Below are 57381 nucleotides of genomic sequence, written 5' to 3'. Positions count from 1 at the left end.
ACGGCGCCCAGCCCAACGAAGTGCGCACCTCGTCCGGCTCGCGGCGGCTGTAGATCGCGACCCCGCTGTAGCCCTTCTTGGTGATCGCGTCGCGGTAGTGGCAGTGGCCCAGCGGGCGGAAGCAGGGGTCGGCGAGCTGGTCCTCCTGCGACTTGGTTTCCTGCAGGCAGACGATGTCGGCCTGCTGCGCCTGCAGCCAGTCGAAGAAGCCCTTGTTGGCGGCGGAGCGGATGCCGTTGGCGTTGAAGCTGACGATGCGCATGCGTCTGGCGGATGGGGCGGTCGGGCAAGCCTAGCGGAAAGCGCGCAAGCCCGCCGCTGCGTACTCCGCCTGTCACTGCGAACGCACGGGGCGAGGCATCCTTCCCTGTCTGCCCGCGTCGAAATGGGAGCCGCCCCGGCCTGCGGCCCGGGATGACGGGACCACTATCAACGTACCGGCGTGTCCGCAGACGGGGGCCGGCACGCCCGGCGAACGGCGGCGTCAGGCCTTGCGGACGAACACCGACTTCAGACCCATCTGGCCGATGCCGTCGATCCTGCAGTCGATGTCGTGGTCGCCCTCGACCAGGCGGATGTTGCGCACCTTGGTGCCGACCTTGACCACCTGGGAGGAACCCTTGATCTTGAGGTCCTTGACCACGACCACCGTGTCGCCGTCGGCGAGCGCGGTGCCGTTGGCATCGCGCACCTGGCCCTCGACTTCGGCGGCGGCCGCCTGTTCGGCCTGCTCGGCCGGCGACCACTCGTGCGCGCATTCGGGACAGACCAGGCCGGCACCGTCCTCGTAGGTGTAGCCGGATCCGCACTCGGGGCACGGGGGCAGGCCGGACATCGCACTCTCCTGGATCTGGAAGCCCTGCATTCTCGCACTCCTCCTCGCCTCCACCGGCATGGGACAATGCGTGGCCATGACCGACCATCGCACCCGATTCCTGGAACTGGCGCTGCGCGCGCAGGCGCTGCGCTTCGGCGAGTTCACGCTCAAGTCCGGGCGCGTCAGCCCGTACTTCTTCAATGCCGGGCGCTTCGATTCCGGCGCGTCGCTGGCCGCGCTGGCCGGCTGCTATGCCGATGCTTTGGATGCGGCCGGGATCGATTTCGACCTGCTGTTCGGCCCGGCCTACAAGGGCATCCCGCTGGCGACCGCGCTGGCCTGCGAGTACGCGCGCCGCGGCCGCGACCTGCCGCTGGCGTTCAACCGCAAGGAGGCCAAGGCCCACGGCGAGGGCGGCACCCTGGTCGGCGCGCCGCTGGACGGCCGCCGGGTGCTGGTGGTGGACGACGTGATCACCGCCGGCACCGCGATCCGCGAGGCGCTGGCGATCATCCGCGACGGCGGCGGCAGCCCGGCCGGGATCGTGATCGCGCTCGACCGGCAGGAAATCGCCGGCGAGGGCCAGGCGCTGTCGGCCGCACAGGCGGTCACCGTGGCCAATGACATCCCGGTGGTGGCGGTCGCCACCCTGTCCGACCTGCTGGCGTTCGCCGACCAAAGCGCGGCCCTGTCGGACGAGCGTTCGCGTTTACAGGCGTATCGGGCGCAATATGGCGTCCGTGACACCCTCCACTGATTCGAGCCGCAGGGGGCGGAATTCGATGAAGATGCACGTGTTGCTGGCCGCGGTGGCGCTGTGCGCGCTGTCCGCGACGGCGTCGGCGCAGAACACCGCCGAGAAGAAGCTGTACTGCTGGGACGAGGGCGGCCGCAAGGTCTGCGGCGACGCCTTGCCGGCCAACGCGGTGGACGCCGCGCGCACCGAACTGAGCGCGCGCAGCGGGCGGCCGTTGGCGCGGATGGGCGAACAGCTGACCCCGGAAGAACGGGCCGCGGCCGACGAAGCCGAGCGCCAGGCCTCGATCGCCGCCAACGCCGAGGCCGCGCGCCAGCGTCGCGAACGGGCGATGGCCGAGTCCTACGAAACCGAAGAGGACCTGCGGGCCGCGTTCGACGACCGCATCGTGCTGGTGGAGGAAGGCCTGAAGACCTCGCGCCTGGGCGTGTCCAACCTGCGCCAGAGCCTGGTCTCGCTGCTGCGCCAGGCCAACGACCTGGAATTGCAGGGCCAGCCGGTGCGCAAGGCGCTGGCCGACAACATCCAGGCGCAGCACCGCGACCTGTTGCGCCAGCAGGCGATCATGCGCCAGCAGCTCGAGGAGCGCGCTTCGCTCGATGCCGACCTGCAGTACGCGGTCGAGCGCTACCACGCCCTGAAGAGGCCGAAGCAGGGCTAGACCCTCATTGGGACCGGGGGCGCACCCGTCCGGCGAGCTTCGCGTCGCGATCGCGACCCCGTGAGCGCGCCAGCGTTCGTCGTTTCCGTGCCCCGGTCCGTCAGTTCGACTGGAGGGAGAAATCTCCTGTCGCCGCCTGGCCCGCGACCGTTTCCGGACCGGCTCATCCGACCGGGATTTCTCCCTCCGGTCGAAACGACAAGTTCGGGATCCCGATGTGGAGACGACAAGCCTGGGGTCGCGAGGGGGAAAATGACGCCGCGCCTGCCCGATCAGGCCGGCGCGGATGCGGTTTCGCGCAGCCACTCGACCAGCCCCTCGGCCGCGACCAGCCCGCTCGCGAAGCAGGCGGTGAGCAGGTAGCCGCCGGTCGGCGCTTCCCAGTCGAGCATCTCGCCCGCGGCGAACGTGCCCGGCCGCGCGCGCAGCATCATCCGCCCGTCCAGCGCCTCCAGGCGGATGCCGCCGGCGCTGCTGATCGCCTCGGCGAGCGGCCGCGGGCGTCTCAGCACCAACGGCAACCGCTTGATGGCGTCGGCCACACGCGCCGGATCCGACAGCGCCTCGCGCGGCAGCGCCTCGTGCAGCAGTCCGGCCTTGGCGCCCTCGATCCCGGCGACGCGGCGCAGGTGTTCGGACAGGCTGCGGCGCCCGCGCGGTCGCGCCAGCGCCTCGCGCAGCTGCGCCTGGCCGCGTCCGGGGGCGAGGTCCAGGGCGATGCGGGCTTCGCCATCGCGATCGACGAGTGCGCGCAACGTCGCTGACATGGAATAGATCACGCTGCCTTCCAGCCCGGTTCCGGTCACGACGCCTTCGCCCTGCAACGCGTGCTCGCGGCCATCGATATCGTGCCAGTGCACCACCAGCGGCTTGAGCGGCGCCCCGGCATGGCGCCGGGCGAAGTGCGCCGACCAGCCGATGTCGAAGCCGCAGTTGGTCGGCCGCAGCGGCGCGACGTCCATCCCGTGCGCGGCCAGCACCGGTTGCCAGCCGCCGTCGCTCCCCAGCTGCGGCCAGCTGCCGCCGCCGAGCGCGAGCACGGCCGCGTCGGCGCGCACCCGCACTTCGCCATGTGGCGTCTCGAAGCGCAGGGCGCCCTCGTGGTCCCAACCGGTCCAGCGGTGCTGCACGTGGAAGGCGACGCCCTGTTCGCGCAGCCGCCGCACCCACCCGCGCAGCAGCGGGGCGGCCTTGCGATCGAGCGGGAACACCCGGCCCGAACTGCCGACATACGTCTCGACCCCCAGCTCGCGCGCCCAGTCGCGCAACGCGCCGGCATCGAAACGCGCCAGCCAGCGGCCGACCTCGGCGGCGCGTTCGCGGTAGCGGGCGACGAACGTCGCCAGCGGATCGGAATGAGTCAGGTTGAGCCCGCCCTTGCCGGCGATCAGGAACTTGCGCCCGACCGAGCCCTTGGCTTCGTATAGATCGACGCCCAGCCCGGCGGCGCGCAGGCGTTCGGCGGCGATCAGGCCGGCGGGGCCGCCCCCGACCACCGCAACGCGACGTGTAGGGGTCGGCCCGTGCATCGACGCATTATCGCCGCGCGCAGGCGCCTGCACGGGCCGCGGGTGAGCGCTAACATTGGCCGACACCATCGAGAACGCGGAGACGACCATGAGCGGGGATCGAAGCACGGGCTGGACGCGCCGGCAGGCGCTGCAATCGATGGCGCTGGCCGGCGCTGCGGCCGCCTGGAGTCCGCGCGGCCTGGCGCAGGCGCCGCAGCGCAGGATCGGCGTCGCCCTGGTCGGCCTCGGCGGCTACGCCCGCGGGTTGCTGGCCCCGGCGCTGGAGCTGACCAGGCACTGCCGCCTCGCCGGCCTGGTCACCGGTTCGCCCGACAAGCTGCCCGAGTGGCAGGGCAAGTACGGCATCCCCGACCGCAACGTCTATTCGTACGAGGATTTCCACCGCATCGCCGACAACCCGGACATCGAAGCGGTGTACATCGTTACCCCGAACCACCTGCACAAGGCGCACACCCTCACCGCCGCGGCCGCCGGCAAGCACGTGTGGTGCGAGAAGCCGATGGCGATGGACGCCGCCGAGGGCGAGGCGATGGTCAAGGCCTGCCGCGACCACAAGGTGCAGCTGACCATCGGCTACCGCATGCAGCACGAGCCCAACACCCGCCGGTTCATGGCGATGGCGAAGGAGCGCCCGTTCGGTCGCATCATCAAGCTGCGCGCGGACGCGGGCTGGTTCGGCTGGCGCGACGGCGCCGACGAGGCCTGGCGCCTGGACCCGGCGCGCGGCGGCGGCGCGATGTACGACATGGGCGTGTACTGCGTGAACGCCGCGCGCTACTCCACCGGCATGGAGCCGGTCGCGGTCCAGGCCTGGGACGAGACCGTGCGCCGCGAATTGTTCAGGGGCGTCGACGAGACCATGCGCTTCCGGCTCGAATTCCCCGAGGACATCGTCGCCGAGTGCGTGACCAGCTTCGGCCGCAACCTCAATACGCTGCAGGTCGACTGCGAGCGCGGCTGGTACACGATGTCGCCGTTCCAGAGCTACGACGGCAACCGCGGCCGCGCCAGCGACGGCACCGTGTTCGAGCCGCAGCTGGGCAAGTCGCCGCGCATGCAGGCCGAGCAGATGGACCAGGATGCGCTGGCGATCATGGAAAACCGCGCGCCACGCGTGCCGGGCGAGGAAGGCGTGCGCGACATGCGCGTGCTGGATGCCGCGTTCGAATCGGCGCGCGGCGACGGAAAGCGCGTGGAGATCGTGCAGGGCTGACCCGGCCAACGTTGGATCATGCGCACGATCACGACATTGTCATCCCGAACGCAATAAGGGATCTGCCGCTGTCTTCGCGCTCGCAAAGGCGAGATCCCTCACTGCGTTCGGGATGACAGCCTGCGTCGCCGGAGGACGCCGCAGGCGGACCGTCTTCAGAACGGCAGCTGCAACTCCGGATCGACCAGCGCGATCTGGGCGCGGAAGTCGGCCAGGATGCGGTCCAGGGCCTCCTGGTCGTCGGCGTCGAAACGCAGCACCAGCACCGGCGTGGTGTTGGACGCGCGCACCAGGCCCCAGCCGTCGTTCCAGTCCACCCGCAGGCCGTCGATGGTCGACGCCCTCGCGCCTTCGAAGCGCGCCTGCTGCTGGAAGCGTTCGACGAAACCGTGCGGATTGCCGTCGGCCACCTCGACCTTGATCTCCGGCGTCGACACCCCGCCCGGCAGCGCGTTGAGCGCCTCGCTGGGATCGCCCGGATCCAGCGCCAGGATCTCCAGCAGGCGCGCGGCGGCGTAGATGCCGTCGTCGAAACCGTACCAGCGCTCCTGGAAGAAGAAGTGGCCGCTCATCTCGCCGGCCAGCTCGGCCTCGGTCTCGCGCATCTTGGCCTTGATCAGCGAATGTCCGGTCTTCCACATCAACGGGCTGCCGCCGTGGCGCAGGATGTGCCCAGGCAGGCGGCCGGTGCACTTGACGTCGTACACGATCACCGCGCCCGGGTTGCGGTCGAGCACGTCGGCCGCGAACAGCATCAGCAGGCGGTCGGGATAGATGTTCTCGCCGTCCTTGGTCACCACGCCCAGGCGGTCGCCGTCGCCGTCGAAGGCGACGCCGAGGTCGGCATCGAAGCGCTTCACCGTGCCGATCAGATCCACGAGGTTGTGGGGTTCGCTCGGGTCCGGGTGATGGTTGGGAAAGGTGCCGTCGATCTCGCAGAACAGCGGGATCACCTCGGCGCCGATCGCTTCGAGTACGCGCGGGCCGATCTCGCCGGCGACGCCGTTGCCGGCGTCGACCACGACCTTGAGCGGCCGCGCCAGCTGGATGTCGTTGCTGATGCGCTCGACGTAGGCATCGGCGATGTCGCGCTCGCTCACGTCTCCGGGCATCGGCGCATCGTGCAGGCGACCGTCGGCGATGCGCGCGTACAGGTCGGTGATGGTGTCGCCCGACAGCGTCTCCCCGCCGACCACGATCTTGAAGCCGTTGTAGTCGGGGGGGTTGTGGCTGCCGGTCACCGAGATGCAGCAGCCGGTGCGCAGGTGGAAGGCGCCGAAGTAGACCACCGGCGTCGGCGCCATGCCGATGTCGATGACGTTGCGTCCGGCCTTGCGCAGCCCGCGGACCAGCCCGGCGACCATGTCGGGCCCCGAGAGGCGGCCGTCGCGGCCGATGACGATGTCGGCCAGGCCCTGCTCCTGCATCAGCGAGCCCACCGAATGGCCGATCAGCTCGGCCACGCCAGCGTCGAGCGTCTGGCCGACGATCCCGCGGATATCGTAGGCGCGGAAGATGCTGCGGTCGATGTCCACCGGCACCGGCCGGGGGGTTTCCTTGATCGCGATCGGCGGCGGGACGGCGGTCGACGACGGCTGGCCGGCGTCCCCCACGGGTTCCGCCAGCGCCTCGACGAAGGTCCGCTCGGACGCAGGGTCGACATCGTGGTCCTTCCCGACGAACACATGGCGCACACGTGCCGGCATGCGCCACAGGAGATAGGAGATCAGCAACAGCAGCACGGCCGCCACAAGCAGCGGCATGCCGGTCAGACCCAGCGGCGGTGCGCCGACATGCGGCACCGCGGCGGCAACGCGCAGTCCCGTTCCGGGGACCGGAACCGCCATGCGTTCAGCCGACTCCTGCTGGGCAACGTCGCCGCGCTCGGCGAGCGAGAAACCGCCCTGCCGCAACGCGAGATAGGCGCCATCGTCCACGCTCACCGCGTCCAACGCAGCCGTGGCGCGCGACAGCGGCAGTTGCACGAACGCGATTCCCACCAGGGACTCGCCGACGCGCGCCGGCGCCGCAAGGGCGACCCGCGGCGCGTCGTCGACGCGCACGATCGATACCACCGGCCTGTCCTCGGCCAGTGCGGATTCCATCGCCGCGAGCGGCCCGAAGCCCGCCTCCGGAAGCTGCGCGTAGACCCCGGACAGGTCGATCGGCTGCACCAGCGCCTGCTCCAGCTGCGGCCAGTCCGCGGCCATTGCCTCGCCGGCGGCCTGAAGGTCGCCGGACTGCAGGGCCGACTGCACGGACTGGCTCTGCAGGCGCTGCTGCAGGCGTTCCAGGTCGCCCGAGAGCATCGTCGCCGTCATCTGCGCGGCCGAGTCGCGCGCAAGGGTCACGTTGCTGCGCCGGGTGTCGCCCTGCAGCTGTCGCCAGCCGTTCCAGACCAGCCACACCGCCAGCACCGCCAGCGCGGCCGCCAGCCAGGGCAGCCAGGGACGTACCTGCGCGAAGACGCGCGCCTTGATCGGTTCGCTCGTGGTCGTCATGTTCTTTCCGTTGTCCCCTGTCAGCGCACGCCGGTATGGCCGAAGCCACCCGCGCCTCGCGCGCTGTCGGTGAAAGTATCCACGACCTGCAGGCTGGCGCGCACCACCGGCAGGACGACCAGCTGCGCGATCCGGTCGCCCGGTTCGATCGTGAAGGTCTCGCGGCCGCGGTTCCAGACGCTGATCAGCAGCGGTCCCTGGTAGTCGGCATCGATCAGGCCGGTGCCGTTGCCGAGCACGATGCCGTGCCGGTGGCCAAGCCCCGAGCGCGGCAGCACCACCGCGCACAGCCCGGGGTCGCCGATATGGATCGCCAGGCCCGAGGGCACCAGCGCGGCGTCGCCCGGCGCCAGTGCCAGCGGGACGTCGAGCGCCGCGCGCAGGTCTAGCCCGGCGCTGCCGTCTGTGGCATGGGCCGGCAGCGGCCACTCGCGGCCCATGCGTGGGTCGAGCAGCTTGACCTGCAGCGCGATGGCGACGGTCCCGTGGCTCATGCCTGCAGGCGCTCGGCGACCAGATCGACCAGCCGCGCGGCGACCTCGGTCTTCGCTGCCGGACCGAGCCGGCGTTCGCCACCGTCCCAGTACACCGTCAGGGCGTTGTCGTCGCACTCGAAACCGCTCCCGGCCGCGCCGACCAGGTTGGCCGCGATCAGGTCGAGCCGCTTGTTCGCGAGCTTGCCGCGCGCGTAACGCTCGACCTCGTGGGTCTCGGCGGCGAAGCCGACCACCAGCGCGGGACGCCGCGGGTGCACGGCCACCTCGGCGAGGATGTCCGGCGTGCGCACCAGCTCCAGCACCAGGGTGTCGCTGCCGACGGTCTTCTTGAGCTTGTGCTCGGAGACCCGGCGCGGGGTGAAGTCGGCGACCGCCGCCGCGCCGATGTAGACGTCGACGGGCAGCGCCTCGAGCACGGCCGCGTGCATCTGCGCCGCGGAACGCACGTCGATGCGTTGCACGCCGTCGGGGGTGTCCAGTTGCACCGGCCCTGCCACCAGCACCACCTCCGCGCCGAGGTCGCGCGCGGCGGCGGCGACCGCGAAGCCCATCTTGCCGCTGCTGCGGTTGCCGACGAAGCGCACCGGATCGATGTCCTCGAAGGTCGGCCCCGCGCTCACCAGCACCCGCTTGCCCGCCAGCGCCCCGCTCACGCGGCCTCCAGCGCGGCGACGATCGCCGCCGGCTCGCTGAGCCGGCCAGGGCCGGATTCACCCTCGGCCAGCGGTCCATCCTCGGGGCCGACGATGCGGGCGCCGCGTTCGCGCAGCAATGCCACGTTCGCCTGGGTCGCGGGGTGCAGCCACATGCGGTGGTTCATCGCCGGGCACAGGGTGATCGGCGCGGTGGTGGCCAGGCACAGGGTGGCGACCAGGTCGTCGGCGAAGCCGTGGGCGAGTTTCGCGAGCATGTTGGCGGTGGCCGGGGCAACGACCACCCGGTCGGCCCAGCGCGCCAGTTCGAGGTGGCCCATCGCCGCTTCCGCCGCCGGGTCCCAGAGGGAGGTGCGCACCGGGCGGCCCGAGACCGCCTGGAACGTCTGCGCGCCGACGAAGCGCTGTGCGTTCTCGGTCATCGCCACCTGCACCTGGGCCCCGGCATCGCCGAGACGGCGCACCAGCTCGGCCGCCTTGTACGCGGCGATCCCGCCGCATACGCACAGCAGCAGGCGTTGTCCTCGCAGGCCGCGCTCGGCTGCCATCGTCAGGAAAGTCCTACCCCGGATCCGGGCGACAGCTTACCCGATGCCGGGTGATCGCCCGGCGGCGGCGGACACCGCGTTGGGTTGCAATCGCTGCAACGCCGGCGACCGGGCCGGACGCGCACCGATGGGAATTCCCCTGTTCCGCCGGGGCGCCTCGCCGGTCGCCAGCGCCTCCACCCTCCTCGTCCCCGCCATGCACATTCGCGACTGGCCCAGCCACGAACGCCCCCGCGAAAAACTGCTCGCCCGTGGCGCCGGCGCGCTGTCGGACGCGGAGCTGCTGGCGATCTTCCTCGGCTCGGGCCTGCGCGGCCAGGATGCGGTGGGCACTGCTCGCCAACTGCTCGACCTGCACGGCCCGCTGCGCCGGCTGCTCGAGCTGGATCCCGCCGGAATGGCCTGCCTTCCGGGGTTGGGCCCGGCCCGCGCCTGCAAGCTGTCGGCGGCGCTGGAGCTGTGCAACCGCTGGCTCGCGGCCGGCCTGGAGCGTGGCGAGGCGCTGACCGACCCGGGCTCGGCCGGCCGCTACTTCGCCCAGCGCCTGCGCCGGCAGGCGATCGAGGTGTTCGCAGCCCTGTTCCTGGACACCCGCCACCGCGCGCTGGCGTTCGAGGAGCTGTTCCGCGGCACCATCGACGGCGCCGAGGTGCACCCGCGCGAGGTGGTGCGGCGCGCGCTGGCGCACAACGCCGCGGCGGTGATCGTCGGCCACAACCACCCCAGCGGCAACCCCGAACCCAGCGCTGCCGACCGCGCCGTCACCGCGCAGCTCAAGCAGTCGCTGGCCCTGGTCGACGTGCGCCTGCTCGACCACTTCGTCGTCGGCGACGGCGCGCCGGTCTCGCTGGCGGCGCGCGGCTGGGTGTGACGACACGGCCGTTCGGGAACGACAGGCGCCCTCGCGTACAATGCCGGGCTGCATAACCCGATGCGCCTTCCGTGAAATCCCAGCTCCGCGGCCTGATCGAACAGGCCATCGCCGGCCTGCGCGCCGCAGGCACCCTGCCCGACGACCTCGCCACGCCCGACTTCGTCGTCGAGCGGCCGAAGGATCGCGCGCATGGCGATTTCTCCAGCAACGTCGCGATGCTGCTGGCGAAACCGGCCAGGTCCAATCCCCGGGCGCTGGCGCAGGCGCTGGTCGATGCGCTGCCGCGCGGCGGCGACATCTCCAGTGTCGAGATCGCCGGCCCCGGCTTCCTCAACTTCCGGCTGTCGCAGCAGGCCTGGCAGCGGCAAATGCGCCTGGTGCACGCCGAAGGCGGGCGCTACGGCCGCAGCGACAGCGGCGCGGGTCGCACCGCGGGCGTCGAGTACGTCTCCGCCAACCCGACCGGCCCGCTGCACGTCGGCCACGGGCGCGCCGGCGCGATCGGCGACTGCATCGCGCGCGTGCTCGAGGCCAACGGCTGGCGCGTCAAGCGCGAGTACTACTACAACGATGCCGGCGTGCAGATCGAGAATCTCGCGCGTTCCACCCAGGCGCGCGCGAAGGGGCTCGAGCCGGGCGATGCCGACTGGCCGGCCGAGGCCTACAACGGCGACTACATCGCCGACGTGGCGCAGGCCTACCTGCGCGGCGACAGCGTCGAGGTCGAAGGGCACACCGTCACCGGCAAGGACGATGCCGACGACCTCGACGCGATCCGCCGCTTCGCCGTGGCCTGGCTGCGCCGCGAGCAGAATGCCGACCTCGCCGCGTTCGGGGTGTCGTTCGACGTGTACTTCCTCGAGTCGTCGCTGTACGCCGACGGCAAGGTGGAGGAGACCGTGCGCGAACTCGTCGCCCACGGCCACACCTACGAGGACGGCGGCGCGCTGTGGCTGAAGACGACGGACTTCGGCGACGACAAGGACCGCGTGATGCGCAAATCCGACGGCAGCTACACCTACTTCGTGCCGGACGTGGCCTACCACCTGTCGAAGTGGCAGCGCGGCTACGAGCGCGCGATCACCGAGCTCGGCGCCGACCACCACGGCTCGCTGCAGCGGGTGAAGGCCGGCCTGCAGGCGCTCGATGCCGGCATCCCGGCCGACTATCCCGAGTACGTGGTGCACCAGATGGTCACGGTGATGCGCGGTGGCGAGGAAGTGAAGCTGTCCAAGCGCGCCGGCAGCTACGTGACCCTGCGCGACCTGATCGACGAGGCGGGCGCGGACGCGGTGCGCTGGTTCCTGGTCGCGCGCCGGCCCGAGTCGCAGCTCACTTTCGACATCGATCTGGCGCGCAGCCAGTCGCTCGACAACCCGGTGTACTACGTGCAGCTCTCGCACGCGCGCATCTGCGGCCTGCTGCGCCAGCTGGACGAACGCGGCCTGGCATTCAACCTGGAACGCGGCCTGGCGCAACCATTGGACCTCGACGACGTCCCGCTGCGCGACCTGCTGATCGACCTCTCGCGCTGGCCCGAGATCGTGGCCGCCGCGGGCGAGCAGTTGGAACCCCACCTGATCGCGGCCTACCTGCTCGAACTGGCGCAGGGGTTCCAGACGTATTACAACGACCACCAGTTCCTGGTCGACGACGACGCCGTGCGCGACGCGCGGCTGGCGCTGGCGCTGGCGGTGCGCCAGGTGCTGGCGAACGGGTTGCAATTGCTGGGCGTCGGCGCGCCCGAACGGATGTAGGAGGGCGACAGCAGATGGCGGCACGACGCGGCAAGTCCCAGGCAAGGCGCAACGACGGCAACACCATGCCCGGCTGGGCCTGGATGGTCCTCGGCATCGTGATCGCACTGGTCGCGGTGCTGGTGCTGCCGCGCTATCTCAAGTCCGACCGCGAGGACGGCTTCTTCCGGCCGCAGCCCAACCTCGCCGCACAACCGCCGGTCAGCGCGATCGACGAAAGCGAGACGCCGCCCGCTGACGATGCGGCGCCGCGGCGCGACGCTGCCGCCCCGGACGCCGGCGCCACCAGCCCCGAGTACGACTTCTACACCGTCCTGCCCGAGCAGGAAGTGGCGATGACCGACGCGGAACTGGCCGCCAGCGCGCGCGAGGAAGCCGAACGTCAGCGTCGCACCCTCGCCGCGCAACGCCAGCGCGAACAGGACGCCGCCGATCTGGCGACGCCCACCACGCCCGCCACGCCCGCGCCCACCGCGCCGACCGCACCCGCGACGACGCCCGCCGCGACAACCACCGCCGCCACTGTCCCCGCAGCCGTCCCGGACGGCGCCCGCTACATCCTCCAGGCCGGTTCCTTCGGCGCTTCCGGCGATGCCGAGGCGCTCAAGGCCCGCATCGCCCTGCTCGGTCTCTCGGCCCGGGTCGAATCCGGCGTCGCCAACGGCAAGACCGTCTACCGGGTGCGCATGGGCCCCTACGGCACCGCCACCGAGCTGGCCGAAGCCAAGCAGAAGCTCGGCAACGGCGGCCTGCCGGCGCTGGCGATCCGGGCGAACTGAGCGCTCCGTCGCAGGGCGGTCGCAAGCCGCGCGATGCCGGCACGGCACACTGCCGGACCTGGAAAGAGGCACCGCCATGGCCATCGAAGCCGCCCTGATCAAACCCGTCGTCGATGCGCTGCTGGCGCTGTTCCGCGAGAGCAACGACCTCAAGCTCAAGCGCAACGCCGAGCAGGCGCTGCGCGACGCCATCCGCGAACTGCTGCAGGCCAACCCGGACGAGAACCGCGCCGAGGCGCGGATCGCCATCGCCCGGGCCGCCGGCATCCTGTCGGAGGACATCGTGCTGGCCGAGGACATGTTGAAGAGGCACCGCGCGACCAAGTCCAAGACCCGCGGCAAGACCGCCACCGGCCGCAAGCGCCAGCCGGTGGCGCAGGCCGAGCCGGCCGCGACGAAGCCCTCCGCGGCCAGGTCCGCGAAGAAGGCGGCGAAACCGCCGCCGGGCAAGCCCGACGCGTAGACCCGGCGACGACGCCCGGCGCGCGACACTGCGCGCATGCCCTGGCACCCCGTCTTCGTGATCCTGTGCGCCACCTGGATCGCCTCCGAACTCTGGATCGACCGCCGTCGTTCCGGCGCCGACGCGCGTCGCGGCGACGACGGCACCCTGCGCCTGCTGCACCTCGCCGTGCCGGGCGCCCTGGCGCTGGCGGTGGTGCTGTCGCTGCTGGGCGCCTGGCCGCTGCCGCAGGCGCTCGCCGTGCCGCTGTTCTGGGGCGGCATCGCGGCGATGGCCGCGGGCATCGCGCTGCGGGCCTGGTCGGTGCGGGTGCTGGCGGAGCACTTCACCGTCGACGTGGCGATCCGGCCGGGCCACCGGCTGGTCCGCGATGGCCCGTACCGGCTGCTGCGCCATCCCGCCTACAGCGGCCTGCTGCTGAGCCTGCTCGGCTTCGCGCTGGCGCTCGGCGACGGCTGGGCGCTGCTGGCGGTGGCGCTGCCGGTGGCGCCCGCGTTCGCACGTCGCATCCGGGTGGAGGAAGGGATGCTGCGCGAGGCGTTTCCCGACGAGTATCCGGACTACGCGCGCGCGACCTGGCGGCTGCTGCCGTGGCTGTGGTGATCGCGGCGCGACGCACGGCTTAGAATCGACGCATGTCACGGACCATCCTGATCACCGGCGCCACCTCCGGTTTCGGCGCCGCCGGGGTCGAGCGCTTCCTCGCCGACGGCTGGCGCGTCGTCGCCACCGGCCGCCGCGCCGACCGCCTGCAGGCCCTGCTCGACCGCCACGGCGGCGTGCGCCTGCACGTGGCCGCCTTCGACATCCGCGACGGCGCTGCGATGCAGGCCGCGCTCGACGCGCTCCCTGCGGGGTTCGCGGGCATCGACGTGCTCGTCAACAACGCCGGCCTCGCCCTCGGCACCGCGTTCGCGCAGCACGCGGATCTCGCGCAATGGCGGCAGATGATCGACACCAACATCACCGCGCTGGCCACGCTGACCCACGCGCTGCTGCCGGGGCTGATCGAGCGCCGCGGCGCGATCATCAACATCAGTTCCGTCGCCGGCGTGTATCCGTACCCGGGCGGCAACGTCTACGGCGGCACCAAGGCCTTCGTCAGCCAGTTCTCGCTCGGGCTGCGCTCCGACCTGCACGGCACCGGCGTGCGCGTGACCGCGATCGAACCGGGCATGGCCGAAACCGAGTTCACCCTGGTGCGCACCAGCGGCGACCAGGCCGCGTCCGACACCTTGTATACCGGCGCGCAACCGATGACAGCCGACGACATCGCCGGCGTGATCCATTACGTGGCCACGCTGCCGCCGCACCTCAACATCAACCGGCTGGAGATCATGCCGGTGACGCAGTCGGTGGCCGGATTCCAGGTACATCGCGGCGGCTGACGCGTCGGCGTCGCCCGCCGCGCGACCGCATCAATCCGCCGGCACCCAGGCGAAGCTGTCCTCGCGGCGTTCGATGCGGCCCAGTCCCGGGAACGGGAAATGCGGCGACTGCATGGTCCAGCCTTCGTCCGCGATGCGGGCCAGCAGCGCCTCGCGGCTGTCTTCGGCGAGCGGCGCGTCGCGGTCGAACTGGATCGTCCAGCGCGGCCGCTGCACCGAGATGACGTGGTGGTGGGCGCTGTCTCCGATGTAGAGCAGGCGCTGGTCGCCGTCGGCGATGACATAGGCGCTGTGGCCCGGGGTGTGGCCTGCGACCGGCAGGCTGGTCACGCCGGGCAGCACTTCGGCACCGGGTTCGAAGGCTTCCACGCGCGGCGCGATCGCCTCGGCCAGCGCCGCCATGCCGGCATCGCCTCGCAACGCCTCCCATTCCGGTGCCGACATGCGGATCGCGGCGTTGGCGAACGCGGGCCGGCCGTCGCCGTCGAGCAGGCCGCCGACGTGGTCGCCGTGGGCATGGCTGATGACGATATCGGTCACGTCCGCCGCGTCCACGCCCGCGGCCTGCAACGACTGCGGCAGGCGCCCGGCGTCGGCGAACGATGCATTGCCCGCGCCGGTGTCGAACAGCACCACGCGGTCGCCCGCACGCACCAGCAGGGCCTGTATGTCGAGGCGCAGGGTGTCGGTGGGTTGTCCGGCGGCGTCCAGCAGGGCGTCGGTCTCGGCCTTCGGCACGCCCTGCGCGACGATCGAGCCGTCGTTGGGCAGGCGGATGTCGCCGTCGCGCAGCACCATCGCCTCGTGCTGGCCGATGCTGAACCGGTGCACATCCGGGTGCGCCGCGGGCGTGGCGGCGGCCTGCGCCGCGCTGAGTTCGGGTGCCGTCGCCGGGGGTGGCGGGGACTCGGCGCAACCCGCCAGCAGGGCGGCCAGGGCGACGGCAAGGAAGGTGGCGTCATGCAGGGGCATCGGCGTCTCTCGGGGGAGGGCGGTATGGTCAGCATAGCGTCCCGCCGGAGCGTGGCGATTGACGCCGACGGCGCAACGGATCGACCGGATTGAACCGTTCCGCCGGAACGCGACACCTTACTGGTACGACACACGGCAACGGAGCCAGCACGTGCGGCGCGACAGCGGACGGATCTTCGACGAATACCTCGCCGCGTCGGCGCGCGCGGGCGACCGCGCCGCCTGGGAGCGGCTGGTCGCGCGCTGGCATCCGCGGCTGCTGCGCCATGCCTGGCGCCTGACCGGGCATCCGGAACAGGCGCGCGACGCGGTGCAGGACGCGTGGCTGGAGATCCTGCGCGGCCTGCGCACGCTCGACGACGTGGCGGCGTTCCCCGCGTGGGCGCTGCGCATCGTGACCCGGCGCTGCCAGCGGATGTTCCGCGACGCCGGGTGCGAGCGGGCCGGACTGGCCGGTTTCGCCATGGATCCGACGCTGGCGCAGGCGCTGGAGCCGAGCGGCGAAACCGCGGCCGAACTGCGCAACGTGCTGGGCGCGATGGCCGGTTTGCCCGCGCAGCAGCGCGCGGCGCTGTCGCTGTACTACCTCGAACACCTGGGCGTGGCCGAAATCGCGGTCGCGCTCGACATCCCGCCGGGGACGGTGAAGACCCGGCTCATGCACGCGCGGCGCAAGATCCGCGCAAGACTCGAAGGAACTGACGATGGACAAGACCGATGACCTGATCGAACGCGCGCTGTCTGCCGAGGACCGCGCATTGCTGGCCAGCCATGGCGAGCCCGGCTACATCTCCCAGGCGCTGGGGCTGTTCCGCGGCCCGCAGGGCTGGGTGGGCATGCTCGCGTACGTCACCGCACTGGCGTCGTTCGCCGGGTTCGCGTTCGCGTTCTGGCAGCTGTGGACGAGCGAGGACGTGCTGGCGGCGTTGAAGTGGGGCGTCGTCGCGCTGCTGCTGTTCCAGTATGCGGCGATGATGAAGACGTTCATGGGCACCCGCGTCGAGGCCAATCGCACCTTGCGCGAGCTCAAGCGCATGGAACTGCAGGTGGCCCTGTTGCGCGACCCGGCGCACTGAACGCCAACGCCTGGCCGCCCATGGCGGGCTCCTGCGTTGGCACGGAGGCAGGGGCCTTCCCATGGAGAACCCGACATGCCGCAGTACGTGATCGAACGCGACATCCCCGGCGCCGGCCAGCTCTCGCCCGAGGCGCTGCGCGGCATCTCGCAGAAATCCTGCGCGGTGCTCGACGCCCTCGGCCCGCAGATCCAGTGGCACCACAGTTACGTCACCGGCGACCGGATCTACTGCATCTACAGCGCGCCCTCGGAAGCGCTGATCCTGGAGCACGCGCGCCAGGGCGGCTTCCCCGCCAACCGCGTGTCGGAGGTGGCCGCCGTGATCAGTCCCGCGACTGCGGACTGACCTCGCCGAGCACGCAACCGGCCCGGCCTCCACGGGGGCCGGCGGCTGCGGCGGCCGCCAGTCCAGTGGGGATCCGCCGGGCCGGCGCAGGGTCGGGCCGGCACGCTCACGCGTCGAACCCGAGCGCCGGCCCGGCTGCGCGGACCCGCCTCGACCGGCGCCGAGCGCGCCGCTGCCACGGCTACACCAGCGGCGCGTCGTCCAGGTAGGTGTAGCCGGTGAGGCCGGCTTCCAGCGCCTCGTTCAGGCGTGCGGCCTCGCCCTTGCTCAGGTCGACCGCGCCCACCCGCGCCTTGTAGATGCGGCGCAGGTCCTCGAGCTTGTAGCCGACGTAGTCGAGCATCACGTCGGTGGTGTCGCCCTTGCGCTGCTGGGTGATGGCGTAGCCGTCGCCGTTGAGGCGCACCTCGACCGCGTCGGTGTCGCCGAACAGGTTGTGGATGTCGCCGAGGATCTCCTGGTAGGCGCCGACCAGGAAGAAGCCGAGCCGGTAGCTCTCGCCGGGGCGCGGCGCGTGCAGCGGCAGCGAGGTATCGAGGCCCTCGTTCTCGACGTAGGTGTCGATCTTGCCGTCGGAATCGCAGGTCATGTCGGCGATCACGCCGCGCCTGTCCGGCACCTCGTCCAGGCGCTCGATCGGCACGATCGGGAACACCTGGTCGATCGCCCAAACGTCGGGCATCGATTCGAACACGCTGAAGTTGACGAAATACTTGTCGACCAGGCGTTCGGCCAACTCGTCGAGCAATGGCCGGTGGCTCTTCTCGTCGTAGCTCAGGCGGCTGCGCACGCCGTGCGCGATCGCGTAGAACAGATCGTCGATGCGCGCGCGCGCGACCAGGTCGATCTGGCCGAGCGCATAGGCGGACAGGCCTTCGGCGTGGAAGTGCTGCGCCTCCTGGAACAGTTCCACCGGCGGGCGCCGGTCGAGGTCGCCGTGGATCTCGCGCAGGTAGGCGATCGCGTGCGGCTCGTCGTCGTGCGCGTCGGGCACACGGCCTTCGGGCGCGCGTTCGACCTCCACCACGTTGGCGACCAGCATCGCGTGGTGCGCGGTCATCGCGCGGCCGCATTCTGTGACGATGCGCGGATGCGCCAGGCCGTGCTCGACGCAGGCGTCTGCCAGCGGCTGGACGATGGTCGAGGCGTACTGGTGCACACCGTAGTTGATCGAGCAGAAGCTGCGCGAACGCGTGCCTTCGTAGTCGATGCCCAGGCCCCCGCCGACGTCGACGTGACTGATGGTCGCGCCCAGCTTCGACAGTTCGACGAAGTAGCGCGTCGCCTCGCGCATGCCGTTGGCGATGTCGCGCACGTTGGAGATCTGCGAACCCATGTGGAAGTGCAGCAGGCCGAGGCAATGGGCCATGCCGCCGTCGCGCAGGGTCTTCCACAGATCCAGCACCTGGCGCGGCGAGAGCCCGAACTTGGCCTTGTCGCCGCCGCTGTTCTGCCACTTGCCGGCGCCCAGCGAGGCCAGGCGCATGCGCACGCCGATCCCGGGCTCCACGTCCAGCGCCTTCGCCTCCTCCAGGATCAGCGGCAGCTCCGAGGGTTTCTCCACCACGAGGAAGGTGTGCAGCCCGAGCTTGCGCCCGATCAGCGCGAGGCGGATGTACTCGCGGTCCTTGTAGCCGTTGCAGACGATCAGCCCGCCCGGCCGCGACAGCGCCAGCACCGCCATCAGCTCGGGCTTGCTGCCCGCCTCCAGGCCGAAGCCGTCGCCGTGGTGCGAGGCCAGGGTGCCGGCCACGCCGGCATGCTGGTTGACCTTGATCGGATACACCGCGGTGTAGCCGCCGGCGTACCCGCATTCGGCCTGCGCCTGCTCGAACGCGGCCTGCAGCCGGCGCAGGCGGTCGCCGAGGATGTCGGGAAAGCGCAGCAGCAGCGGCAGGTTGGCACCGCGTTCGCGTGCCTTGTCGACGATCTCCGGCAATGGAATCGCGAGCCCGTCGGCGCCGAGCGGGCGCACGACCACGCGGCCGGCGTCGTCGACGTCGAAATAGCCTTCCGCCCAGTGCGGGATCGAATAGGTCTTGCGGGCGTGCTCGGTCGACCAGGCGGTCATCGGCGGGCATCCGGAGGCGTGGATGCGCATTCTAGGGCCTGCCCGGTGCCTCCGGGCGTCGCTACCGCCGGCGCCCGCCCAGGATCGGCTCGCCCGCGACCTTGCGCAGCCGACGCGCGATGCCGCGCTGGTGGGGCGCGGTGAAGACGATGAAGCTGCCGGGCAGCTCAAGCGCATCGACGATCTTCTGCAGCCGCGACTGCTCGCCGAACGTGAACGGGCGCCACCGCACCAGCAGCGCGAAATGCGGTGCGCCACGCGGGTCGTCGGGGATGCGCTTGCGCGCGAGCCATGCCTTGCCGACCCCGCCGATGCGCCGGAGCGTCGCGCAGAGCGCGTCGATCTGCGACGCGTCCAGCGCGTGGGGCAGGAATTCATCTCTGGCCGTCAGCACGCCGCGTGCCTGCTGCGCGCGCGCGGCGACCGCCTGCAGTCGCGCCCATTCCGCCTCGATGCCCTGCAGGCCGGCGTCGTCGCCGATCGACTGGCAATACCCGGCCAGCGCCTGCAACGCCACCGGCGCGCAGTCGGGATCCAGCGTCATCGCGCGGCGCAGGTGCTCCACCCCCTCCCCGTCGCCGCGTTCGAGCAACAGTGCACCGAGACGGAAGCGCGCGAATGCATCCTCCGGCACCGCCGCGATCGCGGCGCGATACGACGCGACGGCATCGGCTTCCGGGTCGAGGCGCTCGCTCAGGTCCGCGAACTCGACGGTTTCCTGCGGGGTGCGTGCGTCCTGCGCGCGCAGCGCCTCGAAGCGCGCCCGATCCTGCACGTGCTTGCGGAAGTTGTCGTCCCAGTCGGCTTCGACATGCGCGCGCCATTGCTCGCTGAAGCGCAGCTCCAGCTGCGGCAGCATTTCGCCCAGCAGCGCCTCGGCCGACGACCGACGCGGCGGCGGCACCCGCGCCGGGGCCACGCCCAGGGCCGCCAGCCGTTGCGCGAGCGTGGGGTGGGTATCGTCGAAGCCCGGTTCGGCCGCCAACGCCGCGGCCAGGCGCGCGTCGTCGTCCTCGCCGTCGCTGCGCAGGCTGGCGCCCATTTCGCGATACAGCAGCGCCGGCGGTGCCGGCTGCGACAGCGATGCACGCTGCAGCCGTGGCCAGAACTCGTGCGACAGCCGCGCAGACCCCAGGTTCACGCGCACCAGCGCCTCGCCCGCGGCGCGCGCACCGGCCAGGCGCGCCGCGGTGGCGTCGGCCTGGTACTCGTTCGCGCGCGCGAGCACGAAGCTGTAGGCGTTGAAGTAGGGCGCGTACCAGTCGAAGAAGCGCACGAACAGGCGGGTGACCCAGCCCTGCTGCTGCGCCAGCGCGTCGAGCAGCCGGTACCAGCTCGCCCGCACGCGGTAGATCCAGCCGCCGAAGCGGCCATGGCCACCGCCGAAGTGGCCGAACTCGTGCGCCACCACGGAGGCGAACTGGTCGCGGTCGAGCAGTTGCATCAGCGGCAGGCCCAGCACCAGGTAGTGGCGATGACCGAGCAGGCCGAGCGCGCGCGGCACGCTGGCCGCGGCGGCATTGAGGTCGGCATCGATGACGATGCCCGACAGCCGCGGCGCACCGGCCGCCACGCGCAGGCGTTCGACCTCCGCCTGCAGCAGCGGCGCCTCGCGTTCGCCGAGGCGATGGCCTTCCGGAGGGGAGAACTTCACCCACAGCGCGCGCAACACCAGCCAGCCGAAGGCGATCGGGATCCAGATCAGCTTGGCCAGTTTCAGCAGCAGCACCGGGCTGATCGCCAGCAGCGCCAGCACCAGCCCGATCGACAGGCCGAACGCCAGCAGCACCGCGCCACCGAGCACCGCGAATCCGAGCGCCGCGAGCAGGGCCACCCGCAGCCCGTAGCCGCCGGGCGACTGCCGCGCCAGGACTTCCAGCCGTTCGACCAGACCGCGATACGCTTCCGCCGATGCCATTGCCCGTCCCCATGGCCGATCCCCGGCGATATCGTAAGACGCCCGGGGGCGGTCCGTCGCGGGGGCGGCTGCGGCTCAGCGGCCCTTGCGGTAGACCGGTTCGCGGCAGACGGCGCGCACCTGCGCGGCCAGCCTGCGCCGGTCGGCCCCGGTGAACAGCTCGAGGCTGGCGCCGGGAATGGTCAGCGCCTCGGCCAGGGGCTTGAGCCCCGCGGCCTCGCCGGCCACCGAGCCGCGCCAGTCGAGCAGGACCAGGTAGTGCACCGGTGCCTCGCGCAGGGCCGTGCGCCGGCGCACGATCCAGGCGCGGGCGACGCGCGGCTCGCAGACGAGCCGGCGGGAGAAGCGATCCAGCGTTTCGGTATCGAGCGCGTGCGGCTGCAGGGCGTCTTCTGCGGACACATCGTCGGACGTGGGGAGCGCATCGGCCAGCGGCGCCAGCGTTTCGCGCAGGGCATCGATCGTGGCGGCGGTGGCGGGATCGAGATCCGGATCGATATCGATCCCGCGCAACTCCTCCAGCGCGGCCCGCGCGGCGCCCGGGTCGAGTTCCACCGCCTTGCGCAGGCGCGCGCCGCCGGCCTCGGCCTCGCCGCGGCGCAGTTGCAGCAGGCCGGCGCGGAACAGCGCCAGCACCCGCTCCGGACCGGCGGCCAGCGCGCGTTCGTACAGCGGCAGCGGATCGAAGTCGATCCGTACCTGTTCCACCAGCAGCGCTTGTTCGGCGAGCTGTTCGGGGCCGGGCTCGCGCATGGCGTCGAGTTCGGCCAGGCGCGCACGATCGCGCGCTGCGGCCTCGTGCAGCGCTTCCCAGTGGGCGCGGATGGCATCGCGCCAGAGGCCGTCGAGGCGGCGCTCGAGCGTGTCCTGCAGCGGGCCGAGCAGCGTCGCCGCGGATTCGCCCGCCGGACGCAGCCGCGCCGGCGCCCGTAGCGCTTCGAGCCGCTGCGGCAGCGCCGGATGGGTGTCGCGCGGATCCTGTCCGCGGGCAGCGGAGGCGAGCAATCGATCGAGGTCGACCGCGTCGCCCTGCATCGCCTGCAGCAGCGGCGCCTGCAGTTGCGCGGGCGGATGGCGCTGCGTGCGCGCTCGCGCCCAGAGCCGAGGCCAGAAGCGCGCCTCCAGTCGCCGGGAGGCGATCTCGATGCGCAGCAACGCGCTCGCGGCGGCCTCGGCGCCGACAGCGCCGGCCGCCGCGGCGTCGGCCGCGTATTCGTGGCGCCGCGTCAGCGCGCGGCTGCACAGGTCGAAATGCGGCGCCAGCCAGCCATAGAACTTCGCCAGCAGCCAGGCGAACGAGAAGCCATGCCGGGCCATGCCGTCGCGCAGCCGGTACCAGGTGCCGCGCGAAAGGTAGACCCAGGCGGCGAAGCGCCCGTCGTGCGCAGCGAAATGCCCGAACTCGTGCGCGATGACCGCGGACAGTTCGTCGCGGTCGATCACCCGCATCAGCGGCAATCCCAGCACGAGGGTGTGGCGGTGCCCGAGCAGACCGAGCATGCGCGGCACGCTGGCGGCCTTGGCGTTGAAATCCCCGTCGATCACGATGCCTTCGAGCGGCGGCGCACCCATGGCCTGGCGCAGCCGCTCCACCTCGGCCTGCAGCAGCGGCGCCTCGCCGGGCGCCAGCCGGTGGCCGGGTGGCAGCTCGAACCTCACCCACAGCGCACGCAGCACCACCGCCGCGACCACGGCCGGCAGCACCAGCACGTAGGCGTGCTGCGGCGCCAGCGAGGCGCCCGCCACGAACAGATGCACGGCCACCAGCACGAACGGCGTCAGCGCGAGCAGCAGCAGGCCGGCGATCACGCCATAGCCGAGCAGCGCCAGCGCCAGCAACCGCAGCCGGTAGCGGCCGGGCGTATCGCGTGCTTCCGCTTCCAGCGCCCGTACCCGTACCCGTTCCCGTTCCTCGCGTTCCGCCATCCGCCCGCTCCGCATCGTCGCGGCCATCGTAGTGGATCGGTCGCGGAATCGTCGCAGGCGGTTGGCTACAATGGCGCCACGCGGATCGACCGGCTGCGTCGACGACGAACGCGTCGCCACGCGCCGGCGAGTTCGACCTGCCGCGTACTCCGCACACCACCCCCGCCCCAGGACCGCCCCATGACCGCCAGCGACTGGCTGTACGAGAATTTCGAACCCGCCGGCTCGTCGATCGGCTTCCGCGTGCGCGCCAAGCTCGACGAGGTGCAGTCGCCGTTCCAGAAGATCGAGATCTTCGAGAGCACCGACTGGGGCAACGTGATGCTGATCGACGGCGCGATGATGGTCACCACGCGCGACAACTTCCTCTACCACGAGATGATGTCGCACCCGGCGCTGTTCACCCATCCCGATCCGAAGCGGGTGGTGATCATCGGCGGCGGCGACTGCGGCACGCTGCGCGAGGTGCTGCGCCACCCGGGCGTGGAGCAGGCCGTGCAGTGCGACATCGACGAGCAGGTCACGCGCATGGCGGAGAAATATTTCCCCGAACTGTGCGAGTCCAACGGCGACCCGCGCGCCGAGATCCTGTTCGACGACGGCATCGCGTACATGGCCAACTGCGCGCCGGGCAGCCTGGACGTGGTGATCGTGGACTCGACCGATCCTGTCGGCCCGGCCGAGGGCCTGTTCAACAAGGCCTTCTTCGAAAGCTGCTTCCGCGCGCTGAAGGACGATGGCATCCTGGTGCAGCAGTCCGAATCGCCGCTGGTGCTGCTGGACCTGATCCAGGCCATGCGCGCGGAAATGGGCAAGGCCGGCTTCACCACCTTCCAGACCCTGCCGTTCCCGCAGCCGTGCTATCCCACCGGCTGGTGGAGCTGCACCTTGGCGCGCAAGGGCCAGGGCTTCGACTTCCGCGAGGCCGATGCGCGCGCCAAGCCGTTCGCCACGAAGTATTACAGCGCCGACATCCACAAGGGGGCGCAGTCGCTGCCGCCGTTCGTGGCGGAGGCGTTGCGAGCCGATTGACCGTGCGTGGCCCTCAGAATCCGGATCGCAGGGACGTGCGTGGCTAGTTTCGCGAAGTGAGCGGCGGCTCGTAGCCCCCTTGCTCGGCCCGACGTTCGGAGACGGTCTTGCAAACCCGCACTGGCCGATTGCTGCCCACCGGCTTGACGCGTTCGCAAATCAGCCGTTCGTCCTCGGCATGCTCAGCAATCGAGCGGATCGCCTCGAGCTCATTGAACAGCGATAGTTGCTGCTGCTGGCTCAGCTCGCTCGTTTGTTTGCGCCCTTCAAGCATGGCCAGGACGCGACCCTGACGCGCCAGCACATCGGCCCGCTTCGCCTCAGGCAGATGCTCGAAGGTGCCAGAACCGGCTTCGACAGCTGCCTTCAGTTCAAGCTGCTGGGCGACGATGGCTTGTGCGTCGGTCTGGAGGGGCACATCCCCCGCAACCAGCGGGCCCGATACAAGCAGGCATGCCGCCAGCAACAATCCTCGATCCACTCGCGTCTCCTCAGGTTTTTTGTACGTGTCTTTCCGACTGCCGGCAACGGTGGTGAAGTGGCGGTCCTAAACCGCATCTCCATCCAGCTCGCCCGTGCGGATCCGTACCGCGCGCTGCAACTCGTAGACGAACACCTTGCCGTCGCCGATCTTACCGGTTCCGGCGGCCTTGACGATCGCTTCGGTGACCGCGTCGGCCTGGTCGTCGACCACCACCACCTCGATCTTGACCTTGGGCAGGAAGTCGACCACGTACTCGGCGCCGCGGTACAGCTCGGTGTGGCCCTTCTGCCGGCCGAAGCCCTTGACCTCGCTGACGGTGATGCCGGTGACGCCGACCTCGGCCAGCGCTTCGCGCACGTCGTCGAGCTTGAACGGCTTGATGATCGCCATCACCATCTTCATCTGCTTCGCTCCTGTCCCACGCGCCCGCCCGGTGGCCGCGTCGCGCTAGCATACCCGCAGCCGGGGTCGGGGTTTTCCTACAGCCGGCCGCGCCCGCTGCCGACTGCGCCGTCACGACGGCCGGGCGAAGCTGGGCACATTCCGCAACCGGACACGCGCATGATCGACCTCAACCACATCGACGACCTCGCCCGCCGCCTCAGCGGCCTGGTGCCGCCGGGCCTGCGCGAAAGCCGCGAGGAGATGCAGGAGAACTTCAAGGCGGTGCTGCAGTCCGGCCTGTCGCGGCTCGACCTGGTCACGCGCGAGGAGTTCGACGTGCAGCGCGCGGTGCTGCTGCGCACGCGCGAGAAGCTCGAGCAGTTGCAGGGCGTGGTGGCCGACCTGGAGGCGCGCCTGGCCGCGGACGACGCCGGCGCCGGCAAGCAGACCAACTGAGATCCCGCCATGGGGCTTGCGCTCGTGCATGGACGCGCGCGCGCCGGGGTGCGTGCGCCCGCGGTCAAGGTGGAGGTGCACCTGGGCGGCGGATTGCCGTCGATGTCGATCGTCGGCCTGCCCGAAGCGGCGGTACGCGAAGCCAAGGACCGGGTACGCGCCGCGATCCAGTGCGCGCAGTTCGAGTTCCCCGCGCGTCGCATCACCGTCAACCTCGCGCCGGCCGACCTGCCCAAGGGCGGTGGCCGCTTCGATCTGCCGATCGCGCTCGGCATCCTCGCCGCCAGCGGCCAGGTGCCGGCCGAGGGCCTGCGCGAGTACGAATTCATCGGCGAACTGGGCCTGACCGGCGAGCTGCGTCCGGTCGACGGGGTGCTGCCCGCCGCGCTGGCCGCGGCCGAGGCCGGTCGCAGGCTGGTGGTGGCGCAGGGCAACGGCGCCGAAGCCGCGCTGGCCGCCGGCCTGGAAGCCTTCACCGCGCGCACCCTGCTCGAAGTCTGCGCCCTGCTCGGCGGCCGCAAGCCGTTGCCGGCCGCGATCGCGCCCCCGCAGCAGCGCTTGGACGGCCCCGACATGCGCGACGTGCGCGGCCAGGCCCAGGCCCGGCGCGCGCTTGAAATCACCGCGGCCGGCGGCCACCACCTCCTGCTCGTCGGCCCACCCGGCTGCGGCAAGACCCTGCTCGCCTCGCGCCTGCCGGGGCTGTTGCCGGAGGCCGACGAGGACGAGGCGCTGGAAACCGCCGCCATCGCCTCGGTCAGCGGCCGCGGCCTCGATCCGGCCCGCTGGCGCGCGCGACCGTTCCGTTCGCCGCACCACACCGCGAGCGCGGCGGCCCTGGTCGGCGGCGGCGCGGAGCCGCGTCCGGGCGAGATCTCGCTGGCGCACAACGGCGTGCTGTTCCTCGACGAACTGCCCGAATGGGACCGGCGCGCGCTGGAAGTGCTGCGCGAGCCGCTGGAATCGGGCGTGGTCACCATTTCGCGCGCGGCGCGCCAGAACGAATTCCCGGCGCGGTTCCAGTTGGTCGCGGCGATGAACCCCTGCCCCTGCGGCTGGGCCGGCGACACCTCCGGTCGCTGCCGCTGCCACGCCGAGGCAATCGCGCGCTATCGCGCGCGCATCTCCGGCCCCCTGCTCGACCGCATCGACCTGCACGTCGAGGTGCCGCGCCTGCCGCCGGCGCAGTTGCGTCCCGATGCGCCGGAGGGCGAGGCCAGCGCCGCGATACGTGCCCGGGTCGAATGCGCCCGCGCCCTCCAGCTGCGCCGCGCCGGCCGGCTCAACGCCCGGCTCTCGCAGTCCGAGACCATGGCCTGGTGCCGCCTGTCGCCGCGCGACCAGACCCTGCTCGAACGCGCGGTCGACGCATTGCAGCTCTCGGCACGGTCGATGCACCGGATCCTGCGCGTGGCGCGCACCATCGCCGATCTCGCCGGCAGCGCCGACATCGCCACCGCGCACCTGACCGAGGCGCTGGGTTACCGCCAGGCCGATCGCAGCACGGGCCAGCAGGCGGCCTGAGCGGACCGTGGGTCCCGTGACCGACGACCCGCGCAACCCCGGCCTCCGCCACCGTATCCTCGGTGGACCGCCACCCTGGAACCGCCCATGTCCCGTCTCCTGCTCGCCTCCGCCATCACCCTCGCCCTGGCCGCCTGCAACGGCGGCCAGTCCGGCGACGCCACGTCGACCGCCGAGGCGACGCCCGCGGCACCCGCGTCGCTGGACGAGATCGAACTGATCCCGCGCGAGGCACTGTTCGGCAACCCGGAACGCGCCAACGTGCAGCTCAGCCCGGACGGCAGGTACCTGAGCTGGGTGGCGCCGCTCGACGGCACGATGAACGTGTGGACCGCACCGGCCGACGACCTGTCGGCGGCGAAGGCGGCCACCCGCGACACCGCGCGCGGCATCCGCAGCTATTTCTGGTCCTACCAGCCCGACACCCTGCTGTACCTGCGCGACACCGGCGGCGACGAGGATTTCCATCTCTACGCCGTGAACCTGGCCACCGGCGAAAGCCGCGACCTGACCCCGTTCGAGAAGACCACCGCGCAGGTGCTGGGCGTCAGCGACCGCCACCCCGGCACGATCCTGGTCGGCATGAACGACCGCGACCCGAAGTGGCACGACGTCTACCGGGTCGACCTCGCCAGCGGCGAGCGCACCCTGGTCGAGCGGAACGACCAGGAGATCTCCGGCTACATCGCCGACGCCGACTTCGCCCTGCGCTACGCCTCGCGCGCGCGTCCGGACGGCGGCGAGGACCTGCTGCGCCGCACCGGGGACGCCTGGGAAAAGTACGACGAGATCCCGTTCGAGGACGGCCTGACCACCGGCTTCGCCGGATTGAGCAAGGATGGCGGCACGCTCTACATGCGCGATTCGCGCGAACGCAACACGGTCGCGCTGTTCGCGGTCGACACCGCGACCGGCGCCAAGTCGCTGCTGCACGAGGATGCCCGCGCCGACATCGGCGACAGCCTCGCCGATCCGAAGACCGGCAAGGTGCAGGCCGTATCGGTGAACTACCTGCGCGAGGCCTGGACGGTGTTCGACGACGGCATCAAGGCCGATCTCGACAGGCTCGCCGCGATCGGCCCCGGCGAGGCCTCGATCAACACCCGCACGCTCGACGACCGCACCTGGATCGTCGCCTACTCCGCCGCCGAATCCCCGGTCGAGTACTACCGCTACGACCGCGGCGACGGCGGCAAGCTCACGCGGATGTTCTCCGGCCGACCCGCGCTCGAGGGCAAGCCGCTGGTGCCGATGTGGCCGCTGGAACTGCAGTCGCGCGACGGCAAAACCCTGGTCAGCTACCTCACCCTGCCGCCGCATGCCGACGCCGACAGGGACGGCAAGGCCGACGCGCCGGTGCCGATGGTGTTGCTGGTGCACGGCGGCCCGTGGGCGCGCGACGCCTACGGCTACAGCAGCTACGACCAGTGGCTGGCCAACCGCGGCTACGCGGTGCTGAGCGTCAACTTCCGCGGCTCCACCGGCTTCGGCAAGGACTTCACCAACGCCGGCGACGGCGAGTGGGCCGGCAAGATGCACGACGACCTGATCGACGCGGTGGAGTGGGCGGTCAAGCAGGGCGTGACCACGCAGGACAAGGTCGCGATCATGGGCGGCAGCTACGGCGGCTATGCCACCCTCGTCGGCCTGACCTTCACCCCGGACGCGTTCGCCTGCGGCGTCGACATCGTCGGCCCTGCCAACCTCAACACCCTGCTGTCGACCGTGCCGCCGTACTGGGCCAGCTTCTACCAGCAGCTGGTCAGGCGCATGGGTGACCCGCAAACGGAGGAAGGCAAGGCCTGGCTGACCGAGCGCTCGCCGCTCTCGCGCGTGGACGCGATCAGCAAGCCGCTGCTGATCGGCCAGGGCGCCAACGACCCGCGCGTGAAGCAGGACGAGAGCGACCAGATCGTGAACGCCATGACCGCCAAGAACATCCCGGTGACCTACGTGCTGTTCCCGGACGAAGGCCACGGCTTCGCGCGACCGGAGAACAACAAGGCCTTCAACGCGGTGGCCGAAGGCTTCCTGTCGCAATGCCTGGGCGGCCGCGCGCAGCCGATCGGCGAGGAGTTCGCCGGCTCCAGCATCACCGTGCCCACCGGCGCCGACGGTGTGCCGGGCCTGGTCGAGGCGCTGGAGTCGCATACCCAGGAAGTGCGCAAGTAACCCCGATCGCGGGCCGCACGCCATCGCGGACACGGCCCTGGCCGTGTCCGTTGCGGTGTCGCCTCATGGCCGCGGTGCTCGGCCGAACGCATGGCGATCGTCACGTGCAACGGTCGCCCGCCGCTTCGGCGCGCAGCATGTTCCCCGAGCGGGCTTACACCGCCGCGAAGCCCTGCAGCAGCGTCTCGTGGTCCACCGGCCGCGAGAACAGGTACCCCTGGGCGCGGGCGACGCCGCACTCGCGCAGGGTGCGGGCCTGGGCCCGGGTTTCCACGCCCTCGGCGACGACGTCCACCCCGGTCTTGCGCGCCAGACCGGCGACCGCCTGCACGATCGCCAGGTCGTAGGGATCGTCCGGCAGGCCTGCGACGAAGCTCTGGTCGAGCTTGATCACGTCGATCGGCAGGCGCTTGAGATAGGCCAGCGAGGAATAGCCGGTACCGAAGTCGTCGAGCGCGACGCACACCCCGAGCTCGCGCAGGCGGGTGAGCGTCTGCGCGGCGGCGTCCACGTCCGGCAGCAACGCGCTCTCGGTCAGTTCCAGGCACAGCCGCCCGGGTTGTAGGCCGCTCCCGGACAGCGCCGCGACGACATCCTCGACCAGGCCGGCCTGCGAGAACTGGCGCGCAGACAGGTTGACCCGCAGTTTCGGTCCGCGGCCATCGCGCAGCGGCCACTGGCACGCCATCCGGCAGGCTTCGTGCAGGATCCAGCGGCCGATCGGCACGATCAGGCCGCAGCCTTCGATGATGTCGATGAATTCGCGCGCCGGGCGGCAGCGGCCGTCTCCGTCGCACCAGCGCAGCAGGGCCTCGGCCGCGACCCAGCGACCGCTGTCGAGGTCCACCTCCGGCTGGAAATGCACGCGCATGTCGCCGGCCTCGAAGGCCTCGCGCAGGGTCCGCTCCAGGCGCAGCCGGGTGACCAGGCCGCGGTGGCGCTCGGCATCGAAGATCTCGCAGCGGACCATGCGCGCGGTGCGCGCGTTCTGGCTGGCGGTCTCGGCGTTGCGCAGCAGGTTGTCGGCGGAAGGCGCGGCGAGGTCGCGCGAGAAGGCGATGCCGGCGGTGACGATGGTGGCGGTGCGGCGCTGGTCAAGGTGGCCCTGGACCAGGTCGATGCAGCGCTCGGCCAGGTTCAGCGCCTCGGTCTCGTGCAGGTGCCTGTGCGGCAGCACGGCGAAGGCGTTGCCGCGCACCCGCGCCAGCGTCGCGCTGCCGTCCAGCTCGACACGCAGCTTGGCCGCGGCCTCCGCCAGCAGCTCGTGGCCGGCGTCGCCCTCGTGCGGCGAGGCATCGAGGTTGAGGTGGATCGCGACCAGGCCGTTGTCGCCTCCATGCATCGGCCGCAGCGCCGAGTGCACCACCTCCAGCAGGTGGTCGCGGTTGGGCAGGTTGGTATGCGGGTCGTGCAGTTCGAGGTAACGCACGCGGCCTTCGAGGCGCCGCCGGCGGTCGATCTCGTGGGCCATGGCCACGTAGTCGCCGATGCTGCCGGCGAAGGCCTGGTCCTCGGGCGACCACACCCGCGGCGGACCGACGTGTTCGTGGCAGATCACACCGAGCAGTTCCCCGGCCGAACGCACCGGGGCATCCAGCAGCGAACCGATGCCATGCCGGCGCAGGTACTCGCCGAGCCCGCTGTCGTCGCCCTCGCGTTCGAGGGTGCCCAGGTTGATGACGCGCACCTCGCCCAGCGCGTCGCTGTAATCGTTGCCCACACGCAGCGGCGCGTCGCACGGCCGGGTATGCCGGCCGCTGCTGCGCTCGTAGTGGTGCAGGCAGTGCAGCAGTCGCGCTTCGGTATCGTGCCGCCAGATATTGACCCGCTCGACCTCGAGCGTCTCCGCGGCCGTCTCGCAGATCACCGCGAATGCATTCTCTAGGGTGCAGTCGTCCTGCCAGACGCGCCGCGCCAGCGAGACCAGTGCGTGATTGTGCCGTCGCGCCCAGGCACCGCGATCGCCTTGCGCATTCGGCTGTCTGTTGGGTGACATCCCGGCCCCCTTGGCACGCCGGCCCGTGCCGGTGACCACCCTGTTGCCGCCAGTTGTATACCCATGCCGGAGCCCACGCAAACCGGGCCGGCGCCGCCGGGGGCACTGTTACACTTGACACGATTTCCCGGGACCTGCGGCGTCCGTGCTGCGTCCAGCCAGCGGCGCCCCCGCGCCGCCCGCCAAGCGAACACGCCATGACCAGCACCGCCGAACTGTCTTCCCCCGCCTCCGCGAACACCGGCCTGACCCACGGCGTCACCGACCCCGACTACACGCTGGACCACAAGTACATCCGCACCGAGGGGCGCATCTACCTGTCGGGCGTGCAGGCGCTGGTGCGGCTGCCTCTGATGCAGCGGCTGCGCGATCGGGCGGCCGGGCTCAACACCGGCGGCTTCATCTCCGGCTACCGCGGCTCCCCACTGGGCGGCTTCGACCTGGAACTGTGGCGCGCCAAGAAATACCTGGGCGAGGCCGGCGTGAAGTTCCAGCCCGGGCTCAACGAGGATCTCGGCGCGACCATGGTCTGGGGCACCCAGCAGGCGAACCTGTTCCCCGGCGCGACCGTCGATGGCGTGTACGCGATGTGGTACGGCAAGGGCCCGGGCGTGGACCGCTGCGGCGACGTGTTCAAGCACGGCAACGCCGCCGGCACCTCGCGCCACGGCGGCGTGCTGGCGTTGGCCGCCGACGACCATGCCTGCCGCTCGTCCACCCTGCCGCACGGCAGCGAGGGCGAATTCACCAGCGCGATGATGCCGATCCTCAATCCGGCCGGTGTCCAGGACATCCTCGACATGGGCCTGGTGGGCTGGGCGATGAGCCGCTTCACCGGGCGCTGGGTGGGCTTCAAGACGATCGCCGAGACCGTCGAGTCGTCCGCCTCGGTCGACGTGAACCCGCTGGCGTTGCAGATCCTCACGCCGGACGATTTCGAGCTGCCGCCGGGCGGGCTCAACATCCGCTGGCCGGATCCGCCGCTGGACCAGGAGATGCGCCTGCACCGCTATGCGGTCAAGGCCGCGCAGGCGTTCGCGCGCGCCAACCGCATCGATCGCATGGTGCTGGACGCGGACGATGCGCGCTTCGGCATCGTCACCACCGGCAAGAGCTACCTCGACGTGCTGCAGGCGCTGGAATACCTGGGCCTCGACGCGCAGCGCTGCCGCGAACTCGGCATCCGCGTCTACAAGGTCGGCATGACCTGGCCGCTGGAGCCGCTGGGCATCCGCGCCTTCGCCCGCGGCCTGCGCGACATCCTGGTGGTCGAGGAGAAGCACGCCTTCATCGAGAGCCAGATGAAGGAGCTGTTCTACAACTTCGAGGGCGACCGTCCATCCATCGTCGGCAAGTACGACGAGTCCGGCCAGTGGATCCTGCCCAGCACCGGCGAACTCACGCCCGCGACCATCGCCGGCGTGATCGCGCGCCGACTGCAGCAGTCCATCCCGGAAGGCAGTCGCGACACCGCGCACATCCGCGAGGTGCTGCGCTGGATGGAGCAGAAGGAAGGCGAACTGGCGCTGCCACGCGCGCAGTTCCCGCGCGTGCCGCACTACTGCTCGGGTTGTCCGCACAACACCTCCACGACCGTGCCCGAAGGCTCGCGCGCGCTGGCCGGCATCGGCTGCCACTACATGGTCACGTGGATGGACCGCAGCACCGACACCTTCACCCAGATGGGCGGCGAGGGCGTGACCTGGTGCGGGCAGGCGGCGTTCACTGACACCCCGCACGTGTTCCAGAACCTGGGCGACGGCACCTATTTCCACAGCGGCTCGCTGGCGATCCGGCAGTCGGTCGCGGCCGGCGTCAACATCACCTACAAGATCCTCTACAACGACGCCGTCGCCATGACCGGCGGCCAGCCGGTCGACGGCACCCTGAGCGTGCCGCAGATCGCGCACCAGGTGCGCAGCGAAGGCGTGTACACGATCGTCCTGGTCAGCGACGACATCGGCAAGTGGCGCGACCGCTCGATCTTCCCCTCCGGTACCGAATTCGAGGACCGCCGCGAACTCGACGCGGTGCAGCGGCGCCTGCGCGAGGTCAAGGGCACGAGCGTGCTGATCTTCGACCAGACCTGCGCCACCGAGAAGCGCCGCCGCCGCAAGCGCGGAAAGATCGCGGACCCGGCCAAGCGCGTGTTCGTCAACACGCTGGTGTGCGAGGGCTGCGGCGACTGCGGCAAGAAGTCGTTCTGCGTGTCGGTGCTGCCGAAGGACACCGAGTTCGGGCGCAAGCGCGAGATCGACCAGAGCAACTGCAACAAGGACTACAGCTGCGTCGAGGGCTTCTGCCCCAGCTTCGTCACCGTGCACGGCGGCAAGCCGCGCAAGGGCAGCGCCACGGGCAGTGGCGGCAGGCCCACCGTCGAGCGCTTGCGCAGCCTGCCGAAGCCACCGTTCGCCAGCGACCTGTCGCAGCCCTGGAACATCCTCATCACCGGCGTCGGCGGCACCGGCGTGGTGACCATCGGCGCGCTGCTGGGCATGGCCGGGCATCTGGAGGGCCGCGGTTCGACCGTGCTCGACCAGACCGGGCTGGCGCAGAAGGGCGGCGCGGTGACCACCCACATTCGCATCGCGAAGACCCCTGAGGACATCCACGCCGTGCGCATCGCCGCGGGCGAGGCCGACCTCGTGCTCGGCTGCGACATGGTGGTGGTGAACGACTACTGGGCGTTGTCGAAGCTGCGCGCGGGGCGCTCGCAGGTGGTGCTCAACACCTACGAGGCGATGCCGGGCACCTTCACCACCCAACCGGACATGCAGTTCCCGGCGGCCGACATCATCCAGGCCGTGACCCAGGCGCTTGGCGGCCAGGCACCGCTGCGGATCGACGCCACCGAGCTGGCGACCGCGCTGATGGGCGACGCGATCGCGTCGAACCTGTTCATGCTCGGCTACGCCTGGCAGCGCGGCCTGGTGCCGCTGTCGCTGGACTCGCTGATGCGCGCGGTGGAACTCAACGGCGCGGCCGTGGAGATGAACAAGACCGCGTTCGCCTGGGGTCGCCTGGCCGCGATCGATCCGGAAGCGGTCTACGAGGCGGCCGGCGTGGTGCGCAACGCGCCCACGCTCGCCGAGAACACGCCGGCGGCGCTGCAGTCGCTGCCGCCGGGCGAGTGGGAGAGCACCGAATGGGGCGCGACCTCGGCGCCACGGCCGCTGCGCGCCGAGGACGAACTGCGCCACGTGCCCGCGCACGCCGGCACCGATGCGGTCGCGTTCCTGCCGCTGGACGACCTGCGCCTGTCGCGCTCGCTCGACGAGCTGATCGCGCGCCGGGTCGATTTCCTCACCGACTACCAGGACGCGAAGTACGCCCGGCGCTACTCGGACTTCGTGGCGAAGGTGCGCGAGGCCGAGCGCGCGAAGGCGCCAGGCTCGACCGACCTGTCCGAGGCGGTCGCGCGCTACTTCTTCAAGCTGATGGCCTACAAGGACGAGTACGAGGTCGCGCGGCTGTACACCAGCGGCGATTTCCTGCGGCGGGTCGAGCAGCAGTTCGACGGCGACTACCGGCTGCACTTCCACCTGGCGCCGCCGCTGCTGGCGAAGAAGAACGATCGCGGCGAACTGGTCAAGCGCGAGTACGGCCCCTGGGTGTTCAAGGCCTTCGGTCTGCTGGCGAAGCTGAAGTTCCTGCGCGGCGGCGCGTTCGACGTCTTCGGCCGCACCGAGGAGCGGCGGATGGAACGCCGGCTGATCGACGACTACGAGACGACCATCGGCGGATTGCTGGACAGGCTCGACGGCTGCAACGTCGATCTCGCGGCCGAGATCGCCGGGATCCCCGAGCAGATCCGCGGCTACGGCCACGTCAAGGATGCGCACCTGCACGCGGCCAAGGCACGCGAGGCCGAACTGCTCGCGCAATGGAACAACCCGCTGCGCATCGTGCAGGCGGCCTGATCGGACCACGTCAGGGGAGTCGCGCATGACAGTCGAGTCGCCGGTCGCCCGTCCCGCACGCCGCCGTCCGCTGCGCCTCTACGAGGTGGTGATGGGCGGCTGCGTCGTGCTGATCTCGGTGATCTCGCTGTTCGTCGCGATCAGCGCCAATCGCACCCAGGAGCGCATGCTCGCGGCGAGCGTGTGGCCCTCGCTGATCACCGGCACCAGCAACATCACCCTCGACGGCGACCCGCAGGTGTCGATCGACCTGCTCAATCGCGGTACCGGACCGGCGCGCGTGCGCTGGGCGCAGCTCCTGCACGACGGCACACCGGTCCGCGACATCGACGCGCTGCTGGCGCGTTGCTGCGCCGGCGAGGGCGGCGCCGCCGCGCGCGACCAGCTGCAGTTCCTCAGCAGCGGCATCCAGCGCCGCGTGGTCGGCGCGGACGAATGGATCGCGCTCCTGCGCGTGCCGAAGCCGCAGCCGGCGCACCCGCTGTGGAACGCGCTCGATCGCGAGCGCCACCGGATCGAGCTGCGCGTGTGCTACTGCTCGGTGCTCGACGACTGCTGGGTACTGGACAGCACCGAGGACGAACCCGAACCGGTGCGCCAATGCCCACGCACGCCGGACGTGCTGTGGAACGGCTGAGCCCGCTGCGGCACCGCACGCGGGCCCGACGACCGCCGGCGGACCGCGTGGCGGACATCCACGCCGCCCGGCTCCCCCTGTCGCCACCGGCGGCCTGACCACGCCACACGCCGGCGCGCGCAGCGCGCGCTAGTCCGTGCGCGCGAACACCGTCTCCCTGCCGCCCTGGCGCAGGGTCACCGTCTCGGCAGCGCCGGTCTCCGGCGCGAACACCAGCGTCGCGTCGACCACCGTCAGGAAGAACTTCGACGGCGATTCGGCGAATATCTCGAACGCCGGCTGCCCGGTGAGCTGCGTCCTGGGCGTGTCGCCGTCGAGGAAGACCTTCAGCACCATCGATCCGATCGCGTACTCGCCCACGATGCGTTCCAGCGCCTCGCGCGACAGCTGCAGTCCGGTGCGCGCGGCCGGCAGGGGTTCCCCGCTGCGCGGCACCAGCTCGCCTTCGCCCTCGTCCTCCGGGAAGAAGCGCATCGCCGCGACCTCGCCCGCGGCATCGCGTTCGAACACGATGCGCGAGTAGCCTTCCTCGAACAGGAAGGTGTCCTTCGCCACCGGGATCAACGCATGGGCCAGGCCACCGGTGCGCTGTGAGGTCAGCACGCCGTCCTTGACACGCAGCACGCGCACGGCGTCCTGGTCGATGCGATAGACGCCTTCGTAGTGACTCAGCGCATCGGCCTCGACCTCGATCGCCTTCTTGTCCGGATACGGCCTGCCGATCGCCTGGGCCGCCAGCAGGTTGGCCAGGCGCCCGGTGCCGAGCATGCCTGGCCGGCCGGCGTCGGCGTTGTAGAGCACCGCAACGGTCACGTCGTCCCCGGGCAGGTACAGCAGGTAACTGCTGAAGCCGAAAATGCCGCCGCCGTGCTGCAGCTGCGGCTGCCCGCGCAGGGTGCCGACGGAAATGCCGAAACCGTAGTCGTGTTCCGCGGCCTTGCCGCGCGGGGTGACCATGGCGCGATAGCTGTCTTCGCGCAGCAGCCCGCCCCCGTGCAGCGCACGGTTCCACTTGTGCAGGTCGTCGACGGTGGAGACCAGCGCGCCAGCCGCGTGCGGCTGGGTCATGCTCAGGTGGCGCGCCCGCGCCCAGCGTTCGCCATTGCGCGTGTAGCCGCCGACGTGTCCGGGGATGACGGCGTCCGCCTCGTTGCCGTAGCCGGTGTGGGCCATGCCCAGCGGCTTGAAGAACACCTCATCGAGATGGGCATGCCAGGGCTTGCCGCTGGCGGCCTCGATCACTGCACCGACCAGCACGTAGCCGGAGTTGTTGTAGTGCCAGCCTTCGCCGGGCGCGAAGTCCGGGGCCTGCGCCTTGAACACATCGACCAGTTGCGCCGTGCCCAGGTCCTGCATGATCGACCCGCCGGCCATCACCTCCGGCATGTCGGTGTAGCTGCGGATACCCGAGGTGTGGTTGAGCAGCATCTCCACCGTGATCCTGTCGCCGCCCGGATAGCCCGGCACGAACTTCGACAGCGGATCCGACAGCGACAGCCTGCCGTCCTCGGCCAGCTTCAGCACGCCTGCGGCCGCGAACTGCTTGGTCACCGAGCCAGTGCGGAACACGTGGTCGGCGGACAGCGGCACGCCCAGTTCGAGGCTGGCCCGGCCGCAGGCGCCGCGGTAGATCACCTCGTCGCCGCGCGCCAGCAGCACCGCCATGCCGGGCGCATCGGCCGCACAGTTGGCCTCGACGGTGCGGGCGGCGAAGGCGGCGACTTCAGGACTTGCGGGCGGCGTGGCGGCATGGGAAGCGAACGGCACGAGCAGCAGGGCAAGCGTCGCGGTCAGGCGCATCGGGTGTCCTCCGGTAGGCAGGGTGCACTGTAGCGGCCAGCGGGCCGCCACGCGTGGCGCGTCTTGATGGCTGGACGCGGGCGGGGCCGGTGGCGTGACACGTACCCCGGCCGGAGCCTCGAAGGGCATCGCTCCCGGGTGGCATCGGTCGGCGTGCCGCGCAGCGCATCGACAGGCGCCACGGCGGGAGTCGTACTCCCGCCATATGCGTCATTCGACGGGCGCCGGCGGCGGCGACTGCCTGCGCGTACGACGCGCCTCGCGCTTGGCCCGCGCCGCATCGTTGCGAGCGCTCTGGCGCTTGCGCGCCAGTGTCAGCGCCTGCTCCAGCCAGGCCTGCACCTGCTGCGCACGGCGGTTGCGGCAGACGCCGCCGAGGCCGTAGTAGCCGCTGCGAATGTCGACCTCCGAGACCACCTCGCGGTTGATCAGCAGGCGCATGAACTCGGTCGCCAAGCCCAGCCGGCGCACATGGTCCTGCACGCGCAGCAGGCGCAGCGTGCCTTCCGCCATCGCGGCCACGCCCAGCGTGCTGTCGGCCATGTCGGTGCCGGTGCGCGCAAGCACCGCCGACCACTTCAGCCGCAGCACGTACAGGTGGGTCGGCCGCACCGCGTGCTTGCAGACCGGATCCGACGACAGGATCGAGTGCTCGACGTGATTGATCGTGCCGGCGGACATCAACGTGTCGCACAGGCCCTGCCAGTCGCCATCGGGCGGCACTTGGTGCCGCTCGAGCCGCAGCACCCGCCGACGGTCCTCGCCGTCGTTGTCCAGTCGCGGCAGGTCCAGCCGCTGCTGGCAGAAGGCGACGAAGCGCGCGCCCAGGCTCGGCGCACCGACTATCCACGCGATCCGGAACATCGGCGCCCAGCTCCAGTGCCGGAACGCGTTGAGCCAGCCGCGGTTGTCGGGATGGTCCCAGGCATGCTCCAGGTCGAGGTCGTGGTAGACCGCCTCCATCAGCCGGATCAGCTCCTGGCAGAAGTAGAAGCAGGTACGGAAGTCCTCCGGCGGCGGCAGGCGCGTGCGCCGTTCCAGCGCCGACGGCGGCGCTGCGTCGGCCCGCGACGACGTCCCTTCGACCAGGTCGGTCCAGGCCGGATAGAACTGCGCGTCGAGCACCGCCAGCGCGGGCGTGTCACGCAGCTTGCCGAACAGCCGCGTCAGCGCCTTGCCGTGCAGGGCGAAGCGGTCGGCCACGCCCGGCAGCGGCGCCACCCAGCGCTGGCGCAGTGCGATCAGCAGCTTGTCCTTGAGCGCGGAGTCGTACAGCCCGAGCTGGTCGTGTCCCGGCGAGCCGGGCGCGGCGTCGATGCGTTCCAGTGCCGGATCGAGCGCGCGCTGGGCGATGTCCTCGCCGAGCCGTCGGTAGCTTTCGAACTGCGCCTCGTCGAAGAACTGGTCGGACGTCGGCTCGTGCGGGAAACAGTGGTGGCTGCGCGCGTAGTGGGCGATGTCGGCCGGCTCCTCCCCGGTCAGGGTGGGCTTGAGGTACAGCAGGGTGCCGACGCTGCCGTCGGCGTAGGTAATCCGGCCCACCGCGCAGCTGCGCTCGGCCAGGGCGCCGTCGCGTGCCGCCAGCGCGGCGACGTCGATGTCGATGTCGGCGCCGAAATCGACCCGGCACTTGTGCACGGCATTGCCGAGGTCGGCGAACGCGCGGTCGGCGTCGGCGGCGGCGTCGACGCAGAGGATGAAGCGGCAGCGGCGCCGCACCAGCTCGTACAGGCCGAGGTTCTCGAAATGGCCGCCGTCGGACAGGTGCACGAACTTGCCGCCGGCATGCGTGCGCCCGAGCATCTCGGCCAGCAGCCAGCGGCCGAAGAACGGCGAGCTGTCGGCGCGTGGATGCTCGGGATGGCGTGGATTCGGCAGCCACCAGCCCAGGCGCGCGTCGAACAGGGTGAGCAGGAAGGTCACCGCGGGCGAGCTGTGGTAGCCCATGTTCGGGTTGACCGCCGCGCCCGAGATCGCGATCGCGCTGCCCAGGGTGAGCGAGGCCGCCAGCGAGTCGACATGCGCGCCACCCGGTGCCGCGGATGCGGTGCCGGCGGTCGCCGCCGCGCGGTCGCCGATCGGCGCGTCGCCTGCGCGCGAATCCGGCGGCAGGTAACCGCACCAGCCCGGCGTGAGGCAGAACGAGGCGGCCTTGCGGTCCTGCCAGTCGAGCTGCTTGGCCGCGACCATGTTCAGCGCGGTGCCGACCAGCGGGTACAGCGGCCGCGTGCCGTCGTGGCGCACGACTTCCACCAGGTCGGCCAGCACCAGGTCGTCCTGCACGTCGAAGTTGGTGGTGGGCTCGGGGTTGCGGTGGTCGTTGCTGGCACCGAGGTAGCAACGCACCAGCCGGTTGCGATAGAAGGCGTTGAGGCTGAACTCGTTGACGTTCACCGCCCAGCCGAACAGCAGCCACAGCGCCAGCGCGCCGAGGATCAGCAGCAGCAGCGCGCGCGGATACGAGGTGACCGCGCCATGCAGCCGCACGAGGTAGTCGGCGAGCCGTTCGCTCTCGAACGTCGCAGGCGTCGGTGCCGCGCCCCCGGCGAACCGCTCCAGCGCGGGCCCGGCCGCCTGCAGCAATACATGGCCGGCCAGGCTGAGCGCGATCAGCAGGCCGAGCAGGAACACCCACGGCGCGGTCCGTGCCACCAGGTCGAGCAGGCGCGAACGCTTGCTGCGCTCGCTGCCATCGCGCTTGCCGTGCGCGACCAGCAGGCCGATGCCGGTGGTCGACACCCACGCCAGCACGCCGGCCCAGCCCGCGCCCGACAAGGCCTGCGCGCCCTGCCCGGCTCCGTAGCGCATCAGCCACGGGCCGTAGATCGTCAGCCCCAGCGTAAGCGTCATGCCCAGCGCCACCAGGGCGCAGGTCTTGCCGCCCACGCGCGCCCAGATCTCGCGCTGCAGGTCGCTCATCGCCGGTCCGGCGAGGCCCAGGTGCACGATCGCGGTCAGCACCACCACGGCCACCACCAGCGGCGGGCCGAAGGCCAGGATGTGCCAGAGGCTGCCCACCGCCTGCCAGCCCGACAGCCACCCGCGCAGCAGCATGATCGCCACCCCCGCGAACGCCGCCGCGCCCACCGTCGCCAGCACGAAGCGCCAGGGGTGGCGCTGCAGCGCCGGCGGCGGCGCGTCGCCGGTCGCCACCAGGCGCGAGTACCACGGGTCGAGCAGCAGCCAGGCGTGCCACACCAGCAGGTACAACGCCGCGGTGACGATGCCCAGTTCGAAGCCTTCGGTCCATGCCCGCGGCAGCCAGCCCAGCGCGCTCGCGAACAGGCCCGGCAGGCGCTCGAAGCGCGCCAGGCCGAGCGCGCCCAGCATCGACGCGACCGCCAGCGCGACGATCGTCGCCAGGGCCGCCAGCACCACGCGCCGCGGCGGCGGCGGCATCTCGCCTGCCGCCGGCTGCGTGCGACGGTTGGCATAGGTACTCACGTAGGCGAGCAGCACGATCGCCAGCATCCCGGTCAACCCGGCGAGCGACAGCAGCAGGGTGGGATTGCGCCGCGTCACCTCGTCCGCGCCCGCGTACAGCAGCAGCGGCAGCAGGCACAGCGCCAGGATCAGCGCGCACAGCTGCACCTGCACCAGCAGCACGTTGCGCGCGTAAGTGCCGACCATGCCCAGGGTGTCGCCGGAGAACGGCGACTTCCGGGGGCTCAGGTAGTTGCTGTACTCGCGCAGGTGGCGGATCGGCCGGGTGCCGGGGGAACCCTCCTCGGGGCGGTCGTGGTCGCCGCGCGGCGCCAGCGTGCGGAATGCGCGTTCGAAGCCGTGGCGTCGGATCAGGGCCTGCAGGAATGCCCCGATGTAGCCGCCGCCGGACACCGTCGACTGGTAATGGAAGCACTTGAGCAGGCCGTTGCGCGCCAGCGCCTGCAGCACGCCCAAGCCGAAGGTCGCGCTGCGGATCCCACCGCCCGACAGCGCCAGGCCCCAAGCCTCGACCTCGACCGGATCGCCGCGCAGGCCCCCGCCAAGGATCGTGCGCAGTTCGGCAGCCTTGACCGAACCGGCGTCGGGGGCCGGTGCGCCGGCGCCGCCCCAGCGGGCCTTCAGGGCCGGCGGCAACATGTTCTGCAGTCGCACCGCATCCTCCGTGTGCGTTGGCAGATCCCCCCCGGGCGCCACTGTAGTGCAAACGCGCGTGGGCACATCCCGCGGCCGTGGCCGTCGCCGCCCCCGGGCCCCGTTGTCCTGCCTGCGTACCGCGCGCTTTCGCGCCATCGCCGATGACGGGTCCCGGACCGGTCGCCGGGCGCAAGCGGACGATCCCGCCCCTCCTCGGTGCGTGCGCCGCCGGGGGCTGGTGTCCCCCGGCGCGGCGGACCAGACTCGCGGCAGGAGGCGGCGGCATGACACTCAAGCGCATCTACGACAACTGGACCCAGCTCCGGGCCGCCAGCGGCACACCGGGTTCACGCCAGCGGCGGGAGTGGCGCGCCTACCTCGAACGTCGCCCGCTGATCGCCTACTGGGGCGATTCCTGGTTCAGCACGCCGCTATACCGGAACCTGTGCTGGAACAGCTTCGCGCGCATCGACGGCATGTCGATCCGGCTCGGCGGGCCCGGCCTCACTGCCGCGCAGATGCTCACGCCCGCGGCCTGCCGCAACAACGCCGAGCGCTTCGCCTCGCGCGGGTTCGATCTGTTGTGCCTGAGCGTCGGTGGCAACGACTGCCTCGGCGATCGGCTGGCACGGGTGTTCGCAGGCCGCGGGCGGATGGACGCCGACGCCGCGTTCGACGCGGTGGTCGCGCACGGCACGTTCGAACGGCTGCGCGCGCGCTACGACACGCTGCTCGCGGCGATGGCCACGGTCGGCGGCGATTTCCGCGTGGTCGGCCATGGCTACGCGCCGCTGTCGCGACACGCGATCGGCAAGGAGGGCGCGCTGACGGTCGGCAACCTCGGCCTGGCGGCGATGGTGATGGGCACGGTGGGGCCGTGGCTGTGGCCGGTGATGCAGCCGGTCCTGGGAAACAAGGCCGAGGCCGAACGCTTCGCCTGGCGCCTGCTGGTGGACGGCTTCCGCGACCAGGTGCTCGTACCCACGCGCGCGGCCTGGCCGGCCCTGTTCACCCATGCCGATTTCTCCGGCATCGGCTCGCTCGACGATCACGCGTTCTGGTACGACGAGATCCATCCCACCGAAGCCGGCTTCGGCCTGCTCGCGACCGGCTTCAACGCGATGGTCCGCCGCGCGCTGCCGGTGGCGAAGCGCGGCGCGGTGGGCTGAACGGATCCGAACCCGGGCGTGGTCCGCGGCCCGCAAGTCTTCAGGAAGCGCGCGCTATGGTGGCGCCTCCCCCAAACCTGAATCTGTCGAGCCAAGGAGGCCCGCCATGATCCAATTCCCGCGTCGAACCCGGCCCGTCCCAGCCGCGGTGCTGTCGCTGTCGCTGTCGCTGGCGCTGTTGCTCGGCGGCTGCACGCCCGGCTCCCAGGAACCGGCGGCGCCGGCCGTCGTCGATCCGGCCGCCACGCCGGTCGACACCCGCCCATCCGCCACCGCCGAGGCGACGCCGCCTCTGCTCGGGGACGACGACGACATGCCGCGCATCTGCAACGCCGACGCGGTGCAGGGTCTGGTCGGCCAGGAGGCCACCGAGGCGCTGGTCGCCCGGGCCACCGCCGACAGCGGCTCGGCCAGCGTGCGGGTGCTCAAGCCCGGCGACGCGGCGACGATGGACTTCCGCGAGGATCGCCTGAACATCGACACCGACGATGCCGGCGTGATCCAGCGGATCAGCTGCGGCTGAGGTCACCGCCCCGCGCACTCTCCGGGCGCGCGGGGCGTCCTGCGCTCAGTCGTCCCTGGGCTTGCCGCTGAAATCGATCGGCGCGGCTTGCTTGCGTTCGCTGCTCCACTTCGCCTCGGTCTTGCGCTCGCAGGCAGGCGAGACCGGCTCGCCGGGGCGATCGGCGCGACCCGCACAGGCAGGATCGCGATCGACCGCCGCGTTGGTGTCCCGGTATTCGTAGCTGCCGCAGCCCGCAAGCAGCAGCGCGGCCAGCGCCGCTCCCGTCGTCATTCGCATCCCTGTCCTCCTCCGGTCGATGGATCCGCGATCCTCGCACTCCGTCGCACTCCGTCGCACTCCGTCGCACGCCGCGACAGGCGCGCCGGCGACGCGGCTCGGCGAGCGTTCAGCCCGGTTCTGCCAGCGCCTCCTGGCGCGGCAACCGCGGGGCGTAGCACCACGCGATCCATGCCGCGGTCGCAAGCAGCACCGCCGCCAGCATCCACGGCGCGCCTGGGAATTCGACCGGCGCGCCTTCGCCGATGAACAGGCCGAACACGCTGGCGAACGAGATCGGCGCGATGATCCCCGCCACCGACACCAGGCTCATCAACGCGCCCTGGATGCGGCCCTGCATGTCCTTGTCGACCTGGCGCGTGATCAGCGCCTGGCTGGCCGGTGCGGCGATCGCCCACAGCGCGCTGACCGGCAGGCCGAGCAGGAAGATCCAGCCCTTCGGCGCGAACGCGTAGACCACGAACCCGGCCACGCCGCAGGCCAGGCCCAGGATCAGCGCGCGACGCTCGCCGAACGCCTTGACCGCGCGCCCGACCACCGCGACGTTGACGATCACGCTGCACACGCCCACCAGGAACAGCACCCAGCCCACCTGCCACGGGCCCCAGCCGTAGCGCACGTCGGCGAACAGCACGAATACGCTCGGGTACACGTAGTGCGCGAGGTTGGCGATGAACACCACCGCGGCCAGGCCGACGATCGACGGATAGCGCGCGATCAGCACGATCGCCGCGTGCGGGCGCGTCGCGGCCCAGTCGAAGCGCGTCGCGCGCGACTCGCGCGGCAGCGACTCGGGCAGCACGAACAGGCCGTAGCAGAAGTTGAGCAGCGCCAGCCCCGCGGCGAACCAGAACGGCAGCCGCAGGTCGATCTCGCCGAGCCAGCCGCCGAGCACGGGACCGATGGTGAAGCCGACGCCGAACGCGGCGCCGATCATGCCGTAGCTTTTCGCGCGCCGCTCCGGCGCGATGATGTCGGCCACGTAGGCGTTGGCGGTGGTGAAACTCGCGGAGAACATGCCCGAGAACACGCGCGCCACCAGCAGCCACCACAGCGTCGGCGCCAGCGCCATGATCACGAAGTCCACGCCCAGGCCCAGGCACGAGAGCAGGATCACCGGGCGCCGGCCGTAGCGGTCGGAGAGCGCGCCCTGGATCGGCGAGCAGATGAACTGGACTGCCGCGAACACCGTGCCGAACACGCCGATCCACAAAGCCGCCTGCGCCTTGCTTCCGGTGAATTCGTCCACCAGGTGCGGCAGTACCGGGATGATCAGCCCGAACGCCAGCACGTCGATCAGCACGACCAGGAAGATGAAGACCAGCGCGGCCTTGCGCCGGGAAGCCGTCGGTTCGCTCACGCGGGGCGCCAGGAGAGGTGGGATCGCGCATTATCCGCGAATCCCGTGGCCATGCCGGGGCCACGCGGCGAGTCACCGATCCCGCGGGCCCGCGTTTCGCACGTGGATGTCCGTACATGGATGCGGACGTGCCGGCCGCATCGCCAGCAGACCTTCTTGCGAAAGCCCTCCCGCGAGCAGCGTCCGCATACGCAGGGCCAGCCATGCCTGGGCCCGACGGCAATGCCGAACGCTGTTCCCGGGGCGGGTCGCCTGCCACCGGCGAGCCACGCCGGCGACGATACCCGCCAACACCGGCGACCGCCGTCAGCGGTTGGCGAGCATCCGCACCACGTCCACCGCCAGCGCCTCGACGCCATCGCCGAGCGGGCCATGGCCGCCATCGGCATGGGCGGTCCCGCTGCGCGCGAAACTCTCGGCCACGCCGGTGGCGATACTGCGCGCTTCGGCGAAATGGGTATCGAGCGCGCGCTCGATACTGGTCGCAGCCGCGTCCGCACTGGACAGGTCGAGGCCGGACAGCGCACCGGTCGCCAGCGAGCGCACGTCGGCCAGCGAGCGCGCGACCGCGCCGATGTCGCCGATCTCCGGCGCGCGTCCGTTGGTCAGTGCGCCGCTGGCGAAGCTCGCCAGCGCGCTTTCCAGCGAAGTATTGGCGCCGGGCACGCGACTGGCGAAGGCGTCGATGGCGAGATTGGCGAACGGCTGCATCGCCTCGGGCACGTTCGCGGCCACCGCGTCGCGCGCGGCGTCGCTCAGGCTGCCGCCGACCAGGCCGTTGACCACGCCGAGCACCGCGCCCGGCAGTCCGCCGGTGATGGCGCCGAGCAGCGCCGCGCCGACGATGTCCTGCAGGTCCTGGGTCTCCAGCCCGAGCGCATCGGCCAGGCCCGACAGGGCATTGCCGAGCGCGTCGGCATCGAGTCCCAGCGCCTGGCTGACCGCGTCGGCAAGTCCGCTGACGGCGTCGGCCATCGCCTCGCCGAGACCGCTGGCGCTGTCGGTCGCGCCGACGCCATGGTCGCCGCTGTTGCCGCCGTCGTTGCCGACGCCGCCGGCACCGTCGCTGCCATCGCTCATGGCGAACACCCCAGGCTGAATGCGTTGCATCGAGCATAGGCAGGTGGGCCGGCGCTTCCAGCTGGGGAAAACCCCAGCGGCGACGGGGCGGCGACCCCGCGCATGGTGCAGACGACCGCTCCCATTCGCGGGGATGCCGCCACGCGTTGGCGGTGCCACCATCGCGAGCGGTTGCGGGGCGCACGTCGCGGAAGCCTGCGCCGGCGTCCCGCCGCGGCGGCGATTACTGCGCCGCGCGCAGGGCCTCGAGGATCTTCGTGCCGGCGCGGCCGTCGGCAGGTGCTAGGCCCAGGCGCTGCTGTTCGACCACGATCGCACGACGGGTGTTGCTGCCGATCATGCCGTCGGCCTCGCCGATGGCGTGGCCGCGGGCGAGCAGCAGCGTCTGCAGTTCGCGCCGCTGTGCGCGCGACAGGCCGGGATCGTCGGTGGGCCACGGCGTCGCGAGCCCGCTGCCGCCACGCAGGCGGTCGGCGAGCGTGGCGATCGCCAGCGCGTAGCTCTCGGCGGCGTTGTAGGAATAGATCGCGTCGTAGTTGCGGAACACCAGGAACGCCGGTCCGCTGCGCCCGGCCGGCAGCAGGATCGCGCTGCGCGTGTCCGACGGCGCGATCGCAGCGCCGTCGACGCGGGTCACGCCGCGCGTCACCCAGTCCGAGAGCGGCCGGCGGCTGGTGCGGCCTGCGAGCGCCACGTCGAAGTTCGCGGGCAGCTTCACCTCGAAGCCCCAGGGGCGCCCGGTCTGCCAGCCGCTGCGCTTGAGGTAGTTCGCGGTCGAGGCCAGCGCGTCGGGGATGCTGGTGACCAGGTCGCGCCGGCCGTCGCCGTCGCCGTCGACGGCGATGCGCGCATAGGTCGTGGGCATGAATTGCGTATGCCCGAAGGCGCCGGCCCAGGAACCGGTGATCGCCGGATCGCGCAGGTCGCCATCGTGCAGCAGTTTCAGCGTGGCCAGGAATTCATCGCGGAAGAACGCCTGGCGCCGGCCGAAGCACGACAGCACCGACAGCGACTGCAGCAGCGGGCGCTTGCCCGAGACGCGGCCGTAATCGCTCTCCACGCCCCACACCGCGACGATGGTCTCCGGATCGACGCCGTAGCGCGCCGAGACCGTCGCAAGCAGGTCGCGGTGCGTGTCGAGCATCGCGCGTCCGTCGACCACGCGCTGATCGTCGACCAGGCCGGCCAGGTAGTCCCAGATCGGCGTGGTGAACTCGGGTTGCGCGTCGAGCAGGTCGAGCACGCTGCGGTCGGGCGTGACGCCGGCCATGTAGCGGTCGAAAGCCTCCCCCGGGATCCCGCGCGCGATCGCCTGCGGGCGCAGACGGTTGATGACGCAGGTGTCGTAGGCCGGATCCGGCGCGGCAGCGGCCGCCGGTGCGGGTGCGGGCGCCGCAGGTGCAGGGGCCTGCCGGGCAGCCGCGGTCAGGACCGGCGCCGTACAGGCCAGGGCGAAGAAGAGGGATCGGATCATGGAAGGCTCCCGCACGCATACGAGCGCGCAGCATAGTCGCGCGTCCCGAAGCGCCACATGCAATGCGGCGCACCGGTTCGCGGCGCATTCACACGAGGCGATTCCGCCCCCAAGGTTCGCCTCGCCGGACCCGTAGCCCGGGTAAGCGCAGCGCACCCGGGAACGGCCTCCCGCCACATCCCATTGCGCAGCACGCCTCCACCCCGGCGGCGGCCTTCGGCCTTGCCCGGGCTACGCATCTCCGCACGTAGCCCGGGTAAGCGCAGCGCACCCGGGAACGGCCTTCCCGCCACACCCCATTGCGCGCGTCTCTCCCCGGCGGCGGCCTTCGGCCTTGTCCGGGCTACGCATCTCCACACGTAGCCCGGGTAGGCGCAGCGCACGCGGGAACGGCCTCCCGCCTCCACCGCGCGTGACGCCTTCGCGCCCCCGCGGCGGCCTCCGCGGTGCCCAGCCAACGCGTATCCCATGCGCCGGACACGATCCGGTCAGTCCTGCACCGCCTCCAGGTAAAGCCAGCGCCCATCCTCGCGCACGAAACGGCTGCGTTCGCGCATGCGCACCACCGAGCCACCGCCGATGCGGTAGCGGGCGACGAATTCGACCTCCGCGCTGTCCACGCCGATCGCGACATGGCGCAGCACGTCGAGCTTGAGCCAGGTCGGGCGCTGTGTCTTCGGTGCGTCGAACGACAGTTCGCCCGGGCGCGTGGTCGGATGCCAGCTGCGCAGCAGGTAGGCCGCGTCCTCGCGCACGTACGCGCTGTAGCGCGAGCGCATCGATGCCTCGGCATCGTGCGGCGGCGCGCCGTCGTGCAGCGGTCCGCAGCAGCCGGCGTAGTCGCGGCCGGAACCGCAGGGACAGGCCACCACTAGCGCCGGCCGCCGCCGCCCCCGATGAAGCGCAGGAACTCGTCGCGGGTGCGGGCGTCCTCGCGGAAACCGCCGAGCATGGTCGAGGTGACCATGCTCACGCCACGTTTGTGCACGCCTCGCGTGGTCATGCACTCGTGGCTGCCGTCGACCACCACGCCCACGCCCAGCGGCGCGAGGACGCGCTGGATGCAGCCGGCGATCTGCGCGGTCATCTTCTCCTGCACCTGGAAGCGCTTGGAGTAGGCCTCGACCACCCGCGCGAGCTTGCTGATGCCCACCACCTTGCCGTCGGGCAGGTAGCCCACGTGCACGCGGCCGATGATCGGCGCCATGTGGTGCTCGCAGTGGCTTTCGAACTCGATGTCGCGCAGCACAATCATCTCGTCGTAGCCGGCGACTTCCTCGAAGGTGCGCGCGAGGTATTCGTCCGGATCGAGCGCATAGCCGCTGAACCACTCGGTGTAGGCGTTGACCACGCGCTTGGGCGTGTCGAGCAGGCCCTCGCGCGCCGGATCCTCGCCGGCCCAGCGCAGCAGGGTGCGCACCGCGTCCTCGGCCTGCGCGCGCGGCACGCCGTTGCGGGCGTCGTCGGAATCGGTCACGGCAAGCTCCTGCGGGCAGGCGAAGCGGGCGCACATGGTAGCGCGCGGCGCAAATCCGCGGACCTCGTTGCGCAGTCCGCCCCGTCCCGGCAGCGCATGGATCACCGAACGGCAGGACCCGCCCCCGGCCGCCAGCAGCCCCCCCGCAGCCGCGCCTTGCGCACGCGAGCCACGCGGGGGACTGGCCCGCCCCGCGTGGCTCGCGGCTCAACGCCTTCCGGCGATCCGCTCGCGCTCCGGCAGCACCTGCGGCCAGCCGCCGGCCAGCGCGCGGTACAGCGCCACCGCGCTGGCGACGCTGCGGGTACGGCCATCGGCGAAGGCATCCTGCGCCTGCAACTGCACGCGCTCGGCATCGAGCACGTCGAGCAGGCCGGACGCACCCGCCTCGAACCGCGCACGCGCCAGCTGCGCCGCCTGTTCGGCATCGATCGCGGCGCGTTCCAGGTGCGCGTCCTCGCTGCGTGCGCGTCCATGCCGTACCAATGCGTTCTCGGCGTCTTCGAGCGCCAGCAACACCGACTGCTGGTAGCGTGCGAGTTCGCCCTCGGCATCGGCATCGGCCGCTGCGATGCGGGCGCGCACGCGGCCGATGTCGAGGAACGACCAGTCGATGCCCAGCGCGACGATCCGCGTCTCGCTGTCGCGCTCGAACAGCGCGCTGGCGTCGATCGCCTGGCTGCCGATCAGCCCGCCGAGCGTGAAGCGCGGGAACAGGTCGGCGGTGGCGACGCCGATGCGCGCGGTCGCGGCATGCAACCGCGCCTCGGCGGCGGCGACATCGGGACGCTGGCGCAGCAGTTCGCCGGGGGCGCCGGGATCGATGCGCGGCGGCAACGCCGGCAGCGCACGCTGCGGAGCGAGGGTCGCGACCAGCGCGGTCGGGTCGCGTCCAGTCAGCACCGCCAGCCGGTGCATCGCCACCTGCCGTTGCGCCTCCAGCGCCGGGACCCGCGCCGCGGTCGTTTCCAGCTGCGCCCGGGCGCGGACCATGTCGAACTCGGTGCCGGCACCGGCATCGAGTCGCGCCTGCACCAGGTCCAGCGTCTGCTGCTGGTTGTCGCGATTGGCGATCGCCACGCGCAGGCGCTCCTGGGTGCCGCGCAGCTCCACGTAGGTGCGCGCGACCTCGCCGGCGATCGCGACCTGCAGCGCGCGCAGGTCGGCGGCGCTGGCCTCGGCCTCGGCGCGGCCGGACTCGATGCCGCGGCGCACCCGGCCGAACAGGTCGAGTTCCCAGCTGGCCGAGATGCCGGCGCTCCACTGCTCGCCATCGCGCGCCTCGCGGCCCGCGCCCGGCGCCTGGTCGGCACTGCTGCGCACGTCCGCGGCCTCGCCCTGTGCTGTGATCGTGGGCAGGGCATCGAAGCGTGAGCCGCGCAACAGCGCGTTGGCACGGTCGTAGCGGGTCAGGGCGATGCGCAGGTCGTGGTTGGCATGCAGCGCATCGCGTACCAGTCCGGCCAGCTGCTCGTCGCCTAGTCCCTGCAGGAAGGCGTCGTCGAAGCTGGCCGGCGCAGTGGCATCGGCCAGCGGCGCGGTGGCCTCGCCCGCGGTCGAATCGCCGGCGCCGAAACGATCGGGCACCGCCACCTGCGGCCGCAAGTGGTCGGGGCCGACCGCGCAGGCCGCCAGCAGCGCGGCGGCCAGCGCCGTGATCGCGAGGCGGGTCACCATGGCAGCACCTCGTCGAGGTAGTAGAAGCCGCCGCTGGGGCCGTCGTCGTCGATCAGCGCCAGGCGCACGCTGGTACGCGCGCCATCCGGCACCTCGAGCTCGCCGCGCTGCTCGCCGTCGACGTGGTTCATGTCGGTCTTCACGTAACCCGGGTGGATGGTGTTGACCTTGATCGCGCTGTCCCTGAGCTCGTAGGCCAGCTGCACGGTCCAGGCGTTCACCGCACTCTTGGACACGTTGTACGCCGGGATCTTCATGTCGTAGATGAAGGACGCCGGATCCGCATGCAGCGCGATCGAGCCCAGCGCGCTGGACACGTTGACGATGCGCGCGGACGCGGACTTGTGCAGCAGCGGCAGGAAGGCCTGGGTCACGGCGACGAGTCCGAAGACGTTGGTGTCGAACGTGGTGCGCCAGGTCTCGAGCGACTGGCCGGAGACGCCCTTGTCGGCCTCGTCGATCGCGATGCCGGCATTGTTGACCAGGATGTCGAGCCGGCCGTGGCGGCGTTCGACGTCGGCCTCCGCCGCGGCGATGCTGGCCGCGTCGGTGACGTCGAGCGCGATGGCTTCTACCGGCAGGCCCTGCGCCTGGAGCTTGAGCGCGGCCTCGACCGCGCGTTCGCGGTTGCGGCCCGCGAGCAGGGTGTGGACGCCGGCCTCGGCGAGCTGGCGGACGGTCTCGAGGCCGATGCCGCGGGTGGCGCCGGTGACCAGGGCGATTCTGGAAGCAGTGTTCATCTGGGTCGTGTCCTCTGCAGCAATTGCGGAATGGGGGCGAGGGGCGGCACCGGTCGCGGCGCCGTCGTCAGTGTGGGAGCCGGCTCGCGCCAGGGCTCGCCGGTTGCGGACATCACAGGCTCATGCGTCGATTCGCGCCGGCACGGCCGCGTGCGCCGGCGCGTGCGACACCAGCGGGCGGTTGGCCAGCTTGCGCAGCGCGACGTAGAACACCGGCGTCAGGAACAGGCCGAAGGCGGTCACGCCGAGCATTCCGGCGAACACGGTGATACCGGTGACCGAGCGCACCTCGGCGCCGGCGCCGCTCGACAGCACCAGCGGCACGGTGCCGGCGATGAATGCCACCGAGGTCATGATGATCGGGCGCAGGCGCAGGCGGCAGGCTTCCAGCGCCGCCTCGACGATGCCCTTGCCCTGCAGTTCCAGCTCGCGCGCGAACTCCACGATCAGGATCGCGTTCTTGCACGCCAGGCCCATCAGCACCACCAAGCCCACCTGCACGAACACGTTGTTGTCGCCGCCGGTCAGCCAGACGCCGAACAGCGCGGCGAGCATCGTCATCGGCACGATCAGGATCACCGCCAGCGGCAGGGTCCAGCTCTCGTACAGCGCCGCCAGCACCAGGAAGGCCAGCAGCACCGCGAGTGGGAACACCACCAGCGCCGCGCCGCCCTGGGTGGCCTGCTGGTAGCTCAGGTCGCTCCAGTCGATGCCCATCCCGGTCGGCAGCACCTGCTGCGCCAGTTCGGTCACCGTCGCCATCGCCTCGCCCGACGACAGCACGCGCGGGTCGGCCTCGCCCAGCAGGTCGGCGGCCGGGTAGCCGTTGAAGCGGATCACCGGGTCGGGGCCGTAGGTCTGACGCACGTCGACCATCGAGCCGATCGGCACCATGTCGCCCGCGACGTTGCGCGTGCGCAGGCCGGCGATGTCGGTGACCTCGTCGCGGAAGCCGCCGTCGGCCTGCGCGATCACCTGCCAGGTACGACCGAACATGTTGAAGTCGTTGACGTAGGCCGAACCCAGGTACACCTGCAGCGTCTCGAACAGCTCGGTCAGCGGCACCCCCTGGGCCTTGGCCTTGACCCGGTCGACCTCGGCGTCGAGCTGCGGCACGTTGGCCTGGTAGCTGGTGATCGGGAAGCCCAGACCCGGGGTCTGCGCCGCCGCACCCTGGAACGCCTGCACCGCGTCCTGCAGCGCGCCATAACCCAGCCGGGTACGGTCCTCGACGAACAGCGACCAGCCCGAACCGTTGCCCAGTCCCTGGATCGGCGGCGGCATGAAGGCGAAGGTGAAGCCTTCCTGGATCGCGCCGAACTTCTGGTTGAGCTCGGCGGTGATCTCCTCGGCGGTGCGCGAACGCTCCGAGAACGGCGTCAGGGTGAAGAACACCACGCCGTTGTTGGGGGTGTTGGTGAACTGCAGCGGGTTCAGGCCCGGGAACGCGACCTCGCTCTCGATGCCCTCGACCTCCTTTGCGATCTCGGCCATCCGCTTGAGGGTGGCGTCGGTGCGCTCGATCGACGCGCCCTCGGGCATCTTGACCCCGGCGATCAGGTACAGCTTGTCCTGCACCGGGATGAAGCCCGCCGGCACGGTCTTGAACATCAGGCCGGCGCCGGCCAGCAGCACCGCGTAGACCACGAACACCGCGCCGCGCCGTCCCAGGGCGCGCGACACCGCGCCCTGGTAGCGTTCGGCGCTGCGGCCGAAGAAGCGGTTGAACGGGCGGAACAGCCAGCCGAACAGGCGGTCGATCAGGCGCGTGGGCGCATCCTTGGGCGCGTCGTGGGCTTTCAGCAGCTTGGCCGCGAGCGCCGGCGAGAGGGTCAGCGAGTTCAGGCCGGAGATCGCCGTGGCGACCGCGATCGTGACCGCGAACTGCTTGTAGAACTGGCCGGTCACGCCGTCCAGGAACGCCATCGGCACGAACACCGCGCACAGCACCAGGGTGATGGCGACGATCGGTCCCGACACCTCGCGCATCGCCAGGTGCGCGGCCTCGAGCGGCTGCGCGCCCTCCTCGATGTGGCGCTCGACGTTCTCCACCACCACGATCGCGTCGTCGACCACGATGCCGATCGCCAGCACCAGGCCGAACAGGGTCAGGGTGTTGATCGAGAACCCGAGCAGGTTGAGCACCGCGAACGTGCCGACGATCGACACCGGCACCGCCAGCAGCGGGATGATCGAGGCGCGCCAGGTCTGCAGGAACAGGATCACCACCAGCACCACCAGCAGCACCGCCTCGAGCAGGGTGGTGATCACCGACTTGATCGAGTCGCGCACGAAGATGGTTGTGTCGTAGATCGACTGGATCTCCACGCCCGGCGGCAGCGACGGCCGCAGCTCGTCCATCTTCGCCACCACCGCGTCGCGGATCTCCAGCGCGTTGGCGCCCGGCGCCTGGAAGATGCCGATCGCGGCCGCGTTCTTGCCGTCCAGGCGGGCGCGCAAGGTGTAGTCGCCGGCGGCCAGCTCGATCCGGGCGACGTCGCGCAGGCGCACGATCTCGCCGCCGCTGCCGCTGGCGAGCACGATGTCGCCGAATTCCTCGACGCTCTCCAGGCGCCCGCGCGCGTTGATCGGCAGCAGGAAATCGCTGCCGTTGGGCATCGGCTCGGCGCCGAGTTGGCCGGCCGAGACCTGTACGTTCTGCTCGCGCACCGCACGCAGCACGTCGCCGGCGGTGAGTCCGCGCGAGGCGATCTTGTCCGGATCGAGCCACAGCCGCATCGCGTAGTCGCCGCCGCCGAACAGCTGCGCGTCGCCGACGCCGGCGATGCGCGCCAGTTCGTCCTTCACGTGCAGGCGCATGTAGTTGCGCAGGTACAGCGAGTCGTAGTTGCCGTCTTCCGAGGTCAGGTGCACCACCATCAGGAACACGGGCGACTGCTTCTGCGTGGTCACGCCCTGGCGGCGCACGTCCTCGGGCAGGCGCGCGAGCGCCTGCGAGACCCGGTTCTGCACCTTCACCGTGGCATCGTCGGGATCGGTGCCCGGGCGGAAGGTCACGGTCAGCTGCAGCACGCCGTCGGAGCCGGCGACCGACTTGACGTACATCATGTCCTCGACGCCGGTGATCGCTTCCTCCAGCGGCGTGGCCACCGTCTCGGAGATCACCTTGGGATTGGCGCCGGGATACACGGTGCGTACCACCACCGAAGGCGGCACCACTTCCGGGTATTCGCCGATCGGCAGCAGCGGGATCGAGATCAGGCCGGCGGCGAAGATCACGATCGACAGCACCGCGGCGAAGATCGGCCGGTCGATGAAGAATTTGGAGAAATCCATGGCGTGTCCTGTGCGGCGGTGCCGCGTTCATGGCGCGCGATGCGCCATGGGGAGGAAAAAAGTCCGGTCCGGCGACCTTCCCGTTGCGAGGGAGGAGTCGGGGAAGGCCACCGGCCGGACGGGCCGGAGGGAGCGGCCCGGGGGGAACATGTGTGTCTGTTATCGCGACGTTCGGTCGTCGCTCACCGTCGTTGCGGACGCAGCGGGGACGCCGGCTTCGTAGGCCTGCCGCGAGATCCCACGCTGCGCCCGGTGGTTGACGGCGATGGCGGGTTCCCGGATCAGTGCCGTTCCATGGCCTTGCCGGGTGCGCCGGCCGCCGCGACCCGTTCCGCGGCGTTTGCCGGCTGCATCGCCACCTCCTTCGGCGCCACCGGCATGCCCGGCATGAACACCTTCTGCAGGCCGTTGACGATCACCCGGTCCTCCGGCGCGAGCCCCGATTGCACCACGCGCAGGCCGTCGACCAGGCGACCGAGCACGACGTCGCGACGCTGCGCGGTGTTGTCGTCGCCAAGCACGTAGACGTACTTGCGGTCCTGGTCGGTCAGCACCGCCTTGTCGTCCACCAGCAGCGCATCGAACTGCGCGCTGCCCTCGAGCTGCACGCGCGCGAACAGGCCGGGGGTGAACAGGCGTTCGGGGTTGCGCAGCACCGCGCGTGCGCGGATGGTCCCGGTGGCCGGATCGACGCGGTTGTCGACGAAGTCGACCGTACCCGCATGCGGGTAGCCATCCTCGCCGGCGAGACCGACCCGCACCGCGTTGTCGGTGGTGGCGCGCTCGCCGTTGCGGGCGAGGCGGCTGTAGCGCAGCCAGGTCTGCTCGTCGGCCTCGAAGTACACGTGCACCGGATCCTGGGAGACCACCGTGGTCAGCAGGGTGGCGTCGGCCTGGGCGAGGTTGCCGGTGGTCACCATCGCGCGACCGGCGCGGCCGTCGATCGGCGAACGCACCTGGGTGAACTGCAGGTCCAGCCGCGCCGCGGCGACCGCGGCCTCCGCGGCCCGCACCGCGGCATCGCCCTGGGCGGTGGCGGCGTTGCGGGTCTCGAACTCCTCGCGCGAGATCGCCCGCGCCTCGACCAGCGCCTTGGCGCGGGTGTTCTGCGCACTGGCCAGGCGCGCTTCGCTGCGCGCGCGTTCGAGTTCGGCGAGCGCCTGGTCGAGCGCCGCGCGATAGGGACGCGGGTCGATCGCGAACAGCAGGTCGCCCTTGCGCACCTCCTGCCCTTCCTCGTAGGCCACGCGCTCGACGTAGCCGCTGACGCGGGCGCGCAGGTCGACCGTCTCGATCGCGCTGACGCGACCGGTGAAGTCGTCCCACTGGCGCACCGGCCTGGCCACCACTTCGGCGACGCTGACCTCCGGAGGCGGCGGCGCGCCGTCGCCGGGTGCGGCGTTGCTGCTGCAGGCGACCGCCAGCGCGACCGCCAGCAGCACGGGGACCAGTCGGGCGAGACGCAGGCCGGGGTTCAATGGAGTCGCGGAGCGATCAGCGGTGTTCATCGTGGAGGCTTCCTGGAGACGTGGGGGAGACGATGGAATCGAGCAACGCGCGTGCGGCGCGCAGATCGCGTGCGGGCAGCACGGCGTCGTTGCCGGCGCGGCGGCCGCGCGCGAGCGCTGGACGCGACGATGGCGCACGCGCGGTCGCTTCGGCGATGACCTGGGAGGTCATGGCATCGGAGTAGTCGAGGATCGGCGCGGGACGGCTGCCGCGCGCCGCGTCCAGCATCGACAGCGCGCGACGGCCGACCGCCAGGGCCTTGTCCGAAGCGCCGGCGGTGGGCTGCGCTTCGCGCGCACCGGCCACTGGCGCATCGAGCGACAGCAGTTGTACGCGCTGGCCGTGTCGCGCGGCCTCGTCGTGCAGCACGCGCGCCATCATCCGCAGCGCCGCGGCGGCGATCGAGCAATGGCCGTAGCCGGCCCAGGGATAACGCCCGCCCGGCCCGCCGATCAGCACGTAGCCCGCCGCACCGGGAGACAACAGCGGCAGCAGGTGGCGCGCGGCGAACAGGTGCGGCAGCAGGTCCTGGTCGAGCGCGCGCTGCAGTACCTCGGCCGGTTCGTCGATCAGGCGCCCGCAGGGATGTTCGCCGGCGAGGCTGGCGACGACGCCGTCGATCGCGGGACCGAGCGTGCGCAGCCGGGTCGCAAGCGCGGCCGCATCGGCATCACTGGCGATCGGTGCCGCCAGCGCGACCACGTCGGCAGTCGGATGGCGCGCGACCAGCGCCAGCCGCGCGGTTTCGTCCAGCCCGACCGCGACCACCGCCTGCCCGGCCTCGACCGCGGCCTCGACCACGCCGCGCCCGACGACCCCGCCTGCGCCGAGCACGACCAGCGCGCGGGGCATTGTTCCGGATTGGATTGTCCTGCTCACGGGATTGTTCCTCCCGAAATCGTGACGTTTCCGAAGGCGCGGGCCGCTGCGAACACCCGGTCGGCCAGCCACAGCAGGGCCGGCATCAGGGCTGCGGTGGCCCCGGCGGCGAGCAGCCAGGACCACCCCGGTCCGATCTCAAGCCATTGATTCAGAACAAGAGCGCCCAGGGCGAGCAAGTCGGCCGCAAGCAGCAGCACGAGGCTGGCGTAGGACAGGTGGCGACGCGGGGCGGTGCGCATGTCGGCGCTCCATCGGCGGGAATGGCGCCTAGGTTGCGCCTGCAATCAGGACTTGATTAGTCCCCAATCAAGGGAATAATTGTCCAGCAGGTGGGCCAATCAGCGTCTCCCTCTCTCCGGAGCTACCCATGTCCCAGGATCTCAACGACACCCTGATCTTCGTCAAGGTGGTCGAGCACGGCAGTTTCGTCGGCGCGGCAAAATCGCTGCGCCTGCCCAAGACCACGGTCAGTCGCAAGGTGCAGGAACTCGAGTCGCGCCTCGGTGCGCAACTGCTGCACCGCACGACGCGCAAGCTCGGCCTCACCGAGGCGGGCAACGTGTACTACGAACATTCGCAACGCATCGCGCGCGACCTGAGCGAAGCCGAGAGCGCGGTCAGCCAGTTGCAGGCGGGCCCGCGCGGCTGGCTGCGCTTCACCGCGCCGTATTCGATCGG

47 protein-coding genes and 1 pseudogene (2 of these 48 running past the window's edge) are annotated in these 57381 nt (G+C 71.3%); 21 read left to right on the top strand and 27 right to left on the bottom strand.

What is annotated here, in order from left to right; all coding sequences use genetic code 11:
- Together JMO03_RS18180 and JMO03_RS18175 are read right to left on the bottom strand one after the other, a co-directional pair.
- Positions 1 to 262 carry the start of an exodeoxyribonuclease III gene (locus JMO03_RS18180; RefSeq protein WP_202845153.1) on the bottom strand. Its footprint begins 539 nt before the window's first position, so 262 of the gene's 801 nt are visible here — the first part of the coding sequence; it begins with the start codon at positions 260 to 262; its stop codon lies beyond the left edge, outside the window.
- 222 nt (positions 263 to 484) lie between these two features.
- Positions 485 to 835, bottom strand: a complete 351-nt coding sequence (locus JMO03_RS18175; RefSeq protein ID WP_202845152.1) for a zinc ribbon domain-containing protein YjdM — start codon at positions 833 to 835, stop codon at positions 485 to 487.
- A 76-nt stretch (positions 836 to 911) separates the two neighbouring features.
- Between JMO03_RS18175 and pyrE the strand changes: the two genes are divergently transcribed.
- Both pyrE and JMO03_RS18165 read left to right on the top strand, forming a co-directional pair.
- Positions 912 to 1574: an orotate phosphoribosyltransferase gene (pyrE, locus tag JMO03_RS18170; RefSeq protein ID WP_202845151.1), complete on the top strand. Its 663-nt coding sequence runs from the start codon at positions 912 to 914 to the stop codon at positions 1572 to 1574.
- Between the two features lie 25 nt (positions 1575 to 1599).
- Entirely contained in the window at positions 1600 to 2235 is a 636-nt protein-coding gene (locus JMO03_RS18165) for a hypothetical protein (RefSeq protein WP_202845150.1), read from the top strand.
- 272 nt (positions 2236 to 2507) lie between these two features.
- On the opposite strand, the gene JMO03_RS18160 is transcribed toward JMO03_RS18165, so the two are convergent.
- Positions 2508 to 3764: a TIGR03862 family flavoprotein gene (locus JMO03_RS18160; protein WP_202845149.1), complete on the bottom strand. Its 1257-nt coding sequence runs from the start codon at positions 3762 to 3764 to the stop codon at positions 2508 to 2510.
- An 88-nt stretch (positions 3765 to 3852) separates the two neighbouring features.
- Between JMO03_RS18160 and JMO03_RS18155 the strand changes: the two genes are divergently transcribed.
- Entirely contained in the window at positions 3853 to 4980 is a 1128-nt protein-coding gene (locus JMO03_RS18155; RefSeq protein WP_202845148.1) for a Gfo/Idh/MocA family protein, read from the top strand.
- 155 nt (positions 4981 to 5135) lie between these two features.
- Here JMO03_RS18155 and JMO03_RS18150 read toward each other — a convergent pair whose 3' ends face one another.
- From JMO03_RS18150 to coaBC, 3 genes and pseudogenes are all read right to left on the bottom strand, one after another.
- Positions 5136 to 7481 carry a phosphomannomutase/phosphoglucomutase gene (locus JMO03_RS18150; protein WP_202845147.1) on the bottom strand — a complete coding sequence of 782 codons (2346 nt, stop codon included), beginning with the start codon at positions 7479 to 7481 and terminating at the stop codon, positions 5136 to 5138.
- A 20-nt stretch (positions 7482 to 7501) separates the two neighbouring features.
- Positions 7502 to 7975, bottom strand: coding sequence for a dUTP diphosphatase (dut, locus tag JMO03_RS18145; protein ID WP_202845146.1), 474 nt, complete (start codon positions 7973 to 7975; stop codon positions 7502 to 7504).
- Positions 7972 to 9179, bottom strand: a pseudogene (gene coaBC, locus JMO03_RS18140) (bifunctional phosphopantothenoylcysteine decarboxylase/phosphopantothenate--cysteine ligase CoaBC). The gene dut and the pseudogene coaBC overlap by 4 nt, the downstream one beginning before the upstream one ends.
- A 196-nt stretch (positions 9180 to 9375) precedes the next feature.
- Here coaBC and radC point away from each other — a divergent pair.
- The 6 genes from radC (at position 9376) to JMO03_RS18110 (ending at position 14440) form a co-directional block, all read left to right on the top strand.
- Positions 9376 to 10050, top strand: a complete 675-nt coding sequence (gene radC, locus JMO03_RS18135; RefSeq protein WP_202845244.1) for a RadC family protein — start codon at positions 9376 to 9378, stop codon at positions 10048 to 10050.
- A gap of 71 nt (positions 10051 to 10121) precedes the next feature.
- Complete coding sequence (gene argS / locus JMO03_RS18130; protein WP_202845145.1) at positions 10122 to 11810, top strand: arginine--tRNA ligase; 1689 nt, start codon at positions 10122 to 10124, stop codon at positions 11808 to 11810.
- A 14-nt stretch (positions 11811 to 11824) separates the two neighbouring features.
- Positions 11825 to 12589, top strand: coding sequence for an SPOR domain-containing protein (locus tag JMO03_RS18125; RefSeq protein ID WP_202845144.1), 765 nt, complete (start codon positions 11825 to 11827; stop codon positions 12587 to 12589).
- Positions 12590 to 12665: 76 nt separating this feature from the next.
- A complete protein-coding gene (locus JMO03_RS18120) occupies positions 12666 to 13052 on the top strand; it encodes a hypothetical protein (protein ID WP_202845143.1) in 387 nt (128 codons plus the stop codon).
- Between the two features lie 36 nt (positions 13053 to 13088).
- On the top strand, positions 13089 to 13655 hold the full coding sequence (locus JMO03_RS18115) for a methyltransferase family protein (RefSeq protein WP_202845142.1): 567 nt from the start codon (positions 13089 to 13091) through the stop codon (positions 13653 to 13655).
- Between the two features lie 32 nt (positions 13656 to 13687).
- Positions 13688 to 14440, top strand: a complete 753-nt coding sequence (locus tag JMO03_RS18110; protein WP_202845141.1) for an SDR family NAD(P)-dependent oxidoreductase — start codon at positions 13688 to 13690, stop codon at positions 14438 to 14440.
- 30 nt (positions 14441 to 14470) lie between these two features.
- On the opposite strand, the gene JMO03_RS18105 is transcribed toward JMO03_RS18110, so the two are convergent.
- Complete coding sequence (locus JMO03_RS18105) at positions 14471 to 15412, bottom strand: MBL fold metallo-hydrolase (RefSeq protein WP_202845140.1); 942 nt, start codon at positions 15410 to 15412, stop codon at positions 14471 to 14473.
- A 151-nt stretch (positions 15413 to 15563) separates the two neighbouring features.
- Between JMO03_RS18105 and JMO03_RS18100 the strand changes: the two genes are divergently transcribed.
- The 3 genes from JMO03_RS18100 (at position 15564) to JMO03_RS18090 (ending at position 16836) form a co-directional block, all read left to right on the top strand.
- Complete coding sequence (locus JMO03_RS18100; protein ID WP_202845139.1) at positions 15564 to 16133, top strand: sigma-70 family RNA polymerase sigma factor; 570 nt, start codon at positions 15564 to 15566, stop codon at positions 16131 to 16133.
- The gene (locus JMO03_RS18095; RefSeq protein WP_202845138.1) at positions 16117 to 16488 is read left to right on the top strand and encodes a DUF6768 family protein; all 372 of its coding nucleotides are present in this window, start codon (positions 16117 to 16119) and stop codon (positions 16486 to 16488) included. Before JMO03_RS18100 ends, JMO03_RS18095 begins: the two co-directional genes overlap by 17 nt.
- A gap of 75 nt (positions 16489 to 16563) precedes the next feature.
- Positions 16564 to 16836, top strand: a complete 273-nt coding sequence (locus tag JMO03_RS18090; RefSeq protein ID WP_202845137.1) for a DUF4242 domain-containing protein — start codon at positions 16564 to 16566, stop codon at positions 16834 to 16836.
- 181 nt (positions 16837 to 17017) lie between these two features.
- Here JMO03_RS18090 and speA read toward each other — a convergent pair whose 3' ends face one another.
- From speA to JMO03_RS18075, 3 genes are all read right to left on the bottom strand, one after another.
- Positions 17018 to 18907 (bottom strand): arginine decarboxylase, encoded by a 1890-nt coding sequence (gene speA / locus JMO03_RS18085; RefSeq protein WP_202845136.1) that lies wholly within the window; start codon positions 18905 to 18907, stop codon positions 17018 to 17020.
- A gap of 61 nt (positions 18908 to 18968) precedes the next feature.
- A complete protein-coding gene (locus JMO03_RS21435; protein WP_202845135.1) occupies positions 18969 to 20825 on the bottom strand; it encodes a M48 family metalloprotease in 1857 nt (618 codons plus the stop codon).
- A gap of 75 nt (positions 20826 to 20900) precedes the next feature.
- On the bottom strand, positions 20901 to 22751 hold the full coding sequence (locus tag JMO03_RS18075) for a M48 family metallopeptidase (RefSeq protein WP_202845134.1): 1851 nt from the start codon (positions 22749 to 22751) through the stop codon (positions 20901 to 20903).
- Between the two features lie 180 nt (positions 22752 to 22931).
- Between JMO03_RS18075 and speE the strand changes: the two genes are divergently transcribed.
- On the top strand, positions 22932 to 23783 hold the full coding sequence (gene speE / locus JMO03_RS18070) for a polyamine aminopropyltransferase (protein WP_202845133.1): 852 nt from the start codon (positions 22932 to 22934) through the stop codon (positions 23781 to 23783).
- A 43-nt stretch (positions 23784 to 23826) separates the two neighbouring features.
- Here the strand turns inward: speE and JMO03_RS18065 are convergent, their stop codons facing one another.
- Together JMO03_RS18065 and JMO03_RS18060 are read right to left on the bottom strand one after the other, a co-directional pair.
- Entirely contained in the window at positions 23827 to 24264 is a 438-nt protein-coding gene (locus JMO03_RS18065; RefSeq protein ID WP_202845132.1) for a hypothetical protein, read from the bottom strand.
- Between the two features lie 66 nt (positions 24265 to 24330).
- Entirely contained in the window at positions 24331 to 24669 is a 339-nt protein-coding gene (locus JMO03_RS18060; protein ID WP_202845131.1) for a P-II family nitrogen regulator, read from the bottom strand.
- Between the two features lie 159 nt (positions 24670 to 24828).
- Between JMO03_RS18060 and ubiK the strand changes: the two genes are divergently transcribed.
- From ubiK to JMO03_RS18045, 3 genes are all read left to right on the top strand, one after another.
- Positions 24829 to 25107: a ubiquinone biosynthesis accessory factor UbiK gene (gene ubiK / locus JMO03_RS18055; protein ID WP_202845130.1), complete on the top strand. Its 279-nt coding sequence runs from the start codon at positions 24829 to 24831 to the stop codon at positions 25105 to 25107.
- Positions 25108 to 25116: 9 nt separating this feature from the next.
- Complete coding sequence (locus JMO03_RS18050) at positions 25117 to 26631, top strand: YifB family Mg chelatase-like AAA ATPase (RefSeq protein WP_202845129.1); 1515 nt, start codon at positions 25117 to 25119, stop codon at positions 26629 to 26631.
- An 87-nt stretch (positions 26632 to 26718) separates the two neighbouring features.
- Entirely contained in the window at positions 26719 to 28803 is a 2085-nt protein-coding gene (locus JMO03_RS18045) for a S9 family peptidase (RefSeq protein WP_202845128.1), read from the top strand.
- A gap of 154 nt (positions 28804 to 28957) precedes the next feature.
- On the opposite strand, the gene JMO03_RS18040 is transcribed toward JMO03_RS18045, so the two are convergent.
- On the bottom strand, positions 28958 to 30799 hold the full coding sequence (locus JMO03_RS18040) for a putative bifunctional diguanylate cyclase/phosphodiesterase (RefSeq protein ID WP_202845127.1): 1842 nt from the start codon (positions 30797 to 30799) through the stop codon (positions 28958 to 28960).
- Positions 30800 to 30996: 197 nt separating this feature from the next.
- Between JMO03_RS18040 and JMO03_RS18035 the strand changes: the two genes are divergently transcribed.
- Both JMO03_RS18035 and JMO03_RS18030 read left to right on the top strand, forming a co-directional pair.
- Positions 30997 to 34719 carry an indolepyruvate ferredoxin oxidoreductase family protein gene (locus JMO03_RS18035; RefSeq protein WP_202845126.1) on the top strand — a complete coding sequence of 1241 codons (3723 nt, stop codon included), beginning with the start codon at positions 30997 to 30999 and terminating at the stop codon, positions 34717 to 34719.
- Between the two features lie 25 nt (positions 34720 to 34744).
- Positions 34745 to 35356, top strand: coding sequence for a hypothetical protein (locus JMO03_RS18030; RefSeq protein WP_202845125.1), 612 nt, complete (start codon positions 34745 to 34747; stop codon positions 35354 to 35356).
- Between the two features lie 129 nt (positions 35357 to 35485).
- Here the strand turns inward: JMO03_RS18030 and JMO03_RS18025 are convergent, their stop codons facing one another.
- On the bottom strand, positions 35486 to 37156 hold the full coding sequence (locus JMO03_RS18025; protein ID WP_202845124.1) for a serine hydrolase: 1671 nt from the start codon (positions 37154 to 37156) through the stop codon (positions 35486 to 35488).
- Positions 37157 to 37366: 210 nt separating this feature from the next.
- A complete protein-coding gene (locus JMO03_RS18020; RefSeq protein ID WP_202845123.1) occupies positions 37367 to 41254 on the bottom strand; it encodes a patatin-like phospholipase family protein in 3888 nt (1295 codons plus the stop codon).
- A gap of 266 nt (positions 41255 to 41520) precedes the next feature.
- Between JMO03_RS18020 and JMO03_RS18015 the strand changes: the two genes are divergently transcribed.
- Positions 41521 to 42405, top strand: a complete 885-nt coding sequence (locus tag JMO03_RS18015) for a hypothetical protein (protein WP_202845122.1) — start codon at positions 41521 to 41523, stop codon at positions 42403 to 42405.
- 106 nt (positions 42406 to 42511) lie between these two features.
- Positions 42512 to 42928, top strand: coding sequence for an I78 family peptidase inhibitor (locus tag JMO03_RS18010; RefSeq protein ID WP_202845121.1), 417 nt, complete (start codon positions 42512 to 42514; stop codon positions 42926 to 42928).
- 45 nt (positions 42929 to 42973) lie between these two features.
- Here JMO03_RS18010 and JMO03_RS18005 read toward each other — a convergent pair whose 3' ends face one another.
- From JMO03_RS18005 to JMO03_RS17950, 12 genes are all read right to left on the bottom strand, one after another.
- Positions 42974 to 43201 (bottom strand): hypothetical protein, encoded by a 228-nt coding sequence (locus JMO03_RS18005; RefSeq protein ID WP_238346306.1) that lies wholly within the window; start codon positions 43199 to 43201, stop codon positions 42974 to 42976.
- A gap of 115 nt (positions 43202 to 43316) precedes the next feature.
- Positions 43317 to 44567 (bottom strand): MFS transporter, encoded by a 1251-nt coding sequence (locus JMO03_RS18000; RefSeq protein ID WP_202845119.1) that lies wholly within the window; start codon positions 44565 to 44567, stop codon positions 43317 to 43319.
- A 306-nt stretch (positions 44568 to 44873) separates the two neighbouring features.
- On the bottom strand, positions 44874 to 45647 hold the full coding sequence (locus tag JMO03_RS17995; RefSeq protein ID WP_202845118.1) for a hypothetical protein: 774 nt from the start codon (positions 45645 to 45647) through the stop codon (positions 44874 to 44876).
- Between the two features lie 223 nt (positions 45648 to 45870).
- Positions 45871 to 47121 (bottom strand): lytic murein transglycosylase, encoded by a 1251-nt coding sequence (locus tag JMO03_RS17990; RefSeq protein ID WP_202845117.1) that lies wholly within the window; start codon positions 47119 to 47121, stop codon positions 45871 to 45873.
- Between the two features lie 488 nt (positions 47122 to 47609).
- Positions 47610 to 47993 carry a YchJ family protein gene (locus tag JMO03_RS17985; protein WP_337926449.1) on the bottom strand — a complete coding sequence of 128 codons (384 nt, stop codon included), beginning with the start codon at positions 47991 to 47993 and terminating at the stop codon, positions 47610 to 47612.
- On the bottom strand, positions 47993 to 48598 hold the full coding sequence (folE, locus tag JMO03_RS17980) for a GTP cyclohydrolase I FolE (protein WP_202845116.1): 606 nt from the start codon (positions 48596 to 48598) through the stop codon (positions 47993 to 47995). Before folE ends, JMO03_RS17985 begins: the two co-directional genes overlap by 1 nt.
- 207 nt (positions 48599 to 48805) lie before the next feature.
- Complete coding sequence (locus tag JMO03_RS17975) at positions 48806 to 50275, bottom strand: efflux transporter outer membrane subunit (RefSeq protein WP_202845115.1); 1470 nt, start codon at positions 50273 to 50275, stop codon at positions 48806 to 48808.
- The gene (locus JMO03_RS17970) at positions 50269 to 51015 is read right to left on the bottom strand and encodes an SDR family oxidoreductase (RefSeq protein WP_202845114.1); all 747 of its coding nucleotides are present in this window, start codon (positions 51013 to 51015) and stop codon (positions 50269 to 50271) included. Before JMO03_RS17970 ends, JMO03_RS17975 begins: the two co-directional genes overlap by 7 nt.
- 120 nt (positions 51016 to 51135) lie before the next feature.
- On the bottom strand, positions 51136 to 54312 hold the full coding sequence (locus JMO03_RS17965; protein WP_202845113.1) for an efflux RND transporter permease subunit: 3177 nt from the start codon (positions 54310 to 54312) through the stop codon (positions 51136 to 51138).
- A gap of 281 nt (positions 54313 to 54593) precedes the next feature.
- A complete protein-coding gene (locus tag JMO03_RS17960) occupies positions 54594 to 55820 on the bottom strand; it encodes an efflux RND transporter periplasmic adaptor subunit (RefSeq protein WP_202845112.1) in 1227 nt (408 codons plus the stop codon).
- Positions 55807 to 56673 carry an SDR family oxidoreductase gene (locus tag JMO03_RS17955; protein ID WP_202845111.1) on the bottom strand — a complete coding sequence of 289 codons (867 nt, stop codon included), beginning with the start codon at positions 56671 to 56673 and terminating at the stop codon, positions 55807 to 55809. Before JMO03_RS17955 ends, JMO03_RS17960 begins: the two co-directional genes overlap by 14 nt.
- A gap of 23 nt (positions 56674 to 56696) precedes the next feature.
- A complete protein-coding gene (locus tag JMO03_RS17950) occupies positions 56697 to 56942 on the bottom strand; it encodes a hypothetical protein (RefSeq protein ID WP_202845110.1) in 246 nt (81 codons plus the stop codon).
- Between the two features lie 128 nt (positions 56943 to 57070).
- Here JMO03_RS17950 and JMO03_RS17945 point away from each other — a divergent pair, with 128 nt between their 5' ends.
- Positions 57071 to 57381, top strand: partial view of a LysR family transcriptional regulator gene (locus JMO03_RS17945; RefSeq protein ID WP_202845109.1) — the 5' end (the start) only. It continues 736 nt past the right edge of the window; 311 of the gene's 1047 nt are visible here — the first part of the coding sequence; it begins with the start codon at positions 57071 to 57073; its stop codon lies beyond the right edge, outside the window.

The organism is Luteimonas saliphila (assembly GCF_016774335.1).
Classification (GTDB): domain Bacteria; phylum Pseudomonadota; class Gammaproteobacteria; order Xanthomonadales; family Xanthomonadaceae; genus Luteimonas; species Luteimonas saliphila.
The sequence above is the reverse complement of the archived record's forward strand: the minus strand, read 5'-3'. Positions and strand labels throughout refer to the sequence as shown.

Excerpts from the sequence above, each read along its gene's own strand:
- speA (WP_202845136.1), bottom strand. The coding sequence starts at position 18,907 with ATGACCGCCTGGTCGACCGAGCACGCCCGCAAGACCTATTCGATCCCG.
- JMO03_RS18150 (WP_202845147.1), bottom strand. The coding sequence starts at position 7,481 with ATGACGACCACGAGCGAACCGATCAAGGCGCGCGTCTTCGCGCAGGTA.
- JMO03_RS17990 (WP_202845117.1), bottom strand. The coding sequence starts at position 47,121 with ATGATCCGATCCCTCTTCTTCGCCCTGGCCTGTACGGCGCCGGTCCTG.
- pyrE (WP_202845151.1), top strand. The coding sequence starts at position 912 with ATGACCGACCATCGCACCCGATTCCTGGAACTGGCGCTGCGCGCGCAG.
- JMO03_RS18015 (WP_202845122.1), top strand. The coding sequence starts at position 41,521 with ATGACACTCAAGCGCATCTACGACAACTGGACCCAGCTCCGGGCCGCC.
- JMO03_RS18155 (WP_202845148.1), top strand. The coding sequence starts at position 3,853 with ATGAGCGGGGATCGAAGCACGGGCTGGACGCGCCGGCAGGCGCTGCAA.
- JMO03_RS18045 (WP_202845128.1), top strand. The coding sequence starts at position 26,719 with ATGTCCCGTCTCCTGCTCGCCTCCGCCATCACCCTCGCCCTGGCCGCC.
- JMO03_RS18075 (WP_202845134.1), bottom strand. The coding sequence starts at position 22,751 with ATGGCGGAACGCGAGGAACGGGAACGGGTACGGGTACGGGCGCTGGAA.
- JMO03_RS18105 (WP_202845140.1), bottom strand. The coding sequence starts at position 15,412 with ATGCCCCTGCATGACGCCACCTTCCTTGCCGTCGCCCTGGCCGCCCTG.
- ubiK (WP_202845130.1), top strand. The coding sequence starts at position 24,829 with ATGATCGACCTCAACCACATCGACGACCTCGCCCGCCGCCTCAGCGGC.
- radC (WP_202845244.1), top strand. The coding sequence starts at position 9,376 with ATGCACATTCGCGACTGGCCCAGCCACGAACGCCCCCGCGAAAAACTG.
- JMO03_RS18035 (WP_202845126.1), top strand. The coding sequence starts at position 30,997 with ATGACCAGCACCGCCGAACTGTCTTCCCCCGCCTCCGCGAACACCGGC.
- JMO03_RS21435 (WP_202845135.1), bottom strand. The coding sequence starts at position 20,825 with ATGGCATCGGCGGAAGCGTATCGCGGTCTGGTCGAACGGCTGGAAGTC.
- JMO03_RS18040 (WP_202845127.1), bottom strand. The coding sequence starts at position 30,799 with ATGTCACCCAACAGACAGCCGAATGCGCAAGGCGATCGCGGTGCCTGG.
- JMO03_RS18175 (WP_202845152.1), bottom strand. The coding sequence starts at position 835 with ATGTCCGGCCTGCCCCCGTGCCCCGAGTGCGGATCCGGCTACACCTAC.
- JMO03_RS18115 (WP_202845142.1), top strand. The coding sequence starts at position 13,089 with ATGCCCTGGCACCCCGTCTTCGTGATCCTGTGCGCCACCTGGATCGCC.
- JMO03_RS18050 (WP_202845129.1), top strand. The coding sequence starts at position 25,117 with ATGGGGCTTGCGCTCGTGCATGGACGCGCGCGCGCCGGGGTGCGTGCG.
- JMO03_RS17995 (WP_202845118.1), bottom strand. The coding sequence starts at position 45,647 with ATGAGCGATGGCAGCGACGGTGCCGGCGGCGTCGGCAACGACGGCGGC.
- JMO03_RS18160 (WP_202845149.1), bottom strand. The coding sequence starts at position 3,764 with ATGCACGGGCCGACCCCTACACGTCGCGTTGCGGTGGTCGGGGGCGGC.
- JMO03_RS18030 (WP_202845125.1), top strand. The coding sequence starts at position 34,745 with ATGACAGTCGAGTCGCCGGTCGCCCGTCCCGCACGCCGCCGTCCGCTG.
- JMO03_RS18060 (WP_202845131.1), bottom strand. The coding sequence starts at position 24,669 with ATGAAGATGGTGATGGCGATCATCAAGCCGTTCAAGCTCGACGACGTG.
- JMO03_RS18090 (WP_202845137.1), top strand. The coding sequence starts at position 16,564 with ATGCCGCAGTACGTGATCGAACGCGACATCCCCGGCGCCGGCCAGCTC.
- speE (WP_202845133.1), top strand. The coding sequence starts at position 22,932 with ATGACCGCCAGCGACTGGCTGTACGAGAATTTCGAACCCGCCGGCTCG.
- JMO03_RS17950 (WP_202845110.1), bottom strand. The coding sequence starts at position 56,942 with ATGCGCACCGCCCCGCGTCGCCACCTGTCCTACGCCAGCCTCGTGCTG.
- JMO03_RS18120 (WP_202845143.1), top strand. The coding sequence starts at position 12,666 with ATGGCCATCGAAGCCGCCCTGATCAAACCCGTCGTCGATGCGCTGCTG.
- JMO03_RS17965 (WP_202845113.1), bottom strand. The coding sequence starts at position 54,312 with ATGGATTTCTCCAAATTCTTCATCGACCGGCCGATCTTCGCCGCGGTG.
- JMO03_RS18110 (WP_202845141.1), top strand. The coding sequence starts at position 13,688 with ATGTCACGGACCATCCTGATCACCGGCGCCACCTCCGGTTTCGGCGCC.
- JMO03_RS18125 (WP_202845144.1), top strand. The coding sequence starts at position 11,825 with ATGGCGGCACGACGCGGCAAGTCCCAGGCAAGGCGCAACGACGGCAAC.
- JMO03_RS18010 (WP_202845121.1), top strand. The coding sequence starts at position 42,512 with ATGATCCAATTCCCGCGTCGAACCCGGCCCGTCCCAGCCGCGGTGCTG.
- JMO03_RS18025 (WP_202845124.1), bottom strand. The coding sequence starts at position 37,156 with ATGCGCCTGACCGCGACGCTTGCCCTGCTGCTCGTGCCGTTCGCTTCC.
- JMO03_RS18165 (WP_202845150.1), top strand. The coding sequence starts at position 1,600 with ATGAAGATGCACGTGTTGCTGGCCGCGGTGGCGCTGTGCGCGCTGTCC.
- JMO03_RS18095 (WP_202845138.1), top strand. The coding sequence starts at position 16,117 with ATGGACAAGACCGATGACCTGATCGAACGCGCGCTGTCTGCCGAGGAC.
- JMO03_RS17955 (WP_202845111.1), bottom strand. The coding sequence starts at position 56,673 with ATGCCCCGCGCGCTGGTCGTGCTCGGCGCAGGCGGGGTCGTCGGGCGC.
- JMO03_RS17960 (WP_202845112.1), bottom strand. The coding sequence starts at position 55,820 with ATGAACACCGCTGATCGCTCCGCGACTCCATTGAACCCCGGCCTGCGT.
- JMO03_RS17970 (WP_202845114.1), bottom strand. The coding sequence starts at position 51,015 with ATGAACACTGCTTCCAGAATCGCCCTGGTCACCGGCGCCACCCGCGGC.
- JMO03_RS18005 (WP_238346306.1), bottom strand. The coding sequence starts at position 43,201 with ATGACGACGGGAGCGGCGCTGGCCGCGCTGCTGCTTGCGGGCTGCGGC.
- dut (WP_202845146.1), bottom strand. The coding sequence starts at position 7,975 with ATGAGCCACGGGACCGTCGCCATCGCGCTGCAGGTCAAGCTGCTCGAC.
- JMO03_RS17975 (WP_202845115.1), bottom strand. The coding sequence starts at position 50,275 with ATGGTGACCCGCCTCGCGATCACGGCGCTGGCCGCCGCGCTGCTGGCG.